Raw genomic sequence first — 43,078 nt, forward strand, 5'->3', positions numbered from 1 at the left:
ACCTGGTACGTGACCCGGCTGCGGGTGGCGTGCTGCGCGGCCGACGCGACGGCGGTCAAGGCGGAGATCCGTGGCGTACGGGCGCCGGAGGCAGACACCTGGGTGATGGTGACCGGCGTCTGGCACCCCAGGGGCCGGCTCGGCTCGGCGGCTGCGTGGCCTCCGGTGCTGGACGCCACGAAGGTCCGGCCGATCGCCGAGCCGGCGGACCCCTACGAGGAGCGTTGAGGCGTCGACGCCCGCCGCAGGGGCAGACCGTCCGTCCCTAACCGAGGGCCGCCTCGGCCCCCCGTCACCGGTGGTGCGGTGCGGGCCCGGGCCGGGTGCCACCGGCCGGGGGCATCCGTCACGCGTCGGCCGCCGCCCGGTGGCGGTACAGGGTCGTGGGCTCCGCGCTGAACTGGGTTGACCACCCCGATCAGGCAGACCTTCGCACCGGCCTCGATGTCCAGGAGTCCGACGATCGCCGCGTCCCGGGCGAGCGCGCGGGCCTCAAGGGCATCGTCGTCTTCCCCAGTTTCCGTCACCCGGCCCGCACGCCAGCCACGACACCCTTCCAGGCGGCGCTTCCAGCCAGTGCCGTCACATCGGGATCTCGAAGTGCACTGTGGCGACACCCGGTCCGTGTTCGCCGGTGGTGCGGGCGTCGAAGACTTCCTCGGCCAGGCTCCGCCAGAAGGGTTCCGTACCCTCGATGTCGACGTTGGTGTGGAGGTAGGTGCACTCGTAGCCGGGTGTTTCCGCGATGAAGTCGCAGGCCGCGTTGACCAACGCGCGGGCGAGCCCCCTGCGTCGGTGTTCGGGTCGCACGTAGACGCGGACCAGTTGGGCGGTGGTGTCCTCCGAGTAGCGTTCGGCCAGCCATCGCGGGTGCGGCGGATGGGCGGGACCGCCGGACCGAACGCCGGTCGTGGCGACCACCTCACCCTGATGGACGGCCACCAGCAGCAGATGTCTCGGGGCGTCGAGATACGTGCCCTTGATGTCCACCGTGTCGCGGTGCCACTGGGGTACGTATCCGTAGCCGAACTCCCGGTAGAAGGTGTCGAGCATGACGCGGCGCGCGCCGTCGACATCGGCCGGTGTCGCGGGACGCACGGTGTACTCGTGGTGCGCGGTCTGGGTCACTGAGGATTTCCTCCCTGTCCGGCATGGGCCGGGCACACGACGGCGTCGAGGGCGGGACCCGTGCACCGGCGCCCGGATTCCGCCACCCTAGCCAGATGAAAACAATTTTCAAAAACGTCGACAACACTCCATGGCGCCACCGGCCGCTTCATGGACATGCACGGCGGCACCTCGGCCACCCGCCACTCGGTCGTCGACCACGTCGCACGCGAGCCGCCACGCGCGGTACGGACGACTTCACGCGGTGTCTCCAAGTTCTTCCGCTCAGACACATGACAATGAAAATGATTATCGATAACGTGCTCAGGGCAAAGCCCGACGAGCCTCCTCGCGGAGGCACCGTCGGCCTGCCCTGACGTCTGAACCGCACGGCCTGAAAAGGGAAAAGGGGAGCTGTGGCTCATCTACTGGTGGTCGAGAGCTGGGTCGGATCCATGAGCAGGCTGCTGCCACTGGCGATACGGGAGGGCGGGCACCAGTTCACGTTCCTCACCCGCGACCTGCACCACTACCTGCGTTCGGCTCCCGAGGGCACGGCGCACCCACTGCTCGGTGCGCGCAACGTGATCACGGTCGACACCAACGACACCGATGCTCTGCTGCCGGAGGTCGAACGGTTGCACACGGTGCTCGGCTTCGACGGGGTGATCACGTCCTGCGACTACTACCTGTCGACAGTGGCGCGGATCGCCGACCGGCTGGGACTGCCGGGCCCGAGCGCCGAGGCGGTGGAGAACGCCTGCCGCAAGGACGCCACCCGTCGCGTCCTCGCCGACGCGGGACTGCCGGGGCCGCGCTTCGCCGTGCACGAGGAGTGGGCCGACATCGCGCGCGCCGCGCGGGAGATCGGCTATCCGCTGGTCGTCAAGCCGGTCGACCTGTGCGCGGGCATGTATGTGCGGCGCGTCGACGACGAGTCTCAACTTGCCGCTGCGGTTCGGGCGCTGGCCGACTTCCCGGTCAACGCGCGCGGGCAGCGGCGGGCACCCGCGGTGCTGCTGGAGGAGCTGCTGGACGGTCCCGAGGTGAGCGTCGAGACGGTGTCGCACGCGGGTGCGGTCCATGTGGTCGGGGTGACCGACAAGAGCGTCGGCGGGGCGCCCGCGTTCATCGAGACCGGACACATGTTCCCCGCCGCGCTGACGGGAGCCGATACCGAGGCCGCCGAGCAGACGGCGCTGGGTGCGCTCAAGGCGCTCGGGCTGGTGGACGGAGTCGTGGCACACACCGAGATCAAGCTGACCTCCGCCGGTCCACGCGTGGTCGAGGTCAACCCGCGGCCCGCGGGGAACCGCATCACCGAGCTGGTCCGCCACGTGACCGGCATCGACCTGGCCGCCGCCTTCGTGGAGGTCTCTCTCGGCCGCGAGCCCGACCTACGGCGCAGCGATACCGGGCTGCGCAGCGCGGCCATCGGCTTCCTGGTCCCGGAGTCCGCGGGCACGCTGGAAGCGCTGGACGGCAGCCGGTTGCGGGACGCGTCAGGTGTGCTGGAGGTACAGCTCGCCGAGCCCGGCCGGCAGGTGAAGGCGGCGGGCAGCAACAACGAATACCTCGGGCACGTCATGGCAGGTGACCCGGACGGCGTCGGCGCCCGCGACCGGGTCGAGGCCCTGCTCGCCGAGGTGCGCTCCGGACTGGTGATCCGATGACCTCCGCCATATCCGCCACGCGCGTCACGTCGTACGGCGAACTCGTGACCCGTGCCCGGGCCGGTGAACTCGGCCCGGACCCGGCCGGCCTGCGCATCGCCGTCGCCTTCACCACGCGGCAGGCCGTGCGGCACGACGGTCGCGGCACCGGCTACCGCAACGAGGTCCTCAGTCTGCGCCTCGCCGAGGCCGTCGGCAGTTGTGCGGTCGAGCCGGGTGCGTTGCCGGACAGCGCGGTGGAGGACTGTGCCGGCGCCGACGTGGCCCGGCTGCTGGAGCATCCGCTGCTGCCGGTGCGGGTGGCCGCGCTCGACGCCTACCTGATGCACGTCACCCCGCACACCCCGGTGTGCGGGGCGGACTCCGTCCCGCTGCCCGCCGGGACGTCGCTGGAGAAGTCCCGGGCGAGGGCCAGGGCGGTCGTCGAGCTGCTGGACCTGCCGCCGGGTGCGACCGTGCTCGTGGTCGGCGTGGTCAACTCCCTGCTGGAGGAGCTGCGTTCGCTCGGGATCGACTACGTCGCCTGCGACCTCAAGGGCGGGGTGACGGAGTGGGGCGAGCCGGTCGTCACCGACGCGCTCGCCGAGGCCGGGCGCTGCGACGCGCTGCTCGTGTCCGGGATGACGCTGGGCAACGGCACCTTCGAGCCGCTGCGGGAGCACGCGGCTCGGCACGGCAAGCAGCTGGTGATGTTCGCCCAGACCGGCAGTGCCGTGCTGCCCCGCTTCCTGGGCCACGGGGTGAGCGCGGTGTGCGCGGAGCCGTATCCCTTCTTCTGGCTGGACGGCGGCCCCGGCACCGTCCACCGCTACCGGGCCGGCCGTACCGGGGGAGGCGCCCGGTGACGACGACCGCCGTCCGGCCGACCGCCCGGCCGGAGCTGCTCACCCTCCTCGGCCGCACTCCCCTGGTCCGCATCACCGCCGGTCTGCCGGGACCTCATCCCGGTTTCTGGGCCAAGCTCGAAGGGCTCGCGGCGGGCGGCATGAAGGCGCGGGCCGCCGTGTCGATGCTCCTCGGTGCCCGTGAGCGCGGTGAACTGCGCCCCGGCGCCCCGGTGGTGGAGTCCACCTCCGGCACCCTCGGCATCGGGCTCGCCTTCGCCGGACAGGCCCTCGGCCATCCCGTCGTGCTGGTGGGTGACAGCGAACTGGAGCCGTCCATGAGGCAGTTGCTACGCGCCCATGGGGTGCGGCTGGAGCTGGTCGACCGCCCGGAGCCGCAGGGCGGCTGGCAGGCCGCGCGGCTCGCCCGGCTGCGCGAGCTGCTCGCTCTGCTGCCCGACGCCTACTGGCCCGACCAGTACAACAACCCCGACAACATCGCTGGTTACGCCTCACTCGCCGCCGAACTCGCCGGCCGGCTGGACCACTTGGACGTCCTGGTGTGCAGCGTCGGCACCGGCGGCCACAGTGCCGGGATCATCGGCCCGCTGCGGCGGCACTGGCCCGCGCTACGGCTGATCGGCGTCGACGCCACCGGCTCGACCATCTTCGGCCAGTCCGCCCGGCCCCGGCTGATGCGCGGTCTGGGGAGCAGCATCCATCCGCGCAACGTCGCCTACGACGCCTTCGACGAGGTCCACTGGGTCGGTCCGGCCGAGGCCGTGGACAGCTGCCGCCGTCTCGCACGCGGCAGCTTCGTCAGCGGCGGCTGGAGCACCGGGGCGGTCGCCCGTGTCGCCGCCTGGGCGGCCCGTGTCCACCCGGGCGCGGTGGTCGCCACCGTCTTCCCCGACGGCCCGCACCGCTATCTCGGCACGGTCTACGACGACGACTTCGCCGCCGCTCACGGCCTCGACCCGTCCGCCGCTGCCACCCGGCCCGTCGAGATCCCGCACCCGCGTGCGGCCGAGGCCACGGGCTGGGTGCGGTGCGCCCGCGTCACCGACCCGCTCAAGGACCTCACCCCTTCGGAAAGGAACCCGTGAAGGCCAGCCTGCGCACCGTACGTCTCGACCTCGCCGAGCCGCTGCGCATCTCCCGCTCCACCATGTCCGCCCGCGACGCCGTGTGGCTGGCCGTCGAACACGACGGGGTCAGCGGTCACGGCGAGGCGGTCACCAGCGTCTATTACGGTCTCGACGCCGAAACCCTGGAACGGCTCCTTGCGGCCGTGCGGACGGACCTCGTCCGCTTCCCCGGCCCGGAGAGCGCTCTGGAGGCCCTGCGGGCGGGCGAGTTGGCCGGTGCCGGTACGCCCCCGGCCGTGACCGCCGCCGTCGAGGCCGCGCTCCTCGACCTCGTCGGCAAGCGCGCGGGCAGCCCTGTCCACCGGCTCCTCGGAGCCGTGGAACCGCCGGTCGCCGCCACCGCCCGCACCATCGGCATCACCTCCCCCACCCACGCGGCGGCCGAGGCCCGCCGCCTCGCCGCGAGCGGCTTCGCGATCATCAAGGTCAAGGCGGGCGCACCCGATCCGGAGGAGGACGTGGAGCGCGTACGCGTCATCCGCGACGCCGCGCCCCGGGTCCGGCTGCTGCTCGACCCCAACGGCGCCTGGACCATGCAGCAGGCCGAGGCCCTGCTGCCCCGGTTCGCCGGCCTCGGCGTGGAGGCCGTCGAACAGCCCCTCGCGCCCGGCGACCCCGAGGCGCTGGGTGTCCTCGCCGAGCGCTCGCCGCTGCCCGTGATCGCCGACGAGGACGCCGTGACCCTTGAGGACGTCCGCCGACTGGCCGGACGCGTCCAGGGCGTCAACGTCAAGCTCGCCAAGTGCGGCGGGGTGCACGCGGCCCTGCGCATCGCCGAGGCCATCGAGGGCAGCGGCACGGAGCTGATGCTCGGCTGCCTGACCGCCAGCAGCCTCGGCCTCGCCCCCGCTGTCCACCTCGCCGACCGCGCCCGCTGGGCCGACCTCGACGGACACCTGCTGCTCGCGCACGACCCGTGGACCGGGATCGGCGGGGCCGACGGCTGCGTACGGGCAAGTGGCGCCCCCGGCCTGGGAGTCGAGCCGCGGGAGGTGAGCCGTGAAGACGTGGCATGAGATGCGGCGCTTCCCGCTCGCCGTTCGGCTCCTGCTGGTCAACCAGCTCGGCGTCAACACCGGCTTCTACCTCCTCATCCCCTACCTCGCCACCCACCTCACCGAGAACCTCGGCATGTCGGCCGCCGTCGTCGGCGTCGTGCTCGGTATCCGCAACCTCAGCCAGCAGGGCCTGTTCATCATCGGCGGCTCCGCCGCCGACCGGCTCGGCGCGCGGGGCGTCATCATCGCCGGCTGTGCCCTGCGCACCTTCGGGTTCGCGCTGTTCGCGCTCGGCGACAACCTGGCCGTGCTGCTCGCCGCGTCCGTGCTCAGTGGCCTCGCGGGCGCCCTGTTCAACCCCGCCGTGCGCGCCTACATCGCCCAGGAGGCGGCTGACCGGAAGGCCGAGGCGTTCGCCTTGTTCAACGTGTTCGCCACCAGCGGTGCGCTGATCGGCCCGCTGCTGGGCAGTGCGCTGCTGCTGGTGGACTTCCGTACGTCCGCGCTCACCGCCGCCGGGATCTTCGCTCTCCTCACCGTCGCCCAGGCCCTCGTGCTGCCCGCCCGACAAGTGGAACCGAGCAAGGGCACGGTGCTCGCGGACTGGCGTGAGGTCCTCGGCAACCGCGCCTTCCTCGCCTTCGCGCTCGCCATGGTCGGCATGTTCACCCTGGAGAACCAGCTCTACCTGCTGCTGCCCGACGGGGCCCGGCACGCCACCGGCTGGGAGGGCGCCGCAGGGCTCGTCTTCCTGGTGGGCACCCTGACCAACCTCGCCCTGCAGCTGCGCATCACACGCGCCCTCAAGGAGCGCGGGAACAGAGCCCGCTGGATCTCCACCGGGCTCGGTCTCATGGCGCTGGCGTTCCTGCCGCCCGCCCTGGTGGCCGACGGCCCCGGCGGCGCGGACGGCGTGGTGGACACCGCGCTGCGCTCCCTGCCCGTCCTGGCCGGTGCCCTGCTGCTCTACCTCGGCGTGATGATCGCCCAGCCGTTCGTCATGGAGCTCATCCCCGGCTTCGGCCGGCCCGAGCTGACCGGCACCTACTACGGGATCTTCTACGTCGTCTCCGGTATCGCCGCCGCCGTCGGCAACACCGTCGTCGGCTGGGCCATGGACACCGGCGGGCGGGGCGACGCGGCCTGGCTGCCCTGGGTGTGCTGCGCCCTGTTCGGGCTCGCCTCCGCGCTCGGCGTGGCCTGGCTGCACCGGCTCGGCTCGCTGCCGGAGGCGCCGAAGCCCGCCGCAGCGGCGACGGTCTGAGGAGGGGCCACCATGACCCGTGCGACCACCCCGCAGGACATGCGCAACCTGCTCACCGACAACCCCGGGCTGTACGAGGCCCGCTTCCCCGACCCCGACCGGCTCGCCGGACGCTGGACCGAGGACTGCCTGCAACGGCACAGCGCGGGCCCACGCGTCCTGGACATGGGCTGCGGCACCGGCCGTGATGCCGCCCACCTGCACTCCGCCGGCCGGACCGTCACCGGCGCCGACCTCTCCGAGACCATGCTCGCCCACGCCCGAAACCACCACCGCGGACCCGGCTACGTCCGCGCCGACCTGCACGACTTCGACCTGGGCCAGGGCGTGTTCGACGCCGTCGTGTGCCTGGACAGCGCCCTGCTGTACTGCCACACCAACGACCAGCTCGACGGCTTCCTCGCCTCCTGCCGGCACGCGCTCACGCCGGGCGGGCTGCTGGTTGCCGAGATGCGCAACGGCGCCTATTTCCTGGGCCGTACGGACCTGCTCGACACCCCCAGGGTCAACGCGTTCACCTGGCAGGGCACCGCCTACCGCTCCACCACGACGCTCACCGTGGACCGTACGGCCCAACTCCTGCGCCGGAGGCGGGTGTGGTCCGCGGACGACGGATCGGAGCCCGTCGAGCAGCGCTCCGCCTGGCGGCTGCTGTTCCCGCAGGAACTGCGCCACCTCCTTTCCGAACACGGCTTCGAGGTCCTCGAACTCCACGACGGACCAGGCCCCCGCACCGAGCCGCCCTGGCACGAGGGCCTGCTACCGGGCGAGACGGCGGACGCCGACCGACTGCACGTGGTCGCCCGCCTCACCGCGCCCGCCACCCCATGACGCCCCCCACGTCCAACAACACCGCGAGGAAAACCCGCATGCACAACGAACCCATCCACCACAGCCCCGCGCCCGACCGCTTCCCCGGCCTGCGCCGCCGCGGCTTCCTCGCCGCCACGGGCGCCGCCTCGCTCGGCACACTCGCCCTCGCCGGATGCGGCGGCTCCGGCTCCACCGACCGCGGCGAGGGCAAGGGCGACGGCACTCCCAAGCGGGGTGGGCGCCTGCGCGCCGCCTTCGCCGGAGGGGGTGCCAGCGAGACCCTCGACCCGCACCTGGCCAGCCTCTTCGCCGACGCCGCCCGCGCCAAGGCCCTCTTCGACAAGCTCGCCGACTACGGTGCCGACCTCTCCGCCCAGCCCCGCCTCGCCACCAAGTGGGAGCCGAACAAGACCCTGGACCGCTGGCAGGTCACCCTGCGCGAGGCCACCTTCCACGACGGCAGACCCGTCACCGCCAAGGACGTCCTCTACAGCTACCGCCGCATCGCCGACCCCAAGCAGGCGTTCCGCGCCAAGGCGTCCCTGGAGCCGATCGACCTCGACGCCAGCCGGGCCACCGGCGAGCGGTCGATCGAGTTCGTGCTCAAGCGGCCGACCGCCGAGTTCCCCAGCGTCCTGGCCGCGTTCGGCGCGTACATCGTCCCCGAGAACGCCACCGAGTTCGACAAGAAGCCCATCGGCTCCGGCCCGTTCCGGTTCGTCTCCTTCGCCCCCGGCCGCTCGGCCGTCTTCCGCCGCTACGACGACCACTGGGAAGGCGCCCCGCTCCTCGACGAGATCGAGTTCGTCGTCGCCAACGAGGAGTCGGCCCGCGTCAACGCCCTGCTCGGCGGACAGGTCGAGTACGCCCACGAGCTCAACCCCACCACCGCACGCGCCCATGAGGGCAAGGGGCAGATCGAGATCGTGCGGCTCCGTAACAGCGCCATGCAGGCGTTCTGCATGAAGACCGACCGTGCCCCCTTCGACGACAAGCGGGTGCGCCAGGCGTTCTTCCTCATCGCCGACCGCCAGGAACTCGTCGACGGTGCCCTGTCCGGCGCGGGTGTGATCGGCAACGACCTGTTCGGCAAGGGCTACGAGTACTACGCCGCCGGCCTGCCTCAGCGCGAGCAGGACCTCGACAAGGCGCGCGCCCTGCTGAAGCGGGCCGGCGCCGAGAATCTGAGGGTCACCCTCGACACCTCGCCTGTCGCCGCCGGGTTCACGGAATCCGCCAGCATCTTCCGTGACCAGGCGAAGAAGGCCGGCGTCACGATCGACGTGAAGGTGGGCAGCAAGGACTCCTACTGGAGCGACATCCTCGACGGCGGCACCCTGTCCTGCTACCGCTCCGGCGCCATGCCCATCGAGGCCCACATCTCCCAGCGCCTGCTCACCGACTCCACCACCAACGCCACCAAGTGGCAGCACAAGGACTTCGACGCCCTCTACCAGCAGGCGCAGTCCACCCGCGACAAGACCGAACGGACCGCCGTCTACGAGCGCATGCAGCGCCGCCTGTACGCCGAGGGCGGCTTCCTCATCTGGGGCTTCGCCGACTGGATCATCGGAACGGCCAAGACCGTGAAGGGGGTTGAGAACAAGGCACCCGCCAACACGCTCGACTGGGCCCGCTTCGACAAGGTCTGGCTCGCGTGAGCGGACTGCGTTCCTTCGTCGCCCGGCGGCTGCTCCTCGGCGCCGTGCAGACCGTGGCCGTCGTGCTGCTGGTCTTCGCGCTCACCGAGGCGCTGCCGGGCGACGCCGCGGTCGCCCTCGCCGGCGACCAGCCCGACCCGGCACGCATCGAGGCCATTCGCGAGGCCATGCACCTGGACCGGCCCGCGTACGAACGGCTGGCCGACTGGGCGACCGGGCTGCTCCACGGCGACCTCGGCACCTCCCTGACCTCCGGACGGCCCGTCAGCCAGTACATCGCCGACGGCTTCGGCCCCACCCTGCTGCTGGCCGCACTCACCATCGCTCTGCTCGTCCCGGCCGGGTTCGGTCTGGGCGTACTGGCCGCCCGCCACGAGGGAGGTCTCGTCGACCGGCTGATCAGTTCCGCGACGCTCGCCGTGTACGCCGTCCCCGAGTTCGCCCTCGGCGTGCTGCTGGTGACCGTCCTCGCCCTGAAGCTCGGCTGGCTGCCGCCGACGGCGGTGGGCTACGGCACCGACCTGCTCGGCCACCCGGCCGCTCTCGTCCTGCCGGTGCTGGTCCTGCTCGCCCGCCCGGTCTGCTCCCTGTCCCGCCTGGTGCGCGCCGGCATGATCGACGCGCTCGCCTCCCCGTACGCGGCACAGGCCCGCCGCTACGGCATCTCCGGCGCCCGCGTCCGCTACACCCACGCCCTGCCGAACGCCCTCGCCCCCGCCGCCCAGCAACTCGCCCGCACCATCGACTGGCTGCTGTCCGGCGTCATCGTCGTGGAGGCCCTCTACGTGATCCCCGGACTCGGCACCGTCCTGCTGGGCGCCGTCGCCGAACGCGACATACCCGTCGTCCAGGGCCTCGCCGTCGTCTTCGGCGTGCTCACCGTCGTCCTCAACCTCGGCGCCGACCTCGTCGCCCACCGCCTCGCGCCCCGGGCGGGGGTGGCCGCGTGAGGAACCCGCGTACGGGCCGCTTCGCCCTCGGCGTGACCGTCATCGCCGTACCCCTTGTCCTCGCCCTCCTGGGCCCCCTTTTCGCCGGTGATCCCGGCCCGCGCTCCGCGTCCTTCACCCTCGGCGACGGCCACTGGCTCGGCACCGACTTCGTCGGCCGCGACGTGTGGCGGCAGGTGCTGCACGGCGGCCGCCCGGTCGTGCTGACCGCCCTCGCCGCCACCGCCCTGTCCTACCTGGTCGCCCTCCCGGTCGGCCTGGTCAGCGCACTCACCCACCACCGCCGGCTGGAGGAGCTGCTGATGCGTCCGCTGGACGTGCTGCTCGCCGTCCCGTCGCTGCTGCTGATCCTGCTGGCCGCCACGGTGTTCTCCCCCGGCACCGTCGGCCTGGCCTTCCTGGTGGCGCTGGTCAACGTGCCCGACGCGGCCCGCATCGTGCGCGCCGCCGCCGCGGAGGTGGCCGCCCGTCCCGCGGTCGAGGCACTGCGCATGCAGGGCGAGACGTGGTGGCGCATGGCCGTCGGCTACGTCGGCCGTTCCATGCTGCGCACCCTGGCCGCAGACGCCGGCACCCGGCTGACCGGCGTGCTCTACCTGGTCGCCACGGCCGCGTTCCTCGGCGTCGGTGTCGCACCGGACGCCGCCGACTGGGCGGTGATGGTGGACCAGGGCCGCACCGGCCTGTTCGTCCAGCCGTGGGCCGTGGTCGTCCCCGCGCTGCTGATCGTCGCCCTGACGATGGGCACCAACCTCCTGTTCGACGCCGCGCTGGACAAGAGCGGCAGGCGAGACGCCCTCGCCCGAACCGTGACGCTCCGGCGCCGGCCTGAGAAGGAAGCACGCCCGTGAGCCACGAGTACGACACCACCACCGAGCCCGTGGCCGAGATCCGCGGCCTGCGCGTCGAGATCGACGGCCACGCGATCGTCGACGGAGTCAGCCTCCAGGCCCTGCCCGGCAAGGTCACCGCCCTGGTCGGCGCCTCCGGCAGCGGCAAGACCACCACCGGCCTGGCCCTGCTCGGCGAGTACCCGCCCGGCGCCCGCGTCACCGGCGACGTACGCCTGGCGGCCGACGGCCAGGTCGGCTACATCCCCCAGCACCCGGCGGCCGTCCTCAACCCCGCCCGCCGCATCACCGCCCTCCTCACCGACATCGCCCGCGCCCAGATACGCCACCTGCCCCGCGGCCGGCGTCGAGCAGCCGCCCGTGAACGCGTCCTGCATGCCCTCGCCGAGGCCCAGCTCCAAGACGCCGAGGCACTGCTGCGCCGCTACCCGCACCAGCTCTCCGGAGGCCAGCAGCAACGCGTCGTCCTCGCCCAGGCACTCCTGCTCGGCGCCCGCGTCATCGTCGCGGACGAACCCACCACCGGCCAGGACGCCCTGACCAAGAGCCGCATCGTCGACCAGCTGGCCGCCGTCGCGGCCCGCGGTATCGCCGTAGTCCTGCTCAGCCACGACCTCGACGTCGTACGAGCCCTCGCCGACGACGTTCTCGTCATGCGGGCCGGCCGAGTGGTGGAGTCGGGCCCGGCGCAGCGCCTGTGGCTCGCCCCCCGGCATGAATGGACCCGCGAACTGCTCGACCAGCAGCCATCGTTCACCGAGTCCGACACCACGGCCGACTACGCACCCGCAGAGCCCGTCCTGCGCATACGCGACCTCACCGCCCGCCACCACGACGGGGCGCGCGGCAGGACCGTGGTACTGCGCACCCCCGAACTCGACCTGCACCCCGGCGAATGCCTGGCCGTCGTCGGCCGATCCGGCAGCGGCAAGACCACCCTCGCCCGCTGCCTGGCCGGACTCCACCGCGACCACGACGGACGCATCCTCCTCGACGACATCACCCTGCCGCGCAGCCTGCGCGACCGCAGCCGCGCCCAACTGGCCGCCGTGCAGTACGTGTTCCAGGACGCCCGCGCCGCGTTCGACGAGCACCGCCCCGTGCTGCACCAGGTCGCCCGCACCGCGATCCGGCTGCGCGGCGCGGACCACCACTCAGCCGAGACCGAGGCCCTGGCCACCCTCACCCGGCTCGGCCTCCCACCGGACCTGGTGCACCGACGCCCCGGGCAACTGTCCGGCGGCGAACTCCAACGGGCCGCCCTCGCCCGCGCCCTCCTCGCCCGGCCCCGCGTCCTCATCTGCGACGAGATCACCTCCGGCCTGGACACGGTCACCCGCCGCGGCATCCTGGACACCCTCACCGCACTGCTCCGCGACCGCGACGACCTGTCCCTGATCCTGATCACCCACGACCTGGACACCGCGGTCCTGGCCCACCGCATCGCCGTCCTGGACGCCGGCGAACTCGTCGAACAGGGCCCGGCCCGGCGCGTCCTCACCGAGCCGAGCCACCCCTTCACCGTCTCGCTCATGGAGACAACGGCACGTCTGGGGGCGGGAACGGGACGCTGACACCGTGCGTACAACAGCAACGATCACGCCCGGGAAGCACTCCTGGGCTTCGCCGGCGGGTGGACAACGCCCTCGCCCTTCCCCACGGACCGCTGCTCTCCGCAGGCCGCCGCGGGCCTCGGCTCCAGGCGGGCCGAGGACTGGCTGTGCGGCGCCTTCGAGGTGGACGAACTCGCCGTGCGGCCCCGCGCGCACGGCAGGGGGCTCGCCGGAAGGCTGCTGGACGCGGTCACCCAGGGGTGCCCAGGGGGGCCGCTCCTGGCTGCTCACCTCCGCCCAGGCGCCCTGGGCCATGGCCTTCTACCATCGGCAGGGCTGGCCCCAGGCCACCCACCCGTGCCCCGACGGCAAGGCCGTCATCGTCTTCCTCGGCCCTCGCCACCCTGCCCGCGGACTCGTCCCGCTACCGCTCTGAGCCGTCCAGGCAGACGGCGATGCGACAGGCACCTCGGCGCCGGACGCCCTCTCGTCCCGCCTCGACCAAGCCGTCACGGTACCTCTCCGGGAGATTCGCCCCGGGGTTCCCCGCCGCTCCCGGATGTGCGGCCGTGGATCACTCGGGCTCGTGCGCGTGCGGACTCGTCGCGGGCGGCTCGGCCGGGCGTTCCCGGCCACCGTCGCGGCCGGACGCCACCACGAGGACGAGGCCCACCACGACGGCGCCCGCGGCCACCCGGCCGACGGCCCGGACCGTCCAGCCCGGCCATGTCACGCCCCCGCGCCGAGGTGCGCCCAGTCGCTCGGCGCGCCGGGCGGGACGCAGCAGTCGGGCCATCAGCAGCGCCGCGACGGGGAGTTGCAGCAGCCACAGCACGGTGCGCGGCCACTCGCCGTACCAGACGTTGGTGCCGTACAGCAGGGTGTGCCACACGCTCAGCACGTACACGACGACGACGAAGCGGTGCAGCCGGCGCCAGGTGTTGGCACCGATGCGGTGCCGGACGTAGAACAACAGGCCCAGGGGGATGGCCAGATACAGAGCGCCCTGCCCCAGCGGGATGGCGATCCGGCCGGTGCCGGAGTCGTACCAGCCGGGCACGAACGTGTCGGCGAACCCCGCCCACAACCGCTCGGCCCACGACAACTGCCCCTCGTAGCGAACGAGTTCGGCAGCGAACATCAGCGCGTGCGCGAACATCAGGGCCATCGTGGTGAGGCTCGTGGTGCGGTGCCAGCGTTCCAGCACCTGCCGGGACACCGGCAGCCGGACGGGGCGTGGCCCCGAAAGCAGCAGACCGAGCATGACCGTGCCCCAGGCCCACAGCAGGCCCGACCAGCCGAACGCCTGGCTGAGCAGGTACATCCAGTACGTGCCCGCGTCGTCCATGAACGGCATGACCGCGACCGTCACCGAGTCACCCGACTGCATGCGGGCGTACAGGAACCCGAAGACCCCGACCGTGACCAGGACGGCGGCGCCCGCGTCGGGGAGCGCGGCGCGCAGGTCGGCGCGCAGGTCGACGCGTTCGGGTGGACGCTTGTCACGGGTGGGCGGCGGGGCCGTCGAGTCGTCGTCCTCCGGGGTCGTCTCCGGCAGCATCCTGGTCCTTCCCGGCGTGATCCTCCGAAGGGAGGAGCGGGTCACGTCGACGTACCAGTGTGGCGGGGGTTGCCGGAGAGACGGAGGGGCGCATTCGGCCAGACCGCCGTCCGGAGCGGACGGGGTGCCGCCGGGCCCGACGCGCCACGCGACCGATCGCATCCGGACAACTGACGCTGCGCCCTCTGCCGCGGCGGCGTGAGCCAGCCTACGCTGATGTCCGCAGTCGGTTCGAGCCTCCTGCCCGTCCGGGTCAGGTGGCACGACGCAAGAGGGAACCCGGTGGGAATCCGGGACTGTCCCGCAGCGGTGAGTGGGAACGAAAGCCGTCAACAGCACTGGGCCCGAGTCGGTTGGGGTCCGGGAAGCGACGGCCGGTAGGTGCCCGCCGGTGACCGGTGTCCCCGGTGAGCGAGCCCACGAGTCCGAAGACCTGCCCACTGCGCCCGTACGTGCTGTGCGGGCTGTGCACGGTGACCTCGAGGACTGGGTCGGCGGTACGGACGGGATACCCGCGGGGCACGCCCCCGCACGGTGCCTTCTCCCCGGTCGCATTCCAGGACGCGGACAGGAGGAGGGGTTCGTGACGGGCCGTACCGTCTCCGGTGTCTGCCACGGCACCCTGGGTGAGCTGTACCAGGGACCGCTGCGGGCAGGCCCCGATCCCGACATCGCCGTCGTGTCGTTCCCGGTGGACCGCCACTCCTGGGTGCACTTCACCCACGGGACGGATCCGCCGGACCCGCCGCCGCTCGGGGAGAAGGCCGCGCTCGCGGCCCGGCTCTTCCTGAAGCACTTCGGCCTCACGCTGCCACCGGGCCGTTGGAGCGCCCACTCCGATCTGCGGACGGGCGTGGGGATGGCGAGTTCGACCGCCGACATCGTGGCGGCCCTGCGCTGCCTGTTTAGGCTCTTCGCCCTGCCGTACGACGCGGACCTGGTCCTCGGCGTCCTCGCGGCGATCGAGCGCGCCGACAGCGTCTTCCTCGACGAGTTCGCGCTGTACCTCAGCGGCCGGCACCGGGTGGTGCGGCGTCTGGGCACGGACATCGGCTTCCACACCGCGTACGTCACCGAGCCCGGGACGGTGGACACCGCCGCCGTCACCGACCTGCTGCTGGCGCACTACCGGCGGCACGGGGAGGAGTACCAACGGTGCCTGACCGACTTGCTGAAGGGTTTCGCCTCCGGCGATCCGGCCGCCGTCGCACGGGCGGCCACCACCAGCGCCGCCTTGTCCCAACGGGTGCTGCCCAAGGCGGTGTTCGACCGCATGCTCGCCCACCAGGAGCGGTTCGGCGCCGACGGCGTCTTCGTTGCCCACACGGGCTGCCTGATCGGCTATCTCTTCCCCGGCCGCCCCGACGCCGACCTGAAGTCCGACCTGTCCGCCTTCTTCCACTCGCTCGGCCACCAGTGTTCCTTCGCCCGAGGAGGCTATGGGTGACCCACCCCCACATCGCCGACGCCCTGAAGGTCCCCGATCTCGTCCGGCTCACCGACGGCCTCGTCCTGGTCCGGTTCGAGTCGATGAAGATCTACTCGGCGCTCGCCGCCGTCCGCCACCTGCTGGAGCGCGGCACGATCCGCCCCGGACAGACCCTGATCGACAGCTCCAGCGGCATCTACGCCTATGCCCTGGCGCTGGCCTGTCACCGCTACGGCATGCGCTGCCACATCGTCGCGTCCACCACCGTCGACACCACCACCCGCGCCCAACTGGAGATCCTCGGCACCACCGTGGAACAGGTCAGACCCTCCAAGAACCTCAAGCTGGACCAGGAGTTACGGGTGCGGCGGGTGAAGGAGCTCCTCGCCGGCCGTCCCGACTGGCACTGGATGCGCCAGTACCACGACGACGTCCACTACCTCGGCTACCACGAGGTCGCCGACCTGATCACGGCCGCGTTCCCCCGGGCCGCGCTGACCGTCGTCGGAGGAGTCGGCTCCGGAGCCTCCACGGGCGGCCTCGTGGAGCGCCTGCGCGTCACCGACCCCTCGGTCCGGCTGGTCGGCGTCCAGCCCTTCGGCAGCGTCACCTTCGGCAGCCAGGAGCACCACGACCCGGAGGCGATCATCGCCGGCATCGGCTCGTCGATCGTCTTCGACAACGTCCGCCACCATCTCTACGACGCCGTGCACTGGCTGGACTTCACCCACGCCATGTCCGGCACGGTCGCCCTGCTGCGCGACCACGCCGTCTTCGCCGGACTCTCCACCGGAGCCGGATACCTGACCGCCACGTACGAGGCCCGGCGCCATCCCGACCGGCTGCACCTGGTGATCGGCGCCGACACCGGACACCGCTACGTCGAACGCGTCTTCGCCCGGCACACCGAAGCTCTGGACCCCGCCGCGCTGAAACCGGCCGAGGTCTCCGCCCCCGAGGAGATGAGCATGCCCTGGTCCCGGATGGAGTGGCGGCGCACCGCCTGCCCGGACGACTGGAAGGAGCGGGCCGCATGACCGTCGCCTGCCTGGAGTCACTCACCTTCGGCCTCGGACACCTGGTGCGCGCCGCCGACGCACTCGGCGAACGGCTCACCCTGCTCACCCGCGACCGCGCCTATTACGCCTACGAGTTGGAGAGACTTCCGCCGGACGCCCTCGATGTCGTCGTCACCGACACCTTCGACGTGGAGGGGCTCACGGATCTGCTGCGCCGGACACCCCGGCTGCGCGGCCTGATCAGCTCCACCGACACCTGGACCCTGGCCGGCGCCGAACTCGCCGACCGCCTCGGCCTGCCCGGCCTCGATCCGGCCGTACTGCGGCTGACCCGGGACAAGGCGGCCGTGCGCAACCGGCTGCACGACGCCGGCCTGACGCGCGGGCGCGCCCTGGAGGCGAACGGGGCGGAACCGAGGGACGTGCTGCTCAAGGAGGTGGGGTTGCCCGCCGTTCTTAAGGACACCGCGGGTACCGGCAGTCAGAACGTCTGGCTGGTCCGCGACGAGGCGGAACTGGACGCGGCCCTGGCCGAGGCGCCCGGGCGGCAGCTGAAAGGGCGGCTGTTCGCCGAGCCGTACTTCAGCGGGCCGGTGTACAGCGCCGAGACCCTCACCTGGGCCGGCCGGACCCGGCTGCTGGGCGTCTCCAGCAGGCTGATGTCACCGGAGCCGTACTTCCGGGAGGAGATCACCGCGTTCCCCGTGGCCTTCCCCGAGGCGCGGCGGGCCGTGCTGGAGCGGTGGCTCGGTGACGTGCTCGCGGCAATCGGCTACACCGACCGCTTCGCGCACGTGGAGTTCGTCCTGACCACCGGCGGGCCGGAGGTCGTCGAGGTCAACCCCCGGATCGGAGGCGCCCTGATCGGGGAGGGCATGTGCCGGGCGCTCGGCGTCAACGTCTACGAGGCGATGATCGAGGCCGCCCTCGGGCGCCGTCCCCGCCTCATGGACGCGGACCTGCCCGGCGCTCCGGCGGTCGCGTTCGTCCTGGGCTACCCGGCCGCACCCGGAGTGTTCACCGGCGTCGCCGGGCTCGACCGCCTGGCGGACATGCCGGGCTCACCGGCCTGGTACCCGGTGAGATCCGTCGGCGACCCCGTCGAGCACCTGGCCGACAGCCGCGGTTACGCGGGCATCGTCTACGCGGAAGCCGAGACCGCGGAACTGGCCACGCACCACGCGGTGGCCGCCGCCAACGCCGTACGGGTGCTCACGGAGCCGTTCCCCGGGACCGGGGACGCCGGTGGCTGACCACGCACCGGGCGGCACCGGCCTGCGGGCCGCGCTGTCCACGCTCGACGGCCCGCCGCGTTTCCTGCTGCTCAGCTCGTTCCTGATCCCGCTCGGCAGCTTCATGGTGCTGCCGTTCATGTCGGTGTTCCTGCACGAACGGCTCGGGATGGGGCTCGGCACGGTCGGCATCGTCCTGGCCGTGGCGTCCCTCGTGCAGTTCTCCGGAGGGATCGCGGGCGGGGCCCTGGCGGACCGCATCGGGCTGCGCCGCACGATGCTGTGGGCCCTGATCATCCGCACGGCCGGATTCGTGGGCCTCCTGCTCGCCCTGCGCTGGCCGCCCCTGGCCGTCGGGGCGCTCGTCCTGACGTGCTGCGGCGCCGCGCTGTACCTGCCGGCCAACAAGGCGTACCTCGTGCACGGAGTGGACGACGAACGCCGTCCCGCCTTCCTGTCGGCGGGGAACGCGGCGCTCAACGCGGGGATGGCGGTGGGACCGCTGATCGCGGGGCCGTTCGTACTGTCCTCCCCCGGCTGGCTGTTCGTCGCCGTCACGGCGCTGTTCGTCCTGGTCACGGCGGGCCACGCCCGGCTCCCCGACACCAAGGGCGAGCGGGAACGGGGGCCGGAGACAGGAGGGCGGGGTCTGCTCACCGGGCCGGCGGTGCTGCCGTTCGCCGCCAACGCGCTCGCCTTCTACCTCTACTTCCACTTCCAGCACTTCCTGGCGGTGTACGCCGTCGAGCGGGCGTCCAGCGCCTTCTACAGCCTGGTCCTGCTGCTCTGCTTCACCCTGGTCATCGTCGTCCAGCCCCTCGCGTCCGGCCTGATCCGGCGCATGCCCTACGCGACGGCCCTCGCGGTCGGCTTCACGGGCCTGGCGGCCGGGCTCGCGGTACTGGCGATCGGCACCCGGCCTGCCCTGCTGGCGGGCGGGGCCCTGATCACCCTGGGCGACATCGTCCTGTTCCTGAAGAACGACCTGGAGGCCCTGCGCCGCAGCCCGCGCTCGGACGCCGTCGTCTTCGGGCGGCAGCGGCTGGCCGCGGGACTCGGCGCCTGCGCCAGCGGAGTACTGGGCGGGCAACTCTACGGACTCACCGAACACGCCGGGCACGCGGGCTGGTTCTGGCTGCTGGCCGCGGCGCAGTGCCTGGTGCTGCCGCCGCTGCTCCTGGCACTGCGCACCCGCAAGGCGCGACACCCTCACCCCCGCACCCACCACGACGAAGGAGCACTGAGAGCGCATGACACGGACGGGCGGGTTCCAGGACGATGACTTCTGGACCGAGTTCCACGACTTCCTCTTCTCCGAGCAGCGCCACGCGCAGGCCGAGGAACTGCTCGGCACCTCTCCCCTGCTGGCCTTCCCCGCCGGGGCCCGGGTGCTGGACCTGTGCTGCGGCCCCGGTGTGTTCACGGTTCCGCTCGCCCGCCGCGGCCACCACGTCACCGGGGTCGACCTGAGCCCCGCCATGCTGGACCGGGCACGCAAGCGGTCGGCCGACGCGGGCGTCCAGGTCACGTACGTGCGGGCCGACGCCCGCGCGTACGAGGCACCGGGCGCCTTCGACGTCGTCCTCAACATGTTCACCTCGTTCGGCTACTTCGAGGACCCGGCCGACAACGCCCGTGTCCTGCGCACCATGCACACCTGCCTGGCCCCCGGCGGCACCCTCGTCCTGGACCTGGCCGGCAAGGAGCTGCTGGCCCGCAAGGTCACTCCGCCGAAGGTGGTGCGGCGGGGCGAGGACCTGATGGTGCAGACCGACACCGTGCTGGACGACTGGGCGCGGCTGCGCAGCGACTGGGTCCTGGTCCGGGGCGAGCGGGTGACACGCGCCACTTTGGTGTGGTTCGTGTACAGCGCGGTCGAGCTGCGGCGGATGGTGGAGGAGGCGGGCTTCGGCCCGGTGGAGATCTTCGGCGGTTTCGATGGCCGCCCCTACGACGAGAACGCCGAGCGGCTGGTGGTGCGGGCGGTACGCGGGGCGTGAGATCCGGCGGGGGCGCTCGGACGGTTCCGCACGCCCTGTTGGCCACTTCTCGGCAGACCGTAGTATCAGCGGGTCATCACCGCGACGGGAGACAGGAAGCCGGTGCGAATCCGGCACGGTCCCGCCACTGTGACCGGGGAGTGCACCCTTCGAAACGCCACTGCGCGCCGCGCGGGAAGGCAGGGGGAGCGTCGATCCGGGAGTCAGGACACTGGCCTGTCGCGGGCCCGTTCCGAGGAGCGCGGACTCCCCAGGAGGCTTCACGTGTACGACGGCACGTCCCGTCCCCCGCTGTCCACCCCTGCCCGCCGACGCCGTGCCCTGCGGGCTACGGCCGCGGCCGTGGCCGTGTCGGCGGCCCTGCTGACCGCCGGCTGCGGATCCTCGCAGGACACCGCCCAGGACGCGAAAGCCACAGCCGCGTCGGCCGACGGCTTCCCCGTCACCATCGACAACTGCGGCGTGAAGACGACGTACGACAAGGCACCCGCCCGCGTCGTCACCATCCACCAGCACCCGGCGGAACTCCTGCTCTCCCTGGGGCTCAAGGACCGCATGGTCGGCACCGCCTTCCCCGACTCCGCCGTCCTGCCCGAGCTGAGGAACGACTACGAGTCGATCCCCGAACTGGCGAAGAAGGAACCGTCCTTCGAGACCGTCCTCGAGGCCGAGCCGGATCTCGTCTACGGCGGCTACGGCAGTGCCTTCGCGGAGAACGAGGGCCGCTCCCGCAAGGCGTTCGCCGACGCCGGCATCGACACCCACCTCAACCGCGAGTACTGCGGCAAGAAGCGCGTGACGATGAAGGACACCTACGAAGAAGTCCGCACCGCCGGCAGGATCTTCGGCGTACCCGACCGCGCGGACGAACTGGTCTCCGACCTCCGGGCGAGGGTCGGCAAGGCCACCACCGCCGTCGAAGGCGCACCCGAGGTCCCTGTCTTCGTCTACGACAGCGGCGACAAGTCCGCCTTCACCGCGGGCGGCAAGAGCCTCGGCACCGAACTGATCCGGCTGGCCGGCGGCAAGAACGTCTTCGCCGACCTCGACGACGTCTTCGGTGACGTCTCCTGGGAGCAGGTCCTCGACCGCAAGCCGGAAGTCATCGCGATCTACGACTACGCCGGCGCGGGAAGCGTCGAGCAGAAGAAGAAGTTCCTGCTGTCCCAGACCGCGCTGAAGGACGTGCCCGCCATCAGGAACAAGCGGTTCGTCGTCCTGCCGCTGACCGCCACCCTGGTCGGCGTGCGGTCCGCCTACGCGGTGGAGGACCTGGCCCGCGGCATCCACCCCGAGAGCTTCCGGTGACGGCTCCGGTCACCGATGCCGCCGGGCGGGCCGTGAAACCGGGGGCGCGGGACGACAGGCGGCCCGGCCCGGCCGGTCTCGCGGTCACACTCGCCGTGCTGGCCGTCCTGCTGGTGGTCTCCGCCACGGCGGGCCTGGCGATCGGCTCGGTGCAGGTGCCGCCGGGACAGGTGTGGGGCATCGTGACGCACGCACTGGGCGCCGACTGGGCGGAGCCGGAGTGGTCACGGGCGCGGGAGACCATCGTGCTGGACGTCCGCGCCCCCCGTGTCCTCCTCGGGGCCGTGGCCGGCGCCGGACTCGCGGTGGTGGGCACCGCCCTGCAGGCCCTGATCCGCAACCCGCTCGCCGAGCCCTACCTGCTCGGCGTCTCCTCCGGGGCGTCCCTGGGTGCCGTCGTGGTGATCGTCTTCGGGGTCACCCTGCTCGGACCGGTGTCGCTGTCGGCCGCCGCGTTCGCGGGGGCGCTCGGGGCACTGCTGCTCGTCTACGCCACCGCCCGCACCGGCGGCCGGATCACCTCCGCACGACTGGTCCTTTCCGGCGTGGCCATCGCCGCGGTACTCACCGCCGTGCTCGACCTGCTCCTGCTCACCACCGACCGGGGCAACGAGGCCCGCGCGGTCCTCGCCTGGACCCTCGGCGGCCTCGGCGGCGTCAACTGGGACACCCTGTGGCTGCCCGGCGCCGCCCTGCTCCTGGGCATCGCCGTCCTCATGGTCCAGGCCCGCAACCTCAACCTGCTGCTCGCCGGTGAGGAGGCCGCGACCACGATGGGGCTGGACGTGGCCCGCTTCCGTGCCCGCATGTTCGTCCTGCTCTCCCTCGTCACCGGCATCCTGGTCGCGGCCTGCGGACCGATCGGCTTCGTGGGCCTGATGCTGCCGCACATCGTCCGCCTCGCCGTCGGCGGCGACCATCGCCGTGTCCTGCCGACGGCCGCCCTAGGCGGCGCCGTCTTCCTCATCTGGGCCGACATCGCAGCACGTGTCGTCGCCGCGCCGATGGAGATACCCGTCGGCGTGCTCACCGCGCTGTGCGGCGGCCCGTTCTTCCTGTGGCTGATGCGCCGCGACGCCCGCAGGACCACGGACCAAGGAGGGGCATGACCGCCACGGAACTCGTCGTCGACGGCGTCACTCTCACCGCCGGCGCGCACCGCCTCGTCGAGGACGTCTCCCTGACCGCCCGCCCCGGCGAAGTCATCGGCCTCGTCGGCCCCAACGGCAGCGGCAAGTCCAGCCTCCTGCGCACCGTCTACCGCGTCCTGCGCCCCGCCGCCGGCCATGTCAGGGTCGACGGCACGGACGCCTGGTCGCTGCCCGTGCGGCAACTGGCCCGGACGGTCGCGGCGGTGGTCCAGGAGTCGGGCGCCGACTTCGACCTGTCCGTGCGTGAGGTCGTCGCGATGGGCCGCACCCCGCACAAACGACTCCTCGACGGCGACACCCCCGAGGACGCCGAGCTGATCGATACGGCCCTGGACGCGGTGGACGCCACAGACCTGGCCCATCGCCCCTTCGACCGCCTCTCCGGCGGCGAACGCCAGCGCGTCCTCATCGCCCGCGCCCTCGCCCAGCAGCCCTCCCTCCTCGTCCTGGACGAGCCGACCAACCACCTCGACATCCGCCACCAGCTGGACGTCCTGAACACGCTGCGCCGCCTGCCGGCCACGGTGCTCGTCGCCCTGCACGACCTGAACCTCGCGGCCTACTACTGCGACCGCCTGTACGTCCTGCGCGACGGCCAGGTCATTGCATCGGGCCCGCCGTTGGAGGTCCTCACACCACAACTGTTGGCCGAGGTCTACGGCGTGACGAGCGAGGTGGCCACCCATCCCCGCACCGGCGCACCGCAGGTGACCTTCCTTCCCGGGGAGCCGCACCCGGCCGAACCGGCCCAGGCACCACCTCGCACCTCCACGTCCCGTGGCTGAGCGCACGGAGAGGTGGGCACGGCGGGATCACCGAGGCGGACGGTGAACACGAGCAGCCCGGATCCACGGATGCTGGATTCAGGATTTCCTGGATTCAGGATTTCGTGTACTTTTGTGGCGTGCTGATCGTTGCCTCCGACGTCGAGGTGCTGGCCCGCTTCGGCCGCGCACTCGCCGACCCCATCCGCTGCCGCGTCCTGCTCGCCCTGCGCGACGCGCCCGCCTACCCGGCCGACCTCGCCGAAGCCCTCGGTATCTCCCGGACCCGCCTGTCGAACCACCTCGCGTGTCTGCGTGACTGCGGGCTGGTGGTCACCGTTCCCGACGGCCGCCGCACCCGGTACGAGATCGCCCACGAACGCCTCGCCCACGCCCTCGACGACCTGCGCACCGCCGTGGTCGCCGTCGAGACCGACCGGACGTGCGCGGACGCCGCCGAGAAGGGGTGCTGCTGACCGTGACCGCCGACGTGTCGACATCCCTCGACCCCTCACCCGCACGACGCGAGGCACTCTCCCGTCGCATACGGTTCCTCGTCGCCGCGACCATCATCTACAACGTCTTCGAGGCGGTCGTCGCGATCGCCGCCGGTACGACCGCCTCCTCGACCGCCCTCATCGGCTTCGGGCTCGACTCGGTCATCGAGGTGTCCTCAGCAGCCGCCGTCGCCTGGCAGTTCTCCGCCTCCGACCCCGCCGTCCGCGATGCCCGCGAGCAGCGCGCCCTGCGTATCATCGCGGTCTCCTTCTTCGCCCTCGCCGCCTACGTCTCCTTGGACGCGATCCGCGCCCTGACCGGCACCGGGGAGGCCGAACGATCCGTTCCCGGGATCGTCATCGCCGCTCTCTCGCTCGCGGTCATGCCGTTCCTGTCCGCCGCCCAGCGCCGGGCCGGCCGGGAACTCGGCTCCGCATCCGCCGTCGCAGACTCCAAGCAGACCCTGCTGTGCACGTATCTGTCCGCCGTACTCCTGGTCGGTCTGCTCCTGAACGCCACTCTCGGCTGGTCCTGGGCCGACCCCGTCGCCGCCCTCGCCATCGCCGGGATCGCCGTGAACGAAGGCCGCGACGCCTGGCGGGGGAAGGGCTGCTGCGCACCCACCGCCACAGCCCTCCCCTCCCCCGGCATCGAGGCCGGCGACGGATGCGGCACCTGCGCGGCCGGGTGCGGCTGCTGCGCCTAGCGCGCCCGGTCCCGACGCCCGGGCGGCCCCGCGGCTGCTCGTCCGCTCATGGTGAGTCCGTAGCGGACCGCAGGTGCGGAACGACGCTGCGGGGCTTCTGCCAGGTCTCCTCGATCTCGCGTTCCAGGGGTGCGCAGGACGATCACCCCTGGACGTGCTCGAGCAGGACCATTTGGTTGCGGGCCCTGGCTGCCTACGGTGAGCTGCCAGGTCACTGACCTGCACCGCTTCAGGGAGCGCCTGGCGGATCGCCTCGCCGCAGGAGCCGGAGCCGTCGCGGCAGCCGTATGCGGCCCCGGGGTGCTCACGTAGCCACGCGGCCAGGGTCTGGGCGATGCGCTCGGGCAGGACGTCGATCCGCTCGCGGGTCTCGGCGTCGATGATCGCGGTGGCGTAGCGGTGCCGACGCTTGGGGGCGATGTCATCGATGCCGAGCACGCGCGGGACGCGCAGCGGCGGTGCCGCCCTTCGCATGAGCATGCGCAGTTCGGTCGAGCGGGAGATCGCGCGGGAGAGACGGGCGCCCGCCTGGCCCTCTATCTCCTCGACTGCGGAGCCGAGTTGGTCTGCCAGGCAGTCGGTGCGACGCTGGTAGCACTTCACGGCGCCGGGAACCTGATCACGGAACGCGCGGTGCCCTTCGCCACCGGCCGTGACGAAGGGCACCATGGTTCACCCGGGCTCCCGGGCCGCCGCGATCACGCGGCAGCCGTACGGTCTCCCTTCGGGGTGTTCATGAGCCAGAAACCGCCCCCGGCCGGTGCCCAGTGGACACCATCCAGCGCGGCCACGGCTCTTTCCAGGACCTCGTCGGCGCTTCCGGGCCACGCCTCGAAGCCGCCACCGCCGAGCTCTCCGACGATCATGAAGCCGTCCCGCACCAGATGGGTGAGGACCTCGATCGCGACGGCCCTGAAGTCGCTCCGCGACCGCTCGGCCGCTTCGCGTGCGAGCCCGATCAGCCTGTCCACGGGTACCCAGTCGCCGAGCCCCTCCACGAGGAGCTCACACACGATGACGTCCCTATTCATCCGGATTCCTATTCATCGGGAAGGTGTACCTTTCATGCCCTTCCCGCCGACGGGGAAGATGTCGATCGTCTCCCCGCCGGACCTCGACGAGGTACGCCACTGGATGACCGTGCCGTCCGCCAGCTTGTATACCTCGGGGATCTTGGGCCCGCGTGCGGGCAGGCGCTCCGCGCCGGCGGTCCACTTCTCGAACGCCTTGCGCATGTCGGAGACGCTGGACATCTCACGGACGTGTGACTGCTTGCCCTTCGGGAGGGCGTCGAACTCCGACTTCCACACGCCGCACCCGTTGGCGTTGTGGACGAGCAGCGGGGTGGTGCCCGCCACCACGTAGTACGTGTGCAGGTCCGCGACGGTGAGGTTGTGGACCGTCCGGTCCTGCGCCGTCCACGCGGACACCGCGCTGACCGGTACGTGCGTCCCCGCGCTCGTGCGCAGCCACATGCCCGGCCGCAGGTCGCCCGCGGTGCCCCACACCCCGAGGTCCTCGATCCAGAAGGGGTGCCCCTCGGTCGCGGTGACCGAGGAGGTGCCGTCGTCCGTGCGCACCTCGGCCGTGACGAGTTCCTTGTCGCCGTGACCGGTGATGAGGGCCGTGACGGGCTCGGACTGTGTGCGCCCGCTCTCCGGGTCGGTGGCGAGCACCTCATCGCCCACGCGCACCCGCTCGATGGGCAGGTGCGTGCCGTCCGCCATCAGTACGGGAGTGCCGGCCGGGAAGCTGTTGCAGGGGACGGCTCCCTCGCCCTTGCGGGCCTTCTTGACGTCCTCCGCCGTCAGGAGCTTGCCGCCGGCCCTGAGCCAGTGCAGTACGGAGAGGCCGCCCAGCGCCCGCTCCTTGGCGCTGAGCTTGTCACTGGTGACCAGGTCCTTGCCGACGACGGCCTCGACGACGCCCTTGCCGTCGCCGATGCCCGGCAACAAGTCCAGCAGGAGGGACATCCGGCGCTGCTGCTCGGCGTCGTCCAGGCCCGAGGATCCGGAGCCCCAGGTGTCACCGATGTGGGAGAAGTCGAAGTCGATGTCCGGTATCTCGCGCAGCTTCTGGGCGCCCTTCTTGATCCCGGGTACGTGCTTGTTCGCCTCCTTGACGCCCTGGTTCGCCTGTGCGATGCCCGCATTCATCTCCTTCATGCCCTTGTTGGCCTTGGAGATGCCCTTGTTCGCCTGTGCCAGGCCCTTGTTGACCTCCGCGACGCCCTCGTTCATGGTCCGCAGTCCGCGGTCCATCTGGGCGAAGCCTTCGTTCATCTGGTCGAAGGCCGCGTTGAGCTCGGCGAGGTCCTTCTCGAAGTCGAAGATGGGCTTGGCCGCGGGGTACTTGGGTGGTGTGTAATCCGGGTAGTAGTCGCCCAGCGCGATGGTGAGGATGGTGACGGCGAGGAGCGAGTCGCTCTGCGTCCCCAGCAGGTCGGTCGCCCTGCCGAGGTTCTTGCCGACCTTGTCCAAGTGCGGTTTGGCGCTCTGGAGGGTCTTGACCGCCTGTTCCAGCAGCTTCAACTGTTTTTGCGGGTCGGGTTCCTTGGCCGGGTCCAGCAGGTCCTGCGGCTTGAGTGCGTGCAGCGCCTTCAGGTCCTTGTCCAGCGCGGCGAAGCCGGCACCGTGGTCCTTCATGGCGTCCTGTGGCCCGGGTTGCTGCCGCCGCCGGTGATGGCGCCACCGGGTCCGGTGGAGCACACTAGGTCGGCCCACTCCGGACGGCCGGCGCACGTGCCGGTGCCGGTCGCGGACCAGTACGTGGTCACTACGGTGCCCGCGTCGGCGCCTGTGCTGCCCGTGTTGTACGTCTTGGCCACACGGCCCAGCGCGTCGTACTCGGTCGTGGTGGTGATCGCGAGGCCGCCCGAGTCCTGGACCGACTTCACCGGCAGGCCCTTGGCCCAGTCGTACGCGGTCTGCACGACCCCGGTCTCGCCGTGCACACCGGGGTGCTCACGGACCTGGGCGCCGATGGTGACCTGGTTCTCCACCTCGGTGCCGTCGGTCGGCCGGCCCGCGTCGTACTCGTTGACCGTCCAGCTCCGGGCAGTGCCGGGCGAGTCGGCCGCAACCAGGGTGGTAGTGCCGGACTTCAGGTCCGCGGTCAGGTCGACGCGCCGCAGCGGGCCGAACTCCTCCAGCTCACGCGTGCCGTTGTCGTTGTAGACGGACTTGGTGGTGAGCAGGTCGGCGCGCTCGGACGAGGCCAGGTAGGCGATGCCCAGCTCGGCCTGCATCGCGCGGTCCGCGGCGGTCGTGCCGAGCGCCACGGCCAAGGGCGACTCCGGAGCCACGGCGCTCGGCGGGAGACCAACGGACCCCGGCGCCCCGGTGACGCACGAGGACATCGTGAACGGCAGGATTCCCGCCAAGGACGGCCGCTTCCAGCCTCCGGCGGTACAGATCAGATGAGGCAGTGATGACGACGAAACTGAAGTTCGACGGCGGCTGGTCCGCGACGGTGACGGACGAGCCGCTCGACCTCGTTCCCCGACTCCTCGGTACCTTCCTGATCGTTTCCCCCTATGCGGACCGGGTGGAACGGGAGAAGTTCCTCGCGGACACGTTCGGCAGCCAGGACCTGCTGTGGGACCTCCCCGACGTTTTCCGCTTCGCCCCGAGCGACCGACAGCTGGTCGGGGCTGAACTCCGAATTCCGGAAGAGTCCGCCTCAGCCGAGGACTCGGCCCGCCTTACCGTCCCGCCCGAAGTGCGCCCGGGCGGGCTCCGTGCGGACGAGGTCAAGGACTTCCGGCACGAGATGTGCACGGTGCTGTGCCGCGCTCCCGGCGATGCCGTGCTGACCTGCCTGCGCGACCTCGACGTCCTCGACGAACCACTGGATGCCCGCATCGGCAGCGCCCCCGACGTCGCGCTCCTCGTCCAGCACGGAACCGTCGTCGGCTGGAGCCTCACCGACCCCGCGCGCTACCTGACCACCAACTTCGCCGCCCCCGACCCTGCTCCCCCCGTCCCGGCCACCCGCCGCCTGCTCACCGAATGCCTGGACCTGGTCACCACGGTGTCGGTGGTCGACGACCTGGTCGACGGTGAACCGGCCGCCCTGGCCCGCCTCCAGGCGGCCGACAAGGCCCTGCGCGAGCAACGCGAGGACCGGCACCGGGCCGACGCCCTGCTCGAGCTGATCGCCACCTACGTGGAGGACTACGGGAACTGGTGAACGAGGACGAAGACCAAGGGGACGGGGGGCCTCGTGCGGCGGTCTGTACGGATCGACGGGCGGGCGCCGACCGTGACACTGCGGCAAGGTCCTCACGGCGTACGCCCCGTCGGGCATGAGGAGTAACTCTGGCGCCACGGCGCTGGGCAGCCTCCCCGCCGCTCCCCATGTGGCGATCACGCGCACGGACATGGAGGAAGGCAGGATTCCGGCTTAGAACGGCTGCACGGCTCCCGCTGTGCAGATTAGATAAGGCGGCAGGGCGACGCTGTAGAAGAGGTCGTCGTTGGCTTCGGCGTGCGCTCGCACGAGAGCTTTCAGGTGTTCGGCGTTCGCCGCCATACGCCTGTCACCCTTCCGATGCCAGCTATCTGTGAGGGAGGTCTGCCCAGGAGCCGATGGGCACCTGGGCCGCCTGCATCGTACGGCTCGAGGCGGCAGAGTGTTGCCTGGACGTTCCCGCCCACCGCCCGTCGCAGCGCACTGTCGATCAGACTCATGGCGCCAAATCCGCCCCACAGAGTGGCCATCAGAGCGCCGAGCAGGGACACAACGGGCCTGACACCCCATCAGAACGAGCGTCAAATGAGCGTCACGAGCGTCATTTCAGCGTCAGGATATCGCCCGTAACGCCCGCACCGCGCATAATGCGCACGCACGAAACCGCAGGTCAGGCGCCCTTTGCGACCGGTTCAAGGATGGCAACGCACTCCACGTGGTGCGTCATCGGAAACAGATCGAACGCCCGCAGCATCCGCACCCGGTACCCCCCGTCCCGGAAGTACGCCAAGTCCCGCGCCAGCGCGGCCGGATCGCACGCCACGTACGCGATCCGCCGGGCCCTCAGGGACGCCAGATGCTCCACCGTCTTGCGGCCCGCGCCAGCCCGCGGCGGGTCGAGGACGATCAGGTCGACCTCCTCGATGCCCGTGCGCGGCAACACGGTCTCGACCTTGCCCTGTTCGATGCGGACGCGCTCGAAGTCGGCGAGGTTGTGCCGCGCGTCCTCCACCGCCCGCTTGCCGGACTCGATGCCGAGGACGGCGCCCTGGTCGCCGACGCGGTCGGCGAGGGCGCCGGCGAAGAGGCCGACGCCGCAGTACAGGTCGAGGGCCATGTCGCCCTTGCGCGGCAGCAGGCCCTGCATGACCGCCGTCACCAGGGTCTCCGCGGCCTTCGGGTGGACCTGCCAGAAGCCGCCGTTGCCGACGCGGTGCGTGCGGCCGTCGGCGCGTTCGCGGACGAAGGGACGGCCGTGCACCCGGTGGACGCCGCCGGAGCGCTCGTCCACGCGCAGGACGGAGACGGGGCGGTCGAGCTCGACGAGCGGGAGGCGCGCGCCCGGCTTCGGGGTGAGGATCACCTGGCGGTCCTGGGAGCCCGTCGCCGCGATCGCCTCGACGGAGTCCATGCCGGTCCAGGACCGCTTCTCGATGCCCAGCTCGCTGACGCCCTCCGCGGCGATCATGCAGTGGTCGATCGGCTCCACCTCGTGCGAGCGATGCCGGCGCAGGCCCGCCCGGCCGTCGGCGGTGACGGCGTACTGGACGCGGGTGCGCCACGCGGGGACCTGGCCCGCGGGCACCTTGTCGCCCTCCGCGGGCAGCACCGTGCCGTCCCAGCCGGCCTCCTCCGGGGTGAGCCCGGCGAGGTGCTTGAGCTGTTCGGCGATGACGTCGGCCTTCAGGCGCCGCTGCGCGCCCGGCTTGGCGTGCTGCCAGTCGCAGCCGCCGCAGCGGCCGGGGCCGGCGAACGGGCAGGGCTCGTCGATCCGGTCCTTGGAGGCGTCGAGCACGGTCACGGCGTCGGCGCGCAGGAACCGCGCGCCCTCCTCGCCCTCCGTCACCCGCGCCACGACCCGCTCGCCGGGCAGCGCGTGCCGGACGAACAGCACCTGGCCCTCGGACGTGCGGGCGATGCAGTGACCGCCGTGGGCGACGGGGCCGATCTCGACCTCGTACTCCTCCCCCACCAGCGACTTCCTCGGTTCTGCCTGCATGGCGGGGTGACTCCAAAACACGTGAGGGAAAGGGCCGAACGGAAACGGCCGGACAACAGCCCACCAGTCTACGTGGCTGTCACCCGGCCGTTTCACCCGAGCCGTCGTCTAGGACGATCGTCAGCTCTTGTGCTCGGAGGACTCCTTCGACCGCACCTGCGCGGGACCGCGCCGCACCGAGCCCGGCGCGTTCCAGTCCTGCTGCCTGCGGGCCCGCCGCTTGGCCGCCTCGGAGGACTGCAGCTGGTACGGCACCGAGGTCACCATGATCCCGGGCGTGAACAGCAGCCGGCCCTTGAGCCGCAGGGCGCTCTGGTTGTGCAGCAGGTGCTCGTACCAGTGGCCGACCACGTACTCGGGGATGATCACGGACACCGCGTCGCGCGGGGACTCCTTGCGGAGGCTCTTGACGTACTCGATGATCGGCCGCGTGATCTCGCGGTAGGGCGAGTCCAGCACCTTCAGCGGGACGTCGATGCCGCGCCGCTCCCACTCCTCGCGCAGGGCCTTGGTCTCCGCCGGGTCGACGTTGACGCTCAGCGCCTCCAGCGTGTCCGAGCGCATCAGCTTGGCGTAGGCCAGGGCGCGCAGCGTCGGGCGGTGGATCTTGGAGATCAGCACGACCGAGTGTACCCGCGAGGGCCGTACGAGGTCGTCGCTCGGGCCCTCGGGGGCGGCGATCTCGGCGGCGACCCGGTCGTAGTGCTTCCGGATGGCCGTCATCGTCGCGTAGAAGATCACCATGCCGAGCAGGGCGACCCAGGCGCCGTGGGTGAACTTGGTGAGGAGGACGACGACCAGCACGAGGCCGGTGAAGAAGGCGCCGAAGGTGTTGATGGCGCGGGAGCGGATCATGTGGCGGCGCTTGGCCTGGTCCTTCTCCGTGGCCAGGTGGCGGTTCCAGTGCCGGACCATGCCGGTCTGGCTGAGCGTGAAGGACACGAACACGCCGACGATGTACAGCTGGATCAGCCGGGTGGAGTCGGCGCCGTAGATCCCCACCAGCAGTGCGGCGGCACCGGCGAGGAGCACGATGCCGTTGGAGAAGGCCAGCCGGTCGCCTCGGGTGTGCAGCTGGCGCGGCAGGTACCGGTCCTGGGCGAGGATCGAGCCGAGCAGCGGGAAGCCGTTGTAGGCGGTGTTGGCGGCGAGGAACAGCACCAGCGCGGTGGCCGCGGCCAGGACGATGAACGGGAAGCTGCCCGCGCCGAAGACGGCCTCGGCGACCTGGGAGATCACCGGGTTCTGCACGTAGTCGGGGCCGAGCGGGACGCCGTTGTGGATGAGGTCCTCGGCCGGGTTCTCCGCCATGCGGACGTCGGTGGCGGCGGCCAGCGCGATGATGCCGCAGAACATGGTGACGGCCAGCAGGCCCATCATGGCGAGGGTGGTCGCCGCGTTCTTCGACTTGGGCTTGCGGAAGGCCGGGACGCCGTTGGAGATCGCCTCGACGCCGGTGAGCGCGGCGCAGCCGGAGGAGAAGGCGCGCAGCAGCAGGAAGACCAGTGCGAAGCCGGCCAGGCCCTGGTGCTCGGGCTTGATGACGTAGTCGGCGGTCGGTGCCCGCATGGTGTCGTCCAGGACCAGCCCGCGGAAGGCACCCCACGCGATCATGGTGAAGACGCCGAAGACGAAGACGTAGGTCGGGATCGCGAAGAGCGAGCCGGATTCCTTCACCCCGCGCAGGTTCATCAGCGTCAGCAGCACGATCACGCCGATCGCGCAGAGCACCTTGTGCTCGACGACGAACGGGATCGCGGAGCCGAGGTTCTCGATGCCGGAGGAGATCGACACCGCGACGGTGAGGACGTAGTCGACGAGCAGCGCGCTCGCGACCGTCAGGCCGGCCTTGGGTCCGAGGTTGGTGGTCGCCACCTCGTAGTCGCCGCCGCCGCTGGGGTAGGCGTGCACGTTCTGCCGGTACGAGGCCACCACCGTGAACATCAGCACGACGACCGCGACGGCGATCCACGGGCTGAAGTGGTACGCCGTCACGCCCGCGATCGACAGGACCAGCAGCACCTCGCCGGGCGCGTACGCCACGGAGGACAGCGGGTCGGAGGCGAAGACGGGGAGTGCGATGCGCTTCGGCAGGAGCGTTTCGCCCAGCCGGTCGCTGCGCAGTGCGCGCCCGATCAGGATCCGTTTGGGCACGTCGGTCAGTTTGGACACAACAGAGGATCGTAGGCGTTCGATTGCGAGGGCGCCCACCCGCCACCCCTCATCGGCGTTCCATCTGCTCTCCGAGTGAATTCACAGACGCATGCGGCTGCGGATTCCGCAGGTCACCCGCTTCGCATGCCTAGATGACTAAGCCCCGTCCGTTTCCCGGCCGTTGCCGCCCCTGGAGGTCCCATGCACACGCCCGCCCAGCTGATCGGCGCCGCGGCCACCCTCGTCGCCCTCGGAATCCTGACCGTGGCGAGCGTGCGCAGCATCAGCCGCCGCAAGGACGTGTCGCAGGGGGCGCGCTAGAAGTCGCCGGGAGGAAGGGGAGGACCGGGCCGCTCCAGTTCCGCAACCCCTGCACGGAGCTCCTCCGGCCCGATGCCGGCGGCCCGGGTCGACGGGATCGTGCAGGCGTGGGCGCCGGCCACGGTGCCGTGCAGGGCGCTGCGGCGGGGTGGGGTGCCGTCCAGCCAGGCGTGGAGGAACGCGGCGGCGAAGGCGTCGCCCGCGCCGTTGGAGTCGACGACCGGCGCCGGGGGCACGGCGGCGGGTACGTGGGTAAGTTCCCCGTCGGCCAGCAGGTACGCCCCGTCCGCCCCGGCGGTGGCGACGACGACGCGGGCCCGGCCACGCTCGGTGATCCGCCGCATGGTCCGTTCCGGGTCGGTCAGGGCCGCGCTGGACAGGAAGACCAGGTCGGCCTGGTGGGCGAAGGGCTCGTGGTAGGGGTTGGAGCCGTCCCAGTCGTGCAGGTCGGTGGAGATCGTGAGGCCCGCCTCGCGCAGGGCGGGCAGCGCGTGGGCGCACGGCTGGGTGATGACGACGTGGGCGTGCCGGCTGACGGCGGCGAGTGAGCGGACCGTGTCCTCGGGCAGCCGGTCCGTGTCGGCGGCCCGGGTGGCGTCGTAGAGGGACGAGCGCCTGCCGTCGGGGCCGACGAGGTTGACCGCGCGTTTGGTGCCGAGGGGTTGCGGGACGGCGGTGAGCCCGATGCCGTGCTCCCGGTGCAGCGCGCGGACGAGGTCGCCCTCGGGGTCGTCACCGAGGAGGTCGAGGTGGTGGGTGCGCAGGCCCAGCGCGGTCGTCCCGAGGGCCACGAAGTCCCCACTCTGGCCCGCGCGCGTCACGATCCCGGGCCGGATCATGTGGCTGTCCGCGAACGGCACGGGCAGCTCGGGCACGTGCACGATCGTGTCCACGCCCGCGCCGCCCAGCACGAGGACGTCGATCTCGGTGCTCATGGCAGTTCCTCCCCCGCCGAGGGCCCGGCAGGGCCCTCGGCAACCCCCTCGACTTTACGGATACGTTGGACTCGGGCAGCCGAACGCGGCACCGCCCCCGGAGGGCATCATGGCGTGATTCCACCGGCATGATGTTGCCCGGCGGCCCGCACGCAGGCCGCGACGTGATGCCTGGCGAGCCGAAAGAGAGACATGAGCACGACATTCATGAAGGCCAGAGGGCCTGCAGGAAGCGCGGTGTGACGCGATGCATATTGTGATCATGGGTTGCGGAAGGGTGGGTTCCGCACTGGCCCAGAACCTGGAGCAACAGGGGCACACGGTCGCCGTGGTCGACCAGGACCCCACCGCCTTCCGCCGGCTGGGCTCCTCGTTCGGCGGCCGCCGGGTCACCGGTGTCGGCTTCGACCAGGACACCCTGCGCGAGGCGGGCATCGAGGAGGCGGGCGCCTTCGCCGCCGTCTCCAGCGGAGACAACTCCAACATCATCGCCGCGCGCGTGGCCCGTGAGATGTTCGGCATCGAGAACGTCGCCGCCCGCATCTACGACCCGCGCCGCGCGGAGGTCTACCAGCGCCTGGGCATCCCCACCGTCGCCACGGTCCGCTGGACGGCCGACCAGATGCTGCGCCGTCTGCTCCCCTCCGGGGCCGAGCCGTTGTGGCGCGACCCCACCGGCGGCGTCCAGCTCGCCGAGGTGCACACCTCCACCGCCTGGGTCGGCCACAAGATCAGCCGGATCCAGGAGGAGACCGGCGTGCGCGTCGCGTTCCTGACCCGGCTCGGCGAGGCGGTCCTGCCCACCTCGCAGACTGTGCTGCAAGAGGGCGACCTGGTGCACGTGATGATGCGCGCCGACGAGGTCGACAAGGTCGAGGCGGCGTTCGCCAAGGGTCCCGAAGAGGAGGGCGGTCACTGATGAGGGTCGCCATTGCCGGAGCCGGCGCCGTCGGCCGCTCGATCGCGGGCGAACTGCTGGAGAACGGCCACGAGATCCTGCTGATCGACAAGGCGCCGACCGCCATCTCGGTCGAACGCGTCCCGCAGGCCGAGTGGCTGCTCGCCGACGCCTGTGAGATCACGTCCCTGGACGAGGCCGCGCTCCAGCGCTGCAACGTCGTGATCGCCGCGACCGGTGACGACAAGGTGAACCTGGTCGTGTCCCTGCTGGCGAAGACGGAGTACGGCGTCCCGCGTGTTGTCGCCCGCGTGAACAATCCCAAGAACGAGTGGTTGTTCAACGAGTCCTGGGGTGTGGACGTGGCCGTCTCCACCCCGCGACTGATGTCGGCCCTGGTCGAGGAGGCGGTGAGCGTGGGCGACCTGGTCCGCCTGCTCCGCTTCAGCCACGGCGACGCCAACCTGGTCGAGCTGACCCTGCCGGAGGAGTCGGCCCTGGCCGGCACGCAGGTCGGCGACGTCGAGTGGCCGCAGGACACGTCCCTGGTGACGATCATCCGCGGCAACCGCGTCCTGACCCCCTCCCGGGAGGACTCCCTGGAGGCCGGCGACGAACTTCTCTTCGTGGCCGCCCAGGCCCGGGAGGAGCAGCTGGAGGACCTGCTGTCGGTGCGACGCAACGCGGCGAGCTGAGCCGGCCGCCGAGCGAACGGAAAAGGGGCGTCCCGTACTCGGGACGCCCCTTTCGGTCAGTAGGGGAGGCTCGCTGCTCAGCGGTGAGGGCTCACTGGCTCAGCTGTGGAGGCTCACTGCTCGGCGGACCGAGCGGCGGCGGCCTGCCGGTCCCGCTCCTCTGCCGCCTTCTCCTCCGCCTCCATCTCCGCGAACACGTCGATGGGCGCGGGCGCCTTCGCCAGGAAGACCCACGTCAGGTACACCGCGAGCAGGAACGGCGGGATCTTCAGGGCGACCAGGACCCAGCCCAGCTGCGTGGTGTCGGCCCACCAGTACAGCGGGAAGAGGATCGCGCACTTGGCGAGCAGGATCGCGCCCCACGCGTAGCTGGCCTTCGCGTACGCCTTCTTGCGGCCCGGGTTCCGGGTGCGCCAGGAGAGGTTCTCCTTGAAGACCGGGCCGAGGATCAGCCCGATCAGCGGCACGCCGCACAGGGTGGTGATGATGTAGGCGAGGCCCAGCCCCAGCGTGTAGAGCATGCCGGGCAGGTAGAAGTCCTTGGCGTTGCCGGTCATCATCGCGAAGACGACACCGAAGGCCACGCCGAAGACACCGCTGAAGGCGTGCTTGACGGTGTCCTTCATCACCAGCCGGACCACGACCAGCACCAGCGACACGGCCAGCGCCGCGATCGCCGACAGGTGCAGGTCCTTGTTGATCGTGTAGATGGTGACGAAGAGGAGACCGGGAACCACCGTCTCCACCATGCCCCGCACGCCGCCGAACGCCTCGAACAGGGCGGCCTCGGTCACCGCCCGGGCGTCGTCCGCAGATGTCTCTTCGGTCGGCTTGTCGAGCGACGTCACCGGCTACTCCCGTCCGAGGGGTCTCAGTTCGTACTTGGGATTGAACAGCACCCGGCGGCCCCGGCTCATCGAGATCCGGCCCGATGCGATCAGCTTGCGCCCCGGCTCTATCCCCACGATGGATCGCCTGCCGAGCCACACCACGTCCAGCGCGGCGGAGCCGTCGAACAGCTCGGCCTCCAGGGCCGGGACTCCGGCACGCGGCCGAAGGGTGACCGTGCGCAAGGTACCAGTAACCGTCACTATCTGGCGGTCCTGGCAGTCTCCGATCCGGATGCATCCGGCCGTCTCGGTGTCCTCGCGCAGCTCCTCGGACTCCAGGTCCTCCTGCGACGAGGAGAGCCGGTCGAGCATGCGCCGGAACCGGCCCACCGGCTTTTCGGAACGAGGAACAGCACTCATATCTGAAGCGTACCGGGGCCTGCTGACGAAGGGCGAGGAGCCCGTTTCCCGACGCGATGCGCCTCACTTCTCGAACCGATACCCCATCCCCGGCTCGGTGATGAAGTGCTTCGGATGCGAGGGATCCTCCTCCAGCTTCCGCCTCAACTGCGCCATGTACACGCGCAGATAGTTCGTCTCCGTCCCGTACGACGGCCCCCACACCTCCTGGAGCAGCTGCTTCTGCCCGACCAGGCGGCCACTGTTGCGCACCAGGACCTCCAGCAGGTGCCACTCCGTGGGGGTCAGCCGTACGTCCTTGCCGGCCCGGTTGACCTTCTTCGCCGCCAGGTCGACGGTGAACTCGCCGGTGTCGACGATCACGTCGTCCTCACCTCCTCCGGCCGGTTCGGCCCGGCGGACGGCGGCCCGCAGGCGCGCCAGCAGCTCGTCCATGCCGAACGGCTTGGTGACGTAGTCGTCGGCGCCCGCGTCCAGCGCCTCGACCTTCTCGTCGGAGGAGTGCCGGGCGGACAGCACGAGGATCGGCACCCGGGTCCAGCCGCGCAGGCCTCTGATCACCTCGACGCCGTCCATGTCGGGCAGTCCGAGGTCGAGGACGACCACGTCGGGGTTGCGGGCGGCCGCGAGCTTCAGGGCGGTGGCGCCGTCGTGGGCCGCGTCGACCTCGTAGGTGCGTGCCTTGAGGTTGATCACGAGGGCGCGCACGATCTGCGGCTCGTCGTCGACCACGAGGACGCGGGTCATGAGGCCTGCCTTTCCGGTTCTGCTACGGGGCGGAGCTCCGGGCGGGGTCCCGCCGCGCGGAGGGTGAGGACCATGGTGAGACCGCCGCCGGGGGTGTCCTCGGCGTTCAGTGTGCCGTCCATGGCCTCGGTGAAGCCGCGCGCCACCGCGAGCCCCAGACCCACACCCGCGCCGCGCGGGGCGTCGCCGTGGCGCTGGAAGGGCTCGAAGATACGCTCCTTGGCCTCGTCGGGCACGCCCGGCCCCCGGTCGACCACCCGCACCTCGACCCGGTCGGCCAGCGCGCTGGCGGCGACCAGCACGGGCGCGCCGGGCGGACTGTACTTCACCGCGTTCTCGACGAGATTGGCCACCGCCCGCTCCAGCAGACCGGGGTCGACGGCGACCATGGGCAACGTCTCGGGCACGTCCAGGACGGCGCTGCCGTCGGGGACGCCGCCGAGCGCCATCGGCACCACCTCGTCGAGGTCGATCTCGCGGATCATCGGGGTGACGGTGCCGGTCTGGAGCCGGGACATGTCGAGGAGGTTCCCGACGAGGTGGTCGAGGCGGTCGGCGCCCTCCTCGATGCCCTCCAGCAGCTCGGCGCGGTCCTCTTCCGACCACTCGACGTCCTCGGAGCGCAGCGAGGTCACCGCCGCCTTGATGCCGGCCAGCGGAGTCCGCAGATCGTGGCTGACGGCGGCCAGCAGGGCCGTACGGATGCGATTGCCCTCGGCGAGCGTGCGGGCCCGGTCGGCCTCCTCCTGGAGCCGGCGGCGGTCCAGGACGACGGCGGCCTGGGCGGCGAAGGCGGCCAGCACCCGGCGGTCCTCGGCGGGCAGCACGCGGCCGGTCAGTGCCAGGGCCATGTGGTCCCCGACGGGTATGTCCACGTCGGCCTGGTCGGGCCGCTCGATGGGCCGTCCGCGGCCGGCGCGCCCGGCGCAGGTCCACGGCTCGACGTCGCCGGCCCGTTCCAGCAGGGCCGCGGACTCCATGCCGAAGGTCTCCCGGACCCGTTCCAGGAGGTCCTCCAGGCCGGTCTCGCCCCGCAGCACGTTGCCGGCGAGGAAGGCGAGGATCTCGGACTCGGCCCGCAGCCGCGCCGCCTGGTGGGTGCGGCGGGCGGCGAGGTCGACCACGGAGGCCACCGCTACACCGACCGCCACGAAGATCACGATGGCGACGATGTTCTTCGGGTCGGCGATGGTCCACCGGTGCAGGGGCGGTGTGTAGAAGTAGTTCAGCAGCAGGGAACCCACCGCCGCCGAGGCCAGGGCAGGCAGCAGTCCCCCGAGCAGGGCCGCCGCCACCGTCAGCGCCAGGAACAGCAGCATGTTGTTGGCGAGGCCGAGATCGACGATGCTGAGCAGCGCCGCGAGGAGCGGCGGGCCGGCGACACCGGCGATCCAGCCCCACACCCGCCGGGAGCGTCCGAGGCGCGCACCCCGGGCCACCGGCAGTCCGCGTCCCTTGGCGACCTCGTCGTGGGTGACGATGTGCACGTCGAGGTCGGGCCCGGACTCCCGGGCGACCGTCGCGCCGACGCCGGGGCCGAAGACGTACTGCCAGGTCTTGCGGCGCGAGGAGCCCAGCACGATCTGGGTGGCGTTCGCACCGCGGGCGAAGGCGAGCAGTGCGGCGGGTATGTCGTCGCCCACGACATGGTGGAACGTTCCGCCAAGATCCTCGACCAGGGTCCGCTGCTGTGCCAGTTCCTTGGGCGAGGCCGAGGTCAGCCCGTCGCTGCGGGCTATGTAGACGGCCAGCACCTCACCGCCGGCGCCCTTCTCGGCCAGCCGGGCGCCCCGGCGGATCAGCGTGCGGCCCTCGGGCCCGCCGGTCAGTCCGACGACGATCCGCTCGCGCGAGCCCCAGATCGCCGACACCCGGTGCTCGCTGCGGTACTGCGTGAGGTGGGCATCGACCCGGTCGGCCACCCACAGCAGCGCCAGCTCGCGCAGGGCGGTCAGATTGCCGGGGCGGAAGTAGTTCGACAGGGCGGCGTCGACCTTGTCGGGCTGGTAGATGTTGCCGTGCGCCATCCGCCGCCGCAGCGCCTCGGGCGTCATGTCGAGCAGCTCGACCTGGTCGGCCCGACGCACCACCTCGTCCGGCACGGTCTCCTGCTGCCGCACCCCGGTGATCGACTCGACGACGTCGCCGAGGGACTCCAGGTGCTGGATGTTGACGGTCGAGACCACGTCGATGCCGGCGGCGAGCAGCTCCTCCACGTCCTGCCAGCGCTTGGCGTTGCGGGAGCCGGGGACGTTCGTGTGGGCGAGTTCGTCCACCAGGGCGACCTGGGGGCGGCGCGCGAGGACGGCGTCGAGGTCCATCTCGGGGAAGACGCCGCCGCGGTACTCCAACTCCCGGCGCGGCACCTGCTCCAGTCCGTGCAGCATCACCTCGGTGCGGGGCCGGCCGTGGTGCTCGACGAAGCCCACGACGCAGTCCGTGCCCCGCCCGACGCGGCGGTGTGCCTCGGACAGCATCGCGTAGGTCTTGCCGACGCCCGGTGCCGCGCCCAGGTGGATCCGAAGTTTGCCGCGTGCCATGGCCCCATTGTCTTCCGGTGGTGCGCCCACTGCGCAGCGTCGACCCTACGGCCGGTAGGCACGGGGTTCGGGCTCCCCACCCGGCTCCGGGGCGCACTTTGACGGAACTCTGACGCGGCCGGGCCGGGCGGGCCGGGCGCCGGGGTCCCCGCCCAGTCCGCCCGGCCGGTCTGGGGGGTCAGGCGGGGTTGTCGCCGTGCGTGAGGGTCTCCCAGGCGACGAAGAGGTTGTTGCTGCCGGCGGGACGTCCCCGCTGGGTCAGCGTCGCGGTGTTGGTCATGGCGTGCCCGAGACGGTTGGCCAGGGCGTTGTGGCCGACTTCGGTCACCGGCCCGAGCCCGAGCTCGAGCGAGCCGCCGCACAGCCGGTCCTCGGCGCCCGCACCGAGCTGGTACCTGGCGTGGAAGCCGAGCCCGTGCCGCAGCCGCTCGCCCACGTCGGTGCCGTAGAGGTCCTGGCCCTGGATGCGGCTGGTCTCCGCGACGTGCGAGATGGCCGAGAGGCCGTAGCCGGTGTGGGTGAAGTCGCGGCAGGTCTCCTGGCTGAGTCCGTTGACGAAGGTCGACTGGCCCTGCCAGTACTTGACGATCTTCTCCCGGGTGTTGAGGTTCTGGCTCGGCACGGTCTTCGGCAGCGCGCCGTCGGACTCCAGGTAGACGTAGGCAGCCGTGCGCGTGCGGAACGTCGCCATGGCCTTGTCGTACGACGCCCTGTCCTCCAGGAAGACGGAGATGCCGACGGCGGCCTCCATCATCGACAGCTCCCAGTTGCCGTTGGAGTTCGAGCCGTTGATGATCTCGGGCAGGTAGACGGTGCGGAGCATGGTGGCGAAGCGGCCGGAGTTCGCCCAGGTGCCGGTGTACGTTACTTGATGATCTCGGCGGCCTTCGGCCACGAGGAGCCGGCCCAGCCGGTCTGCAGGGGCGCGTTGCTGTTGGTGTGGTCCCTGATCACGGCGGACCAGGCGTCCATCAGCTCGATGGCCTTGCGGGCGTGCCGTTCGTCGCGGGTGAGGTACCAAGCGAGGGCGTGGGTGTACGCGGCGATCGCGTCCTCGCGCTCGTCGGTGCAGCCGACGTCGGGGTTGGAGTACGAGCCGCATTCGACGACTGCCCGGGGCTTGGGCGTGCGGTTCAGGTCGGCGTACTTGCTCGCCATCATCTGGTCGAAGGCGCCCTTCCAGGGCTGGGCGCCGGCGTTGACCTTGGACCGGGTGAAGTCCAACTGGCTCTTGGAGACGGCGACTCCGGGGTGGGCGAAGGCTGCGGGGGCGCTGGGGGCGGCGTCGGCGGGCCGGGCGAGGACACCGGCGACGAGGGCGGCCGAGGCCGCGAGCAGAGCGGTTCTGCGCATGCGTGGGGGGCCTTCCGTTCTCGTATATGAACGTAAAGCGCCTTTATGAACAGACGCGTTGGACGGGGACGGTAGGTACAGACCAATGCGCCGTCAAGGTTCCGCGCACGAGAAAGGGCCGCACCCCCGATGGGGTACGGCCCTGGTGTCTCTGCGGGTCAGCGGACCTCGGTGATCTCCGGTCCGCGCTGGAGCTGGCCCATTCCGCCGGCGAAACGGGAGCCCTCTTCCTGCTGGACGCCCTCGGGGACCATCTGGGCGTCGTTCGGGAGCTTCAGGACGATCGGGTCGCGGGGCGCCATCGGGCCCTCGCCGCGGACCACGACCGTGTCCCGGAAGATCTGCTCGAGCAGCCCGGCGGCCTGCGGCTGCACCGCGCCCTGGCCCGAGATGACCCCGCGCAGGAACCAGCGGGGGCCGTCCACACCGACGAACCGCACGACCTGGAAGCCGCCGGTGCCGTCCGGCAGCTGTACGGGCACCTGGGCACGCAGCTCCCAGCCCAGCGGCCCCTCGACCTCGTCGACGATGCCGCCCTGCTGGGTGATGCCGGTGCCGATCTCCTCACGCACCTCACCCCAGATGCCCTCGCGCTTGGGGGCGGCGAAGCCCTGGAGCTGGATGGCGCTGTCGCGCAGCACGACCGTGGCCGCGACGATCGCGTCGCCCGCGACCTCGACCCTGAGCTCCATGCCGTCGACGCCCGGCACGAACAGGCCGCCCAGGTCGACCCGGCCCTCGCCCGGGTCACGGACCTCCGAGTCGTCCCAGGGCCCGTCGGGGCGCGGCGCGGGCTCGAGCCTCAGGCGCTCGCGCTCTTCGTCCGCCTCAGTGTCGACACCGTCGACGACCTGCTCGGCCTCGCCGGCCGCGTCCTCGGCGGCATCCCTCTTCTTGCGACGTCCGAACACGTCACTGTCCTTCCCGGTCGGATACGACCGAAGCGTATCGATTCCCACCCGCCTGGCCGCCCATGGCGGCCTGACCGCTTGTGCCGCTCGTCCCGTCCACCGCCGCATGGCCTCCGGTGGATCCGAAGCCCCCCTCGGCCCGCGTCGAGTCGGGAAGTTTTGCCACCTCTTGGAAGCGAACCTTCTCGACCTGCTGGACTACCAGTTGGGCAATCCGGTCGAAGCGCTCGAACCGCACGGCCTCGCGCGGGTCGAGATTCACCACGATCACCTTGATCTCCCCACGGTACCCGGCATCAACCGTCCCCGGGGCATTCACCAGGGCGACGCCGCAGCGGGCGGCCAGGCCGGATCGCGGGTGCACGAAGGCCGCGTACCCCTCCGGCAGCGCCACAGACACTCCCGTGGGCAGCACGGCCCGCTCGCCCGGCTCCAGTTGGCACGCCTCGGTGGTGCGCAGATCGGCCCCTGCGTCACCGGGCTGCGCGTACGACGGAAGCGGTACGTCCGGATCGACGCGCCGGACGAGCACGTCCAGCGGGGGCCGGGTCACGGGGCTCGTGGGGGTCGTGGG

Annotated in this window: 37 protein-coding genes, 4 pseudogenes and 2 riboswitches (1 of these 43 cut by a window edge); of the genes and pseudogenes, 25 read left to right on the top strand and 16 right to left on the bottom strand. The window is 71.6% G+C overall.

Going from position 1 to position 43,078, the window contains the following annotated elements; translation table 11 throughout:
* Positions 1–228, top strand: the 3' end of a protein-coding gene (locus tag K4G64_RS03595; RefSeq protein ID WP_221754572.1) for a TIGR03943 family protein. 510 nt of this gene lie to the left of the window's left edge; the window shows 228 of its 738 coding nt (coding positions 511–738); its start codon lies off the left edge, out of view; the stop codon is at positions 226–228.
* A gap of 354 nt (positions 229–582) precedes the next feature.
* Here K4G64_RS03595 and K4G64_RS03600 read toward each other — a convergent pair whose 3' ends face one another.
* Complete coding sequence (locus K4G64_RS03600) at positions 583–1,053, bottom strand: GNAT family N-acetyltransferase (RefSeq protein ID WP_221754573.1); 471 nt, start codon at positions 1,051–1,053, stop codon at positions 583–585.
* 470 nt (positions 1,054–1,523) lie between these two features.
* On the opposite strand from K4G64_RS03600, the gene K4G64_RS03605 reads away from it, so the two are divergent.
* From K4G64_RS03605 to K4G64_RS39810, 11 genes and pseudogenes are all read left to right on the top strand, one after another.
* Positions 1,524–2,780 carry an ATP-grasp domain-containing protein gene (locus tag K4G64_RS03605; RefSeq protein ID WP_221754540.1) on the top strand — a complete coding sequence of 419 codons (1,257 nt, stop codon included), beginning with the start codon at positions 1,524–1,526 and terminating at the stop codon, positions 2,778–2,780.
* Positions 2,777–3,625 (top strand): Rossmann-like domain-containing protein, encoded by an 849-nt coding sequence (locus K4G64_RS03610; RefSeq protein ID WP_221754541.1) that lies wholly within the window; start codon positions 2,777–2,779, stop codon positions 3,623–3,625. The genes K4G64_RS03605 and K4G64_RS03610 overlap by 4 nt, the downstream gene beginning before the upstream one ends.
* Entirely contained in the window at positions 3,622–4,710 is a 1,089-nt protein-coding gene (locus K4G64_RS03615; protein ID WP_221754542.1) for a PLP-dependent cysteine synthase family protein, read from the top strand. Before K4G64_RS03610 ends, K4G64_RS03615 begins: the two co-directional genes overlap by 4 nt.
* Positions 4,707–5,768 (top strand): dipeptide epimerase, encoded by a 1,062-nt coding sequence (locus tag K4G64_RS03620; protein ID WP_221754543.1) that lies wholly within the window; start codon positions 4,707–4,709, stop codon positions 5,766–5,768. The genes K4G64_RS03615 and K4G64_RS03620 overlap by 4 nt, the downstream gene beginning before the upstream one ends.
* Complete coding sequence (locus tag K4G64_RS03625) at positions 5,752–7,014, top strand: MFS transporter (protein ID WP_221754544.1); 1,263 nt, start codon at positions 5,752–5,754, stop codon at positions 7,012–7,014. Before K4G64_RS03620 ends, K4G64_RS03625 begins: the two co-directional genes overlap by 17 nt.
* Positions 7,015–7,026: 12 nt before the next feature.
* Positions 7,027–7,845, top strand: coding sequence for a bifunctional 2-polyprenyl-6-hydroxyphenol methylase/3-demethylubiquinol 3-O-methyltransferase UbiG (locus K4G64_RS03630; protein WP_260459951.1), 819 nt, complete (start codon positions 7,027–7,029; stop codon positions 7,843–7,845).
* 38 nt (positions 7,846–7,883) lie between these two features.
* On the top strand, positions 7,884–9,488 hold the full coding sequence (locus tag K4G64_RS03635; RefSeq protein WP_221754545.1) for an ABC transporter substrate-binding protein: 1,605 nt from the start codon (positions 7,884–7,886) through the stop codon (positions 9,486–9,488).
* A complete protein-coding gene (locus tag K4G64_RS03640) occupies positions 9,485–10,438 on the top strand; it encodes an ABC transporter permease (protein WP_221754546.1) in 954 nt (317 codons plus the stop codon). The genes K4G64_RS03635 and K4G64_RS03640 overlap by 4 nt, the downstream gene beginning before the upstream one ends.
* Positions 10,435–11,289 carry an ABC transporter permease gene (locus K4G64_RS03645; RefSeq protein ID WP_221754547.1) on the top strand — a complete coding sequence of 285 codons (855 nt, stop codon included), beginning with the start codon at positions 10,435–10,437 and terminating at the stop codon, positions 11,287–11,289. Before K4G64_RS03640 ends, K4G64_RS03645 begins: the two co-directional genes overlap by 4 nt.
* On the top strand, positions 11,286–12,863 hold the full coding sequence (locus K4G64_RS03650) for an ATP-binding cassette domain-containing protein (RefSeq protein WP_308122208.1): 1,578 nt from the start codon (positions 11,286–11,288) through the stop codon (positions 12,861–12,863). The genes K4G64_RS03645 and K4G64_RS03650 overlap by 4 nt, the downstream gene beginning before the upstream one ends.
* Positions 12,864–12,902: 39 nt before the next feature.
* A pseudogene (locus tag K4G64_RS39810) lies at positions 12,903–13,278 on the top strand (GNAT family N-acetyltransferase); the annotation flags it as partial.
* 138 nt (positions 13,279–13,416) lie between these two features.
* On the opposite strand, the gene K4G64_RS03655 reads toward K4G64_RS39810, so the two are convergent.
* On the bottom strand, positions 13,417–14,403 hold the full coding sequence (locus tag K4G64_RS03655) for a ferric reductase-like transmembrane domain-containing protein (protein WP_221754548.1): 987 nt from the start codon (positions 14,401–14,403) through the stop codon (positions 13,417–13,419).
* 210 nt (positions 14,404–14,613) lie between these two features.
* A riboswitch (cobalamin riboswitch) is annotated at positions 14,614–14,859 on the top strand.
* A gap of 127 nt (positions 14,860–14,986) precedes the next feature.
* On the opposite strand from K4G64_RS03655, the gene K4G64_RS03660 reads away from it, so the two are divergent.
* The 10 genes from K4G64_RS03660 (at position 14,987) to K4G64_RS03705 (ending at position 24,510) form a co-directional block, all read left to right on the top strand.
* Positions 14,987–15,850, top strand: a complete 864-nt coding sequence (locus tag K4G64_RS03660; RefSeq protein ID WP_221754549.1) for a hypothetical protein — start codon at positions 14,987–14,989, stop codon at positions 15,848–15,850.
* On the top strand, positions 15,847–16,869 hold the full coding sequence (locus tag K4G64_RS03665) for a cysteine synthase family protein (RefSeq protein ID WP_221754550.1): 1,023 nt from the start codon (positions 15,847–15,849) through the stop codon (positions 16,867–16,869). The genes K4G64_RS03660 and K4G64_RS03665 overlap by 4 nt, the downstream gene beginning before the upstream one ends.
* On the top strand, positions 16,866–18,104 hold the full coding sequence (locus tag K4G64_RS03670) for an ATP-grasp domain-containing protein (RefSeq protein WP_221754551.1): 1,239 nt from the start codon (positions 16,866–16,868) through the stop codon (positions 18,102–18,104). The genes K4G64_RS03665 and K4G64_RS03670 overlap by 4 nt, the downstream gene beginning before the upstream one ends.
* Complete coding sequence (locus tag K4G64_RS03675) at positions 18,097–19,365, top strand: MFS transporter (RefSeq protein ID WP_221754552.1); 1,269 nt, start codon at positions 18,097–18,099, stop codon at positions 19,363–19,365. Before K4G64_RS03670 ends, K4G64_RS03675 begins: the two co-directional genes overlap by 8 nt.
* Positions 19,334–20,083, top strand: coding sequence for a class I SAM-dependent methyltransferase (locus K4G64_RS03680; protein WP_221754553.1), 750 nt, complete (start codon positions 19,334–19,336; stop codon positions 20,081–20,083). The genes K4G64_RS03675 and K4G64_RS03680 overlap by 32 nt, the downstream gene beginning before the upstream one ends.
* Positions 20,084–20,136: 53 nt before the next feature.
* Positions 20,137–20,318, top strand: a riboswitch (cobalamin riboswitch).
* A 29-nt stretch (positions 20,319–20,347) separates the two neighbouring features.
* Positions 20,348–21,391, top strand: coding sequence for an ABC transporter substrate-binding protein (locus tag K4G64_RS03685; RefSeq protein WP_221754554.1), 1,044 nt, complete (start codon positions 20,348–20,350; stop codon positions 21,389–21,391).
* Positions 21,388–22,500, top strand: a complete 1,113-nt coding sequence (locus K4G64_RS03690) for an iron ABC transporter permease (RefSeq protein WP_221754555.1) — start codon at positions 21,388–21,390, stop codon at positions 22,498–22,500. The genes K4G64_RS03685 and K4G64_RS03690 overlap by 4 nt, the downstream gene beginning before the upstream one ends.
* Positions 22,497–23,327: an ABC transporter ATP-binding protein gene (locus tag K4G64_RS03695; RefSeq protein WP_221754556.1), complete on the top strand. Its 831-nt coding sequence runs from the start codon at positions 22,497–22,499 to the stop codon at positions 23,325–23,327. The genes K4G64_RS03690 and K4G64_RS03695 overlap by 4 nt, the downstream gene beginning before the upstream one ends.
* A 119-nt stretch (positions 23,328–23,446) precedes the next feature.
* Positions 23,447–23,782, top strand: a complete 336-nt coding sequence (locus K4G64_RS03700; RefSeq protein WP_221754557.1) for a helix-turn-helix transcriptional regulator — start codon at positions 23,447–23,449, stop codon at positions 23,780–23,782.
* Between the two features lie 2 nt (positions 23,783–23,784).
* Entirely contained in the window at positions 23,785–24,510 is a 726-nt protein-coding gene (locus K4G64_RS03705) for a cation transporter (protein ID WP_221754558.1), read from the top strand.
* Between the two features lie 210 nt (positions 24,511–24,720).
* On the opposite strand, the pseudogene K4G64_RS03710 reads toward K4G64_RS03705, so the two are convergent.
* From K4G64_RS03710 to K4G64_RS03725, 4 genes and pseudogenes are all read right to left on the bottom strand, one after another.
* Positions 24,721–25,137 (bottom strand): annotated as a pseudogene (locus K4G64_RS03710) (transposase); the annotation flags it as partial.
* A gap of 71 nt (positions 25,138–25,208) precedes the next feature.
* Entirely contained in the window at positions 25,209–25,523 is a 315-nt protein-coding gene (locus K4G64_RS03715; RefSeq protein ID WP_221754559.1) for a hypothetical protein, read from the bottom strand.
* Between the two features lie 30 nt (positions 25,524–25,553).
* Positions 25,554–27,155 carry a polymorphic toxin-type HINT domain-containing protein gene (locus K4G64_RS03720; RefSeq protein WP_221754560.1) on the bottom strand — a complete coding sequence of 534 codons (1,602 nt, stop codon included), beginning with the start codon at positions 27,153–27,155 and terminating at the stop codon, positions 25,554–25,556.
* Positions 27,156–27,169: 14 nt separating this feature from the next.
* Positions 27,170–27,793: pseudogene (locus K4G64_RS03725) on the bottom strand (sugar-binding protein); the annotation flags it as partial.
* Positions 27,794–27,939: 146 nt separating this feature from the next.
* Here K4G64_RS03725 and K4G64_RS03730 point away from each other — a divergent pair.
* The gene (locus K4G64_RS03730) at positions 27,940–28,701 is read left to right on the top strand and encodes a hypothetical protein (protein ID WP_221754561.1); all 762 of its coding nucleotides are present in this window, start codon (positions 27,940–27,942) and stop codon (positions 28,699–28,701) included.
* A 670-nt stretch (positions 28,702–29,371) separates the two neighbouring features.
* On the opposite strand, the gene K4G64_RS03735 is transcribed toward K4G64_RS03730, so the two are convergent.
* The 3 genes from K4G64_RS03735 to K4G64_RS03745 form a co-directional block, all read right to left on the bottom strand.
* Positions 29,372–30,700: a class I SAM-dependent RNA methyltransferase gene (locus K4G64_RS03735; RefSeq protein WP_221754562.1), complete on the bottom strand. Its 1,329-nt coding sequence runs from the start codon at positions 30,698–30,700 to the stop codon at positions 29,372–29,374.
* 120 nt (positions 30,701–30,820) lie between these two features.
* Positions 30,821–32,872 (bottom strand): APC family permease, encoded by a 2,052-nt coding sequence (locus K4G64_RS03740; RefSeq protein WP_221754563.1) that lies wholly within the window; start codon positions 32,870–32,872, stop codon positions 30,821–30,823.
* Positions 32,873–33,171: 299 nt separating this feature from the next.
* Positions 33,172–34,110 carry a PfkB family carbohydrate kinase gene (locus K4G64_RS03745; protein WP_221754564.1) on the bottom strand — a complete coding sequence of 313 codons (939 nt, stop codon included), beginning with the start codon at positions 34,108–34,110 and terminating at the stop codon, positions 33,172–33,174.
* A gap of 247 nt (positions 34,111–34,357) precedes the next feature.
* On the opposite strand from K4G64_RS03745, the gene K4G64_RS03750 reads away from it, so the two are divergent.
* Both K4G64_RS03750 and K4G64_RS03755 read left to right on the top strand, forming a co-directional pair.
* Positions 34,358–35,029, top strand: coding sequence for a TrkA family potassium uptake protein (locus tag K4G64_RS03750; RefSeq protein WP_221754565.1), 672 nt, complete (start codon positions 34,358–34,360; stop codon positions 35,027–35,029).
* Positions 35,029–35,703, top strand: coding sequence for a TrkA family potassium uptake protein (locus K4G64_RS03755; protein ID WP_031134707.1), 675 nt, complete (start codon positions 35,029–35,031; stop codon positions 35,701–35,703). Before K4G64_RS03750 ends, K4G64_RS03755 begins: the two co-directional genes overlap by 1 nt.
* 113 nt (positions 35,704–35,816) lie before the next feature.
* Here the strand turns inward: K4G64_RS03755 and K4G64_RS03760 are convergent, their stop codons facing one another.
* The 7 genes and pseudogenes from K4G64_RS03760 to dut all read right to left on the bottom strand — a co-directional run bounded on the left by K4G64_RS03760 (position 35,817) and on the right by dut (position 43,042).
* On the bottom strand, positions 35,817–36,551 hold the full coding sequence (locus K4G64_RS03760; protein ID WP_142158689.1) for a DUF3159 domain-containing protein: 735 nt from the start codon (positions 36,549–36,551) through the stop codon (positions 35,817–35,819).
* Positions 36,552–36,554: 3 nt separating this feature from the next.
* The gene (locus tag K4G64_RS03765; RefSeq protein WP_104781211.1) at positions 36,555–36,953 is read right to left on the bottom strand and encodes an OB-fold nucleic acid binding domain-containing protein; all 399 of its coding nucleotides are present in this window, start codon (positions 36,951–36,953) and stop codon (positions 36,555–36,557) included.
* A gap of 63 nt (positions 36,954–37,016) precedes the next feature.
* On the bottom strand, positions 37,017–37,700 hold the full coding sequence (locus K4G64_RS03770) for a response regulator (protein ID WP_221754566.1): 684 nt from the start codon (positions 37,698–37,700) through the stop codon (positions 37,017–37,019).
* Positions 37,697–40,240, bottom strand: a complete 2,544-nt coding sequence (locus K4G64_RS03775; RefSeq protein WP_221754567.1) for a sensor histidine kinase KdpD — start codon at positions 40,238–40,240, stop codon at positions 37,697–37,699. The genes K4G64_RS03770 and K4G64_RS03775 overlap by 4 nt, the downstream gene beginning before the upstream one ends.
* A 178-nt stretch (positions 40,241–40,418) precedes the next feature.
* A pseudogene (locus K4G64_RS03780) lies at positions 40,419–41,593 on the bottom strand (alginate lyase family protein).
* Positions 41,594–41,751: 158 nt separating this feature from the next.
* Positions 41,752–42,504 (bottom strand): DUF3710 domain-containing protein, encoded by a 753-nt coding sequence (locus tag K4G64_RS03785; protein ID WP_221754568.1) that lies wholly within the window; start codon positions 42,502–42,504, stop codon positions 41,752–41,754.
* Between the two features lies 1 nt (position 42,505).
* Positions 42,506–43,042 (bottom strand): dUTP diphosphatase, encoded by a 537-nt coding sequence (gene dut / locus K4G64_RS03790; protein ID WP_260459977.1) that lies wholly within the window; start codon positions 43,040–43,042, stop codon positions 42,506–42,508.
* Between the last annotated feature and the right edge of the window lie 36 nt (positions 43,043–43,078).

The organism is Streptomyces sp. WAC04114 (genome assembly GCF_019733245.1).
GTDB classification, from domain to species: Bacteria; Actinomycetota; Actinomycetes; order Streptomycetales; family Streptomycetaceae; genus Streptomyces; species Streptomyces massasporeus_A.

What these genes read in the sequence shown, in the direction of transcription:
- K4G64_RS03600 (WP_221754573.1), bottom strand. Translation starts at nt 1,053, where the DNA reads ATGCTCGACACCTTCTACCGGGAGTTCGGCTACGGATACGTACCCCAG.
- K4G64_RS03610 (WP_221754541.1), top strand. Translation starts at nt 2,777, where the DNA reads ATGACCTCCGCCATATCCGCCACGCGCGTCACGTCGTACGGCGAACTC.
- K4G64_RS03630 (WP_260459951.1), top strand. Translation starts at nt 7,027, where the DNA reads ATGACCCGTGCGACCACCCCGCAGGACATGCGCAACCTGCTCACCGAC.
- K4G64_RS03635 (WP_221754545.1), top strand. Translation starts at nt 7,884, where the DNA reads ATGCACAACGAACCCATCCACCACAGCCCCGCGCCCGACCGCTTCCCC.
- K4G64_RS03655 (WP_221754548.1), bottom strand. Translation starts at nt 14,403, where the DNA reads ATGCTGCCGGAGACGACCCCGGAGGACGACGACTCGACGGCCCCGCCG.
- K4G64_RS03670 (WP_221754551.1), top strand. Translation starts at nt 16,866, where the DNA reads ATGACCGTCGCCTGCCTGGAGTCACTCACCTTCGGCCTCGGACACCTG.
- K4G64_RS03680 (WP_221754553.1), top strand. Translation starts at nt 19,334, where the DNA reads ATGACACGGACGGGCGGGTTCCAGGACGATGACTTCTGGACCGAGTTC.
- K4G64_RS03695 (WP_221754556.1), top strand. Translation starts at nt 22,497, where the DNA reads ATGACCGCCACGGAACTCGTCGTCGACGGCGTCACTCTCACCGCCGGC.
- K4G64_RS03720 (WP_221754560.1), bottom strand. Translation starts at nt 27,155, where the DNA reads ATGAAGGACCACGGTGCCGGCTTCGCCGCGCTGGACAAGGACCTGAAG.
- K4G64_RS03730 (WP_221754561.1), top strand. Translation starts at nt 27,940, where the DNA reads ATGACGACGAAACTGAAGTTCGACGGCGGCTGGTCCGCGACGGTGACG.
- K4G64_RS03735 (WP_221754562.1), bottom strand. Translation starts at nt 30,700, where the DNA reads ATGCAGGCAGAACCGAGGAAGTCGCTGGTGGGGGAGGAGTACGAGGTC.
- K4G64_RS03745 (WP_221754564.1), bottom strand. Translation starts at nt 34,110, where the DNA reads ATGAGCACCGAGATCGACGTCCTCGTGCTGGGCGGCGCGGGCGTGGAC.
- K4G64_RS03750 (WP_221754565.1), top strand. Translation starts at nt 34,358, where the DNA reads ATGCATATTGTGATCATGGGTTGCGGAAGGGTGGGTTCCGCACTGGCC.
- K4G64_RS03755 (WP_031134707.1), top strand. Translation starts at nt 35,029, where the DNA reads ATGAGGGTCGCCATTGCCGGAGCCGGCGCCGTCGGCCGCTCGATCGCG.
- K4G64_RS03765 (WP_104781211.1), bottom strand. Translation starts at nt 36,953, where the DNA reads ATGAGTGCTGTTCCTCGTTCCGAAAAGCCGGTGGGCCGGTTCCGGCGC.
- K4G64_RS03770 (WP_221754566.1), bottom strand. Translation starts at nt 37,700, where the DNA reads ATGACCCGCGTCCTCGTGGTCGACGACGAGCCGCAGATCGTGCGCGCC.
- K4G64_RS03775 (WP_221754567.1), bottom strand. Translation starts at nt 40,240, where the DNA reads ATGGCACGCGGCAAACTTCGGATCCACCTGGGCGCGGCACCGGGCGTC.